General features: G+C 57.1%; 60 protein-coding genes (2 of these 60 cut by a window edge). 18 read left to right on the top strand and 42 right to left on the bottom strand.

From position 1 onward, the window contains the following. From mraY to HEQ34_RS06930, 10 genes are all read right to left on the bottom strand, one after another. Positions 1-175 carry the 5' portion of a phospho-N-acetylmuramoyl-pentapeptide-transferase gene (gene mraY / locus HEQ34_RS06975; RefSeq protein ID WP_296199103.1) on the bottom strand. 896 nt of this gene lie to the left of the window's left edge, so the window shows 175 of its 1,071 coding nt (coding positions 1-175); it begins with the start codon at positions 173-175; its stop codon lies off the left edge, out of view. Beyond that, positions 175-1,563, bottom strand: coding sequence for a UDP-N-acetylmuramoyl-tripeptide--D-alanyl-D-alanine ligase (murF, locus tag HEQ34_RS06970; protein ID WP_296199101.1), 1,389 nt, complete (start codon positions 1,561-1,563; stop codon positions 175-177). The genes mraY and murF overlap by 1 nt, the downstream gene beginning before the upstream one ends. After that, the gene (locus tag HEQ34_RS06965) at positions 1,560-2,954 is read right to left on the bottom strand and encodes a UDP-N-acetylmuramoyl-L-alanyl-D-glutamate--2,6-diaminopimelate ligase (protein WP_296199168.1); all 1,395 of its coding nucleotides are present in this window, start codon (positions 2,952-2,954) and stop codon (positions 1,560-1,562) included. Before HEQ34_RS06965 ends, murF begins: the two co-directional genes overlap by 4 nt. Positions 2,955-2,986: 32 nt before the next feature. Next, positions 2,987-4,723 carry a penicillin-binding protein 2 gene (locus tag HEQ34_RS06960; protein ID WP_296199100.1) on the bottom strand — a complete coding sequence of 579 codons (1,737 nt, stop codon included), beginning with the start codon at positions 4,721-4,723 and terminating at the stop codon, positions 2,987-2,989. Continuing rightward, positions 4,723-5,316 (bottom strand): hypothetical protein, encoded by a 594-nt coding sequence (locus tag HEQ34_RS06955; protein WP_296199098.1) that lies wholly within the window; start codon positions 5,314-5,316, stop codon positions 4,723-4,725. The genes HEQ34_RS06960 and HEQ34_RS06955 overlap by 1 nt, the downstream gene beginning before the upstream one ends. Further along, entirely contained in the window at positions 5,313-6,269 is a 957-nt protein-coding gene (rsmH, locus tag HEQ34_RS06950; protein ID WP_296199096.1) for a 16S rRNA (cytosine(1402)-N(4))-methyltransferase RsmH, read from the bottom strand. Before rsmH ends, HEQ34_RS06955 begins: the two co-directional genes overlap by 4 nt. Further along, entirely contained in the window at positions 6,266-6,754 is a 489-nt protein-coding gene (locus HEQ34_RS06945) for a hypothetical protein (RefSeq protein WP_296199094.1), read from the bottom strand. The genes rsmH and HEQ34_RS06945 overlap by 4 nt, the downstream gene beginning before the upstream one ends. Before the next feature lie 310 nt (positions 6,755-7,064). After that, entirely contained in the window at positions 7,065-7,898 is an 834-nt protein-coding gene (locus HEQ34_RS06940; protein WP_296199091.1) for a hypothetical protein, read from the bottom strand. A 7-nt stretch (positions 7,899-7,905) separates the two neighbouring features. Then, on the bottom strand, positions 7,906-8,193 hold the full coding sequence (locus tag HEQ34_RS06935; protein ID WP_296199089.1) for a hypothetical protein: 288 nt from the start codon (positions 8,191-8,193) through the stop codon (positions 7,906-7,908). Positions 8,194-8,223: 30 nt separating this feature from the next. Beyond that, positions 8,224-9,216: a cysteine synthase A gene (locus tag HEQ34_RS06930; RefSeq protein ID WP_296199087.1), complete on the bottom strand. Its 993-nt coding sequence runs from the start codon at positions 9,214-9,216 to the stop codon at positions 8,224-8,226. 170 nt (positions 9,217-9,386) lie between these two features. Here HEQ34_RS06930 and HEQ34_RS06925 point away from each other — a divergent pair, with 170 nt between their 5' ends. Together HEQ34_RS06925 and HEQ34_RS06920 are read left to right on the top strand one after the other, a co-directional pair. Beyond that, positions 9,387-11,519, top strand: coding sequence for a TonB-dependent receptor (locus HEQ34_RS06925; protein ID WP_296199085.1), 2,133 nt, complete (start codon positions 9,387-9,389; stop codon positions 11,517-11,519). A 131-nt stretch (positions 11,520-11,650) separates the two neighbouring features. Beyond that, on the top strand, positions 11,651-11,773 hold the full coding sequence (locus HEQ34_RS06920) for an entericidin A/B family lipoprotein (protein WP_125229934.1): 123 nt from the start codon (positions 11,651-11,653) through the stop codon (positions 11,771-11,773). Between the two features lie 262 nt (positions 11,774-12,035). On the opposite strand, the gene tatC is transcribed toward HEQ34_RS06920, so the two are convergent. From tatC to HEQ34_RS06865, 11 genes are all read right to left on the bottom strand, one after another. Then, positions 12,036-12,803 (bottom strand): twin-arginine translocase subunit TatC, encoded by a 768-nt coding sequence (gene tatC / locus HEQ34_RS06915; protein ID WP_296199082.1) that lies wholly within the window; start codon positions 12,801-12,803, stop codon positions 12,036-12,038. Then, entirely contained in the window at positions 12,800-13,132 is a 333-nt protein-coding gene (gene tatB, locus HEQ34_RS06910; protein WP_296199080.1) for a Sec-independent protein translocase protein TatB, read from the bottom strand. Before tatB ends, tatC begins: the two co-directional genes overlap by 4 nt. A gap of 47 nt (positions 13,133-13,179) precedes the next feature. Continuing rightward, entirely contained in the window at positions 13,180-13,401 is a 222-nt protein-coding gene (locus HEQ34_RS06905) for a twin-arginine translocase TatA/TatE family subunit (protein WP_296199078.1), read from the bottom strand. 64 nt (positions 13,402-13,465) lie between these two features. Then, complete coding sequence (gene scpB, locus HEQ34_RS06900) at positions 13,466-14,071, bottom strand: SMC-Scp complex subunit ScpB (RefSeq protein WP_296199076.1); 606 nt, start codon at positions 14,069-14,071, stop codon at positions 13,466-13,468. Further along, complete coding sequence (locus HEQ34_RS06895) at positions 14,068-14,862, bottom strand: ScpA family protein (RefSeq protein ID WP_296199073.1); 795 nt, start codon at positions 14,860-14,862, stop codon at positions 14,068-14,070. The genes scpB and HEQ34_RS06895 overlap by 4 nt, the downstream gene beginning before the upstream one ends. After that, complete coding sequence (nagZ, locus tag HEQ34_RS06890; RefSeq protein WP_296199071.1) at positions 14,859-15,908, bottom strand: beta-N-acetylhexosaminidase; 1,050 nt, start codon at positions 15,906-15,908, stop codon at positions 14,859-14,861. Before nagZ ends, HEQ34_RS06895 begins: the two co-directional genes overlap by 4 nt. 75 nt (positions 15,909-15,983) lie before the next feature. After that, a complete protein-coding gene (locus tag HEQ34_RS06885; protein WP_296199069.1) occupies positions 15,984-16,490 on the bottom strand; it encodes a DUF1993 domain-containing protein in 507 nt (168 codons plus the stop codon). Positions 16,491-16,766: 276 nt separating this feature from the next. Further along, on the bottom strand, positions 16,767-17,273 hold the full coding sequence (locus tag HEQ34_RS06880) for an SPOR domain-containing protein (RefSeq protein ID WP_296199066.1): 507 nt from the start codon (positions 17,271-17,273) through the stop codon (positions 16,767-16,769). Between the two features lie 328 nt (positions 17,274-17,601). Continuing rightward, positions 17,602-18,243, bottom strand: a complete 642-nt coding sequence (locus HEQ34_RS06875; RefSeq protein WP_296199064.1) for an SPOR domain-containing protein — start codon at positions 18,241-18,243, stop codon at positions 17,602-17,604. A gap of 36 nt (positions 18,244-18,279) precedes the next feature. Further along, positions 18,280-20,001 (bottom strand): arginine--tRNA ligase, encoded by a 1,722-nt coding sequence (argS, locus tag HEQ34_RS06870; RefSeq protein ID WP_296199062.1) that lies wholly within the window; start codon positions 19,999-20,001, stop codon positions 18,280-18,282. Between the two features lie 25 nt (positions 20,002-20,026). Beyond that, positions 20,027-20,677, bottom strand: coding sequence for a hypothetical protein (locus HEQ34_RS06865; RefSeq protein WP_296199059.1), 651 nt, complete (start codon positions 20,675-20,677; stop codon positions 20,027-20,029). A gap of 136 nt (positions 20,678-20,813) precedes the next feature. Between HEQ34_RS06865 and ispH the strand changes: the two genes are divergently transcribed. Genes ispH through rnhA form a run of 3 tightly spaced genes read left to right on the top strand, consistent with a single transcriptional unit; the run spans position 20,814 to position 23,192 of the window. Beyond that, positions 20,814-21,779 (top strand): 4-hydroxy-3-methylbut-2-enyl diphosphate reductase, encoded by a 966-nt coding sequence (ispH, locus tag HEQ34_RS06860; RefSeq protein ID WP_296199057.1) that lies wholly within the window; start codon positions 20,814-20,816, stop codon positions 21,777-21,779. A 1-nt stretch (position 21,780) separates the two neighbouring features. Continuing rightward, positions 21,781-22,755, top strand: coding sequence for a homoserine kinase (gene thrB / locus HEQ34_RS06855; protein WP_296199055.1), 975 nt, complete (start codon positions 21,781-21,783; stop codon positions 22,753-22,755). Further along, complete coding sequence (gene rnhA, locus HEQ34_RS06850) at positions 22,752-23,192, top strand: ribonuclease HI (RefSeq protein ID WP_296199053.1); 441 nt, start codon at positions 22,752-22,754, stop codon at positions 23,190-23,192. The genes thrB and rnhA overlap by 4 nt, the downstream gene beginning before the upstream one ends. Here the strand turns inward: rnhA and HEQ34_RS06845 are convergent. Together HEQ34_RS06845 and HEQ34_RS06840 are read right to left on the bottom strand one after the other, a co-directional pair. Beyond that, positions 23,189-24,298, bottom strand: coding sequence for an FAD-dependent oxidoreductase (locus tag HEQ34_RS06845; RefSeq protein WP_296199051.1), 1,110 nt, complete (start codon positions 24,296-24,298; stop codon positions 23,189-23,191). The genes rnhA and HEQ34_RS06845 overlap by 4 nt on opposite strands. Next, the gene (locus tag HEQ34_RS06840; protein ID WP_296199049.1) at positions 24,295-25,218 is read right to left on the bottom strand and encodes an alpha/beta hydrolase; all 924 of its coding nucleotides are present in this window, start codon (positions 25,216-25,218) and stop codon (positions 24,295-24,297) included. Before HEQ34_RS06840 ends, HEQ34_RS06845 begins: the two co-directional genes overlap by 4 nt. Between HEQ34_RS06840 and HEQ34_RS06835 the strand changes: the two genes are divergently transcribed. The 7 genes from HEQ34_RS06835 to HEQ34_RS06805 are packed head-to-tail and all read left to right on the top strand — an operon-like array spanning position 25,217 to position 32,232. Continuing rightward, complete coding sequence (locus HEQ34_RS06835) at positions 25,217-25,765, top strand: prepilin peptidase (RefSeq protein WP_296199047.1); 549 nt, start codon at positions 25,217-25,219, stop codon at positions 25,763-25,765. The genes HEQ34_RS06840 and HEQ34_RS06835 overlap by 2 nt on opposite strands. 44 nt (positions 25,766-25,809) lie before the next feature. Further along, positions 25,810-26,823 carry a Flp pilus assembly protein CpaB gene (gene cpaB, locus HEQ34_RS06830; protein WP_296199045.1) on the top strand — a complete coding sequence of 338 codons (1,014 nt, stop codon included), beginning with the start codon at positions 25,810-25,812 and terminating at the stop codon, positions 26,821-26,823. Positions 26,824-26,827: 4 nt separating this feature from the next. Beyond that, positions 26,828-28,333 carry a type II and III secretion system protein family protein gene (locus HEQ34_RS06825; RefSeq protein ID WP_296199043.1) on the top strand — a complete coding sequence of 502 codons (1,506 nt, stop codon included), beginning with the start codon at positions 26,828-26,830 and terminating at the stop codon, positions 28,331-28,333. Between the two features lie 23 nt (positions 28,334-28,356). After that, positions 28,357-28,947, top strand: a complete 591-nt coding sequence (locus HEQ34_RS06820; RefSeq protein WP_296199041.1) for a CpaD family pilus assembly lipoprotein — start codon at positions 28,357-28,359, stop codon at positions 28,945-28,947. Then, entirely contained in the window at positions 28,947-30,209 is a 1,263-nt protein-coding gene (locus tag HEQ34_RS06815; RefSeq protein ID WP_296199039.1) for a pilus assembly protein CpaE, read from the top strand. The genes HEQ34_RS06820 and HEQ34_RS06815 overlap by 1 nt, the downstream gene beginning before the upstream one ends. A 40-nt stretch (positions 30,210-30,249) precedes the next feature. Then, positions 30,250-31,212 (top strand): type II secretion system F family protein, encoded by a 963-nt coding sequence (locus tag HEQ34_RS06810; protein ID WP_296199037.1) that lies wholly within the window; start codon positions 30,250-30,252, stop codon positions 31,210-31,212. 21 nt (positions 31,213-31,233) lie between these two features. After that, positions 31,234-32,232, top strand: coding sequence for a type II secretion system F family protein (locus HEQ34_RS06805; protein ID WP_296199034.1), 999 nt, complete (start codon positions 31,234-31,236; stop codon positions 32,230-32,232). Positions 32,233-32,268: 36 nt separating this feature from the next. On the opposite strand, the gene HEQ34_RS06800 is transcribed toward HEQ34_RS06805, so the two are convergent. After that, on the bottom strand, positions 32,269-33,276 hold the full coding sequence (locus HEQ34_RS06800) for a fumarylacetoacetate hydrolase family protein (RefSeq protein WP_296199032.1): 1,008 nt from the start codon (positions 33,274-33,276) through the stop codon (positions 32,269-32,271). A gap of 79 nt (positions 33,277-33,355) precedes the next feature. On the opposite strand from HEQ34_RS06800, the gene HEQ34_RS06795 reads away from it, so the two are divergent. Then, positions 33,356-34,303 carry a C13 family peptidase gene (locus tag HEQ34_RS06795; protein ID WP_296199030.1) on the top strand — a complete coding sequence of 316 codons (948 nt, stop codon included), beginning with the start codon at positions 33,356-33,358 and terminating at the stop codon, positions 34,301-34,303. A 27-nt stretch (positions 34,304-34,330) separates the two neighbouring features. On the opposite strand, the gene HEQ34_RS06790 is transcribed toward HEQ34_RS06795, so the two are convergent. Continuing rightward, positions 34,331-34,777 (bottom strand): MarR family winged helix-turn-helix transcriptional regulator, encoded by a 447-nt coding sequence (locus HEQ34_RS06790; RefSeq protein ID WP_296199028.1) that lies wholly within the window; start codon positions 34,775-34,777, stop codon positions 34,331-34,333. Continuing rightward, on the bottom strand, positions 34,777-35,409 hold the full coding sequence (gene maiA, locus HEQ34_RS06785; protein WP_296199026.1) for a maleylacetoacetate isomerase: 633 nt from the start codon (positions 35,407-35,409) through the stop codon (positions 34,777-34,779). The genes HEQ34_RS06790 and maiA overlap by 1 nt, the downstream gene beginning before the upstream one ends. 94 nt (positions 35,410-35,503) lie before the next feature. Here maiA and HEQ34_RS06780 point away from each other — a divergent pair, with 94 nt between their 5' ends. After that, positions 35,504-35,923, top strand: a complete 420-nt coding sequence (locus HEQ34_RS06780) for a DUF2147 domain-containing protein (protein WP_296199024.1) — start codon at positions 35,504-35,506, stop codon at positions 35,921-35,923. A 37-nt stretch (positions 35,924-35,960) separates the two neighbouring features. On the opposite strand, the gene HEQ34_RS06775 is transcribed toward HEQ34_RS06780, so the two are convergent. Next, the gene (locus HEQ34_RS06775) at positions 35,961-36,818 is read right to left on the bottom strand and encodes an ABC transporter permease (RefSeq protein ID WP_296199022.1); all 858 of its coding nucleotides are present in this window, start codon (positions 36,816-36,818) and stop codon (positions 35,961-35,963) included. 91 nt (positions 36,819-36,909) lie between these two features. Between HEQ34_RS06775 and HEQ34_RS06770 the strand changes: the two genes are divergently transcribed. Continuing rightward, on the top strand, positions 36,910-37,581 hold the full coding sequence (locus HEQ34_RS06770) for a GcrA family cell cycle regulator (protein WP_296199020.1): 672 nt from the start codon (positions 36,910-36,912) through the stop codon (positions 37,579-37,581). 87 nt (positions 37,582-37,668) lie between these two features. After that, a complete protein-coding gene (gene parE, locus HEQ34_RS06765; RefSeq protein ID WP_296199018.1) occupies positions 37,669-39,657 on the top strand; it encodes a DNA topoisomerase IV subunit B in 1,989 nt (662 codons plus the stop codon). 254 nt (positions 39,658-39,911) lie between these two features. On the opposite strand, the gene HEQ34_RS06760 is transcribed toward parE, so the two are convergent. The 15 genes from HEQ34_RS06760 to HEQ34_RS06690 all read right to left on the bottom strand — a co-directional run bounded on the left by HEQ34_RS06760 (position 39,912) and on the right by HEQ34_RS06690 (position 53,535). Next, positions 39,912-40,706, bottom strand: coding sequence for a LysR family transcriptional regulator (locus HEQ34_RS06760; RefSeq protein ID WP_296199016.1), 795 nt, complete (start codon positions 40,704-40,706; stop codon positions 39,912-39,914). A 10-nt stretch (positions 40,707-40,716) separates the two neighbouring features. After that, positions 40,717-41,127, bottom strand: coding sequence for a Co2+/Mg2+ efflux protein ApaG (apaG, locus tag HEQ34_RS06755; RefSeq protein ID WP_296199014.1), 411 nt, complete (start codon positions 41,125-41,127; stop codon positions 40,717-40,719). Next, complete coding sequence (locus HEQ34_RS06750) at positions 41,124-42,332, bottom strand: aminotransferase class I/II-fold pyridoxal phosphate-dependent enzyme (RefSeq protein ID WP_296199012.1); 1,209 nt, start codon at positions 42,330-42,332, stop codon at positions 41,124-41,126. Before HEQ34_RS06750 ends, apaG begins: the two co-directional genes overlap by 4 nt. Positions 42,333-42,359: 27 nt before the next feature. After that, entirely contained in the window at positions 42,360-43,406 is a 1,047-nt protein-coding gene (gene leuB / locus HEQ34_RS06745) for a 3-isopropylmalate dehydrogenase (RefSeq protein ID WP_296199010.1), read from the bottom strand. Positions 43,407-43,544: 138 nt separating this feature from the next. Beyond that, complete coding sequence (locus HEQ34_RS06740; protein ID WP_296199008.1) at positions 43,545-44,135, bottom strand: recombination protein O N-terminal domain-containing protein; 591 nt, start codon at positions 44,133-44,135, stop codon at positions 43,545-43,547. A gap of 37 nt (positions 44,136-44,172) precedes the next feature. Then, positions 44,173-44,484, bottom strand: coding sequence for a hypothetical protein (locus HEQ34_RS06735; RefSeq protein ID WP_296199006.1), 312 nt, complete (start codon positions 44,482-44,484; stop codon positions 44,173-44,175). A gap of 70 nt (positions 44,485-44,554) precedes the next feature. Next, entirely contained in the window at positions 44,555-46,621 is a 2,067-nt protein-coding gene (gene uvrC / locus HEQ34_RS06730; RefSeq protein ID WP_296199004.1) for an excinuclease ABC subunit UvrC, read from the bottom strand. A 254-nt stretch (positions 46,622-46,875) separates the two neighbouring features. Next, positions 46,876-47,535 (bottom strand): F0F1 ATP synthase subunit B, encoded by a 660-nt coding sequence (locus HEQ34_RS06725; protein ID WP_296199002.1) that lies wholly within the window; start codon positions 47,533-47,535, stop codon positions 46,876-46,878. After that, positions 47,528-48,022 carry an ATPase gene (locus HEQ34_RS06720; protein WP_296199000.1) on the bottom strand — a complete coding sequence of 165 codons (495 nt, stop codon included), beginning with the start codon at positions 48,020-48,022 and terminating at the stop codon, positions 47,528-47,530. The genes HEQ34_RS06725 and HEQ34_RS06720 overlap by 8 nt, the downstream gene beginning before the upstream one ends. A 58-nt stretch (positions 48,023-48,080) precedes the next feature. Continuing rightward, positions 48,081-48,308, bottom strand: a complete 228-nt coding sequence (locus HEQ34_RS06715) for a F0F1 ATP synthase subunit C (RefSeq protein ID WP_123153826.1) — start codon at positions 48,306-48,308, stop codon at positions 48,081-48,083. A 44-nt stretch (positions 48,309-48,352) separates the two neighbouring features. After that, positions 48,353-49,108: a F0F1 ATP synthase subunit A gene (locus HEQ34_RS06710; protein ID WP_296199167.1), complete on the bottom strand. Its 756-nt coding sequence runs from the start codon at positions 49,106-49,108 to the stop codon at positions 48,353-48,355. 100 nt (positions 49,109-49,208) lie between these two features. Next, on the bottom strand, positions 49,209-49,526 hold the full coding sequence (locus HEQ34_RS06705) for an AtpZ/AtpI family protein (RefSeq protein WP_296198999.1): 318 nt from the start codon (positions 49,524-49,526) through the stop codon (positions 49,209-49,211). A 178-nt stretch (positions 49,527-49,704) separates the two neighbouring features. Continuing rightward, positions 49,705-50,097: a YdbL family protein gene (locus HEQ34_RS06700; protein ID WP_296198997.1), complete on the bottom strand. Its 393-nt coding sequence runs from the start codon at positions 50,095-50,097 to the stop codon at positions 49,705-49,707. Further along, the gene (locus HEQ34_RS06695) at positions 50,097-50,336 is read right to left on the bottom strand and encodes a YnbE family lipoprotein (RefSeq protein WP_296198994.1); all 240 of its coding nucleotides are present in this window, start codon (positions 50,334-50,336) and stop codon (positions 50,097-50,099) included. Before HEQ34_RS06695 ends, HEQ34_RS06700 begins: the two co-directional genes overlap by 1 nt. 25 nt (positions 50,337-50,361) lie before the next feature. After that, positions 50,362-53,535: a YdbH domain-containing protein gene (locus HEQ34_RS06690; protein ID WP_296198992.1), complete on the bottom strand. Its 3,174-nt coding sequence runs from the start codon at positions 53,533-53,535 to the stop codon at positions 50,362-50,364. Between the two features lie 110 nt (positions 53,536-53,645). Between HEQ34_RS06690 and radC the strand changes: the two genes are divergently transcribed. Together radC and HEQ34_RS06680 are read left to right on the top strand one after the other, a co-directional pair. After that, the gene (gene radC / locus HEQ34_RS06685) at positions 53,646-54,341 is read left to right on the top strand and encodes a DNA repair protein RadC (RefSeq protein ID WP_296198990.1); all 696 of its coding nucleotides are present in this window, start codon (positions 53,646-53,648) and stop codon (positions 54,339-54,341) included. Positions 54,342-54,461: 120 nt separating this feature from the next. After that, positions 54,462-55,487, top strand: the 5' portion of a protein-coding gene (locus tag HEQ34_RS06680) for a multidrug effflux MFS transporter (protein ID WP_296198988.1). 228 nt of this gene lie beyond the right edge of the window; 1,026 of the gene's 1,254 nt are visible here — the first part of the coding sequence; the start codon lies at positions 54,462-54,464; its stop codon lies beyond the right edge, outside the window.

Here is a 55,487-nt window from a genome sequence, read left to right as displayed (position 1 = left end):
TGCGAATGGGTTGGCCCTTGCCCTGACGCACGCGCAGCATGCTGATAAAGCGTGGTCCAATCAGCAGGCCGATGATCAACGCCGTGGCAATCGCCGCGCCCGACCGGAAACTTAAATAACGGATAAGGTTGAAAATACCCGGAAATCCAAGATATTCGGCCAAAACATATAACATCAGTTTTCCCCACCCGTCAGCGCGCTGACGATGGTGGAAAGTCCCATAGAATTGGAACCTTTGACCAAAACCGTGTCCGATGCGCAAAGATATTGTTGCAGGACGCCAAGTGCCTCCTGCGCGGTCGCGCAATGCGCGAATTCCTTCGGTCCCTCAACCCCTGCTTTCAACTCTTCGGCGAGAATTTCCATCTCTTTACCGACGAGGATCGCAAAATCCACCTTTGCGGCGGCCAAGGGCACAGCAAGCGCACGGTGATAATGATCACCCTTGTCGCCCAATTCCTTCATCGAACCCAAAACAGCTATACGCCGTCCGCCGCCCGACAGTCCCAACTGGCCAATCGTTGCCGCCATGGAGGCCGGGTTGGCGTTGTAGCTTTCATCGATCACATGCACATTGCCGCCAGATATGGCCACATCATGCCGCGCGCCGCGTCCAGATAGGCCGCCCATTTCGGCCATGGCCAGGCCCGCAGACGCCAGATCACCGCCAGCGGCCATTACCGCAGCCAATACCGCCATGCTATTGGCAATCCAGTGCTCACCGGGTTGCGACAAATTGAAGGACAACATCGCGTCGCACACTTTTGCGGTGATAAGCGTGCCATTGTGGGCCGTATTGAGATGGTCGATAACCCGGACATCGGCGTCGGGGCTGAAACCAAAGGACAAGATCGTGTTGGTGTAGCGCTCTGCCGCAGCACGCAGACGTGGATAATGCACATTGTCTGCAGGCAGGATCGCCGTGCCGCCTTTGACCAAGCCTTCGAATATCTCTGCCTTGGCGTCGGCAATGCCACTTTCATCCTTGAAAAATTCAATATGCGCAGGGGCGATGGTGGTGATGATGGCAATATCGGGCCGGACAATATGGCTCAGCGCGCGCATTTCACCTGCATGGTTCATACCCATTTCGAATATGCCAAAGTCGCAATCTGCGGGCATCCGCGCCAGACTTAAGGGGACGCCGACATGGTTGTTGTAGCTTTTAACCGAACGGTGCGCGCGGCCGCGTGAACATCGGTCCAACGCGGCAAACAACGCCTCCTTCGTCCCTGTTTTGCCCGCAGAACCAGTCACGCCAATAATCTTTGCCTTGGTCCGTGCGCGCGACGCATGTCCCAATGCCTCCAATGCCTGCATCGTATCGGCGACACGGATATGCGGGTGCGGCACTGGCTGCGACACAATTGCGCCTGCTGCGCCATTGGCAAATGCCTTGTCGACGAACAAATGCCCGTCGGTCTCCGCGCCTTTCAACGCCAGAAACAAGTCGCCTGTGCCGATTTCACGCGAGTCAAAGGCAACGCCAGTGGCATCAAAATGCCCCGACGCTGTGCCGCCCGTCGCCGCCAGCAGTTCTTCGAATGTCCACAACGGGATCATGCCGCGCATTCCCGCGCAACTTCGACATCGTCAAAGGGCAAAACACGGCCCATGATGATCTGTCCTTGCTCATGCCCCTTGCCCGCGATCAGGACGATGTCGTCCGGCTCGGCATGTTCGATGGCAAAGGCAATCGCGTAACGCCGATCGCCAATTTCATGCGCGCCCTTCGCACCCGCCATCACATCCGCACGGATAAGCGACGGATCTTCGCTTCTCGGGTTGTCGTCGGTGACGATCACAATGTCGGAATCCGCCACGGCCACCGCGCCCATTTCCGGACGCTTGCCGGTGTCGCGGTCGCCGCCTGCACCAAATACGGTAATGAGCTTGCCCTTGGTATGGGGACGCAAGGCCGCAATTGCCGCGCGCAAGCCGTCGGGTGTATGTGCATAATCAACGTAAACGGGCGCGCCGCTTTTGGTAATCACCGCGCGTTCCAAACGTCCGCGCACTGGCTGCACCCGCGCCAAATGCGACAGCAGGCTTTCGACCTCTCCACCGCTTGCCATGACCACGCCAGCCGCGACCAAAGCGTTGGCGGCCTGATACGCACCGGTCAGCGGTAGCTTCAACTTGTGCACATCGCCCTGAATACGCAGTTCAAGGGTCTGCCCAAGCTGGGTCGGTTGGCGCGATAATAATTGGATGCCCTTGCCCTTTTCACCAACCGTAATCAGGCGGAGCTCGCGTTTGCGCGCGCGGGCAATCACTTGGTCGGACCAGGCATCGTCGGCCCAAATGACTGCGCAGCCGCTTTCGTCAACCACCTCGTCAAACAGCCGCATCTTGGCTTCAAAATAAGCTTCCATGGTCCCGTGATAATCGAGATGGTCGCGGCTTAAATTGGTAAAGGCCGCAACCGAAACTGGTACGCCTTCGCTGCGATATTGGGACAGGCCGTGGCTTGATGCCTCGAATATCGCATGGCTGACGCCTTCGCGCGCTAGCCCAGACATATTGGACAGGAAGGTTACGATGTCGGGCGTCGTCAGTCCGGTCTTGGCCTGATCCGACGCCGTAGTTATACCCAAAGTGCCAATCGATGCTGCATTATGCCCCGCCATGCGCCAAAGCTGCCGCGTCAGTTCTGCGGTCGATGTCTTACCATTGGTTCCGGTGACGGCTGCAACATGGTCTGGAAAAGGTTGGAAGAATTTTGCCGCAAGACGCGCGAAAGCTTTGCGCGGGTTGGCTTCGGCAACATGCACTGCGCCGCGCACCACGGCTTCGGGACGTGCGACAACGGCAATGGCACCAGCGGCAATCGCATCGTCGATAAAGTCTTCGCCGTTTAACGCGGCGCCTTCAAATGCTCCAAAAACGGTGCCGGGCGCAATCTTCCGATGGTCGATGGCAAAGCCGGTCACTATTCTGTCGGCACATGCCATGTCGGCACCGCTTACCAATTGCCCGAGCTTCACTATTGCTCTCCCTTCGCCTTCCACAATAATGGCATCAGTTCGGATACATCAACATCGCGTTTCATATCCGGAATGATCCCCAATAACGGACCAATGCGAGTCACCGTTTTCTGCACGACCGGTGCAGCGGTATAGCCTGCGGTCCGCTGAAAGCTGGATGCCTCGGTGCCCTTTGGTTCGTCCAGCATAGCAAGGACCACATAACGTGGATTGTCCATCGGGAATGCAGCGGCAAAGGTTGCGACCACGAGATTGCGGCTATATCCGCCAATGCCGGGTTTTTCCGCCGAGCCGGTTTTTCCGCCGACGCGATAGCCCAAGGCGTCGGCATTCTTGCCCGTGCCGTCGACCACAATCATGCGCATCATCTGACGCATCCGCGCGCTGGTTGCGGCCTTAAAAACCCGTTTTCCGGGGATTTTTGCCCCGGCCTTTGTCTTGAACATCGTCGCCGGCCGATAGATACCCCCATTGACCATCGCGGCATAAGCGCTGGCCAAATGCAGCGGCGTCACCGAAATCCCGTGGCCAAAGCCAACGGTCATATTGGTAAGACGGCCCCATGTTTTGGGATAAAGCGGCATCGCTTTTTCGGCGAGCTCAATGTCTGGACGCGTGTTGAAATGCATCGTGCGCAGCATCGCGTCCATGCGGGCGGCACCCAGATTGTCCGCAATTTGCGCAGTGACAATGTTCGAACTGTGGATCAGCGATTCTGGCGCGTTGAGCCAACGTTCCGAAGGGTGCGAGTCCCGAATTTTGAACTTGCCGACCTGAAGCGGCCTGGTGGCATCATAACGCAAAGACAGGTCGCGCACCGTTCCCGCGTCCATCGCCGCTGCCACCGTCAGTGGCTTAAACGTAGATCCAAGTTCATAGACACGGTTGGTGACATTATTGGTTTGCCGCGAAATCGGGTAGCGGCCATCGACTATATTTTCCCCAAGGTCGGGGATGTTGGCGAAAGATGGCCGGTTTGGGTTGAATGATGGCAGGGTGGCCATGGCGATGACTTCGCCCGTTTGCACATCCAGGATCACGCCCGCCGCACCCTTGGCAGTCGTTGCAGCCATGCCGGATGCAAGCTCGCTTTCAAGCGCGGCTTGCACGCGGACATCCAACGCAAGGTTCAACGGCGCAGAACGCTTTGACGGGTCACGCAGATAGTCATTCATGACCCGTTCCATGCCCATCGCACCTTTGCCATCGCGATTTACAAAGCCCAAGACATGCGCCGCCATATCATGCTGCGGATATAAGCGCGTGGCCTCACGCGGGAACTCGATGGCGATTTCGCCAAGGCTGTGCACCTGCCGAACTTGCTCTGGCAACGCGCGTTTCCGCAGATAGCCGGGCTTGCCTGCGGTCAATTTGGCATAAAATTCAGAAGCTGGTGTATCCGGGAAGATTCCCGCTAATTGGTTCGCCAATTGCTTGCGATTGCCCAGAATATCTTCTGGCTTTACCCAGATCGCATAGCCATAGATGCTGCGCGCCAAAGGAATGCCGTTGCGGTCCACAATGTCGCCCCGTTCAGGGACATATTCAGTGCTCGTCGCACCATATGCCCGCGTGCTCTCAAACAATGCCAAGGTGGCAAGGCGACCAATCAACAGCACGACAAACATGCCAAATGCCAGCAACAGGATAAGCATGCGCCAAAACCCGTGCGCCGCAAATGGTGGCGGGTTGATGCCGCTTTTCCGAGTGGTTGTGCGGGCCAGTTGGGGGTTCATTACCGGCGGCGTTCGTTCGCGGACTTAGCGGAAATGTCCCTTAACAGATCGTCGGACAAAAGCGTTTCGTCCATACGCGCCAGTCGCTCGGTCCGGGTCTGTTCAACCTTTGGCGCCAAAGGTTTTGGCGCGGCGCGCTTTGCCGGCTCGGCGAAAATCGGGGCCGCAACGGCCGTTGCAATCGCGGTCGACTTTTTCACTACGGCCTCAATCGTTGGTGCAGGGTTCGCCTGATTCGCGCTTGGCGCGACGTCGATATCTGCAGAAGCCATCATCACTGGTTTCGTCTGTTGCAGATCTCCGGTCAGTTCTGCAAGCGCAGCTTCACCACTAACAAATTGTTGCGCCGATGGTGGCTGATAGCCGTACAAAAGCTCATTCCATTCCTCCAGCTGCTGAAGGCTGGCGCGCGTTCGGATTTCCGCTTGAAGAAAGCTGATTTCCCTCTTTGTTTCAAGAATTTCTCGATCAACCGACACAAGATCGCCGTGCGTCGCCGCAACATTGAGCGACAAGGGATACAACAGAATGGCAACCATGAAAACCAAAGCCAACCAGCCGAGATTCTGAAGTCTTTTGATAGCGAGACTCATGCTGCAAGTCCTCCTGTTGCCCATGCGGCGGCGTGTGTGCGGGTTGCGGAACGTAAGGTTGCCGAACGTGACCGTGGATTACGGGCCAGTTCAGCGTCCGATGGCCGGACTGCCTTGTCAGCTTTATCAAAAGTGGGGTCCGGGCCGTCGCGGCCAACCAATGGCACATGACGCGAACCTGCGGCTTCTGCGCCACTACGGCGGCGCAAAAATTGCTTTACGATGCGGTCTTCAAGACTGTGGAAGGTGACGACAGCCAAGCGGCCACCTGGTTTCAACATGCGTTCGGCAGCCTCAAGGCCGTCGGTCAGCTCGTCCAATTCGCGGTTCACATGAATGCGAATGGCTTGAAAGGCGCGGGTAGCGGGGTCTTTCGGCGCGCCGGGCTTGTGACCAACGGCCTTGCGGACAATCGCGGCCAATTGCGCGGTGGTTTCTATGGGCCGCGCAGCGACAATCGAACGCGCGATGCGGCGCGAACGATGCTCTTCGCCATATCGGTAAATAATGTCTGCAATGTCAGCCTCTTCGGCTTCGTTGACGAAGTCTGCCGCCGTCATGCCGTCCTGACCCATGCGCATATCAAGCGGGCCATCCTTTTGGAAAGAAAAGCCGCGCTCAGCGCGATCAAGCTGCATCGACGAAACGCCGATATCTAATACGACGCCATCGACCGACGTAATGCCGTCGGCCATCAAGACATCGTCCATGTTAGAAAAACAGGCCGCGTAAAGACGCAAAGCGCCTTCACTGCGGCCCGCAAGGTCCGCACCTTCTTTAAGGGCATCGGGATCACGGTCGAACGCGTAAACGCGCGCACCGCCAGCCAGTATCGCTTGGCTGTATCCACCTGCACCGAAGGTACCATCCACGATCTCAGCGCCAGGGGTGATGGCAAGAGAGTGAATTACTTCATCCAGTAAGACTGGAATATGGGGAGCTGGAGCGTTCATTTGTCCCGCTTTGTCTGGGACAGCCAATAATTTAGCTCATCCTTAACGGGATTAAATGCCGCAGGCGCTTCTTTCAGGAAGACGTCGGGGTTCCACAGCATGAAATGCGTTGTCGCACCAAAAAAGAAGGCGCGATCTTCAATGCGACCGAAATGCTTGAGCATCGGCGAAAGCACAAAGCGGCCACTGGCTTCAAATGCAGTCTCGAAAATGGAGGATGCTGAAACGCCTGCGATTTCGCGGTCAAATTCGGTACCGCGATTAACGGCGCTTTGCCATTGCGCCTCGATATCGGCGCGCAGCTTAAGCCGCTCGGAGCCGCCAAAGCCAATCAGGCAAGGCAGGGTGGAATGGCGCGATATACACACGCTGTTGCTGCCGCTGGATTGCTGGACGCTGTCGCGCAGTTCTGCAGGAATGGTCGTGCGGCCTTTGGCGTCGACATTTGACACCCCCGAACCTGCAAAGACGACCAACGCTGACACTAACCGCACCCCCTCCGAAAAAAGGGCGCAGATCTCTAATCATGGCGAAGCATATCGCCATGCGGACGCCGTAACGACCGATAGAATCAGGAATCCACCCCTTGATGACTGTGTATAGCAAGGGATTTCATGGATGAAAAGAGGGATTTTATGGAAAAATTATCTCATTTTTGGCAAAACGTCGAAATTCCGTTACTTCTTGTACATCGCTCCAAATGCAGGTGGCATAATGGAAGGGATTTTATGGAACCCAAAACGCCAAAATCGGTGGCTTTGCGGGTGATTGCGGCACCATTTTTCTCATCGTCCTTCATTTTCCCACAAAATCCCCGTCCAGCCCCTTATTGCCTTGCAGAGCTGTCAAAAGCGCTTGCAGCAGGGCTATATTGGCAAATTCATCCTTGCCGGTGAGTATCCGCATCCCCCGCCCTTCCCAAAAGGCGGCATCGAGAAAATCGGCATCGGCCACAAGAATAGCGCGCCCTGTGCCAATCCGGCAATCCGCCAAAAGGCCTTTCGCCAATATTGCGCAGCGGTTCTTGGCAGTGCTCTGTTTGGGCAGCCATTCCCCAGGTGTTACCGTCCGGATATTGAACACGCCAATCTTGCGCATGGAAGCAGGCCCCTCGTCCTCAAGCGGCAAGACCAACTCCACCCCCCAATAGTTTAACAAGGGCGACAGCATCGACGTAAACAACGGACGCCGTTTATCGCCCAAGGGGTAAAGGCTTCCCCATTGCAAAGCGGGGTCGGCAAGTATCAACACAAGGCCACCCTGCCGAACCCAGTTGTCGATCGAGGCCAATTCGCGTGGTGCAAAGGCCCGCGGTTGCGCGAGCAGAAGCATGTGCTTAGGCCTTGACGCCCAAGTCTCCAGATCGTCGATGGGCGTGATGTCATAATGCACGCTGAGACGCGTAAAGGCGGGATGCGGGGCGGCGTCCTTGGCCAGATCCGCCTCAATACCTCCCTCGCTCCATACCAGCGGCAGCGTAGTCATCAGCCCCAAGGGCGGCTTTGGCCGACTGTCTGTTGGACGCGTAGTGGCAAAGCCAGCGAGCAAAAGCAAAAGCGCAAATGCCGCCAACAAAGCGACAAGCAGCCACTTTCTACCGCCGAACTGGGCCAATCTATCAATCACCAAGCAAATATTACCGTGCGGGCGCGGATGAACGCGGCGTTTGCGCTGCATCCTTGGCGGCTCTTTCGGCGTCGGTCTCCTTGGCCACCGGTGTAACGCCCAGCTCCGCCAGCGGTTCATCCGGCGTCGCGTCCTTGTCCGCTGTCAGGGGTGCAGTTTCAGGGACGCCGCCTGTTTGTGGCCCGTCACTCACCCGGTCAAGGACCATATTGGCCAATGTCACGAACAAAAGCACGACGACGAGCCCGACCAGCCCTACCTGAATACGCTGAATTGCGGATTGCTTTTGTTCGACCATCTGCGTTCTCCTTAAACCCCAATATGGCTTTTAGCTGTCTTGCTGCCACGGCATCACGGGCAGGTTTTTGCTGCGCATCCACGCCGGATTATAAATGGTGGACAAATAGCGAAAGCCCGTATCACATAATATCGTCACGATACGCTTACCAGGCCCCAGATGCTTTGCCAGCGCAATGGCACCTGCGACGTTGATCCCCGAAGACAGCCCAAGGCAGAGCCCCTCCTCCGCCAAAAGCCGCCGGACCCAGACAAGGCCCTCCTCATCGGAAATACGGAATTGCGTATCAATGGGCGCGCCGTCGAGATTGGCGGTGATGCGTCCCTGCCCAATGCCTTCAGCGACAGAACTGCCTTCTGCGCTTAATTCGCCGCAGGAATAATAGTTATAGAGCGCCGCACCATGCGGATCGGCCAGAGCGATGGTGACGCCCTCATCCTTTGCCTTTAGCCCAAGCCCGACGCCAGCGATCGTCCCGCCCGTGCCAGCGGCGCATATGAATCCGTCAATTTTGCCGCCCATCTGCGTCCAGATTTCTTCGGCAGTCGTTTCAATATGCGCGCGGCGGTTGGCAATATTGTCGAACTGGTTTGCCCAGACGGCATTTTCGGTCTCCTCCGCGAGCCGGCGTGATGTGTGCACAAAATGCCCCGGGTTCGCATAAGGCGCAGCTGGCACAAGCACGAGCTCTGCACCCAAAGCGCGCAGCGTGTCCTTTTTCTCCTGACTCTGCGTTTCAGGCATGACGATGATCGTCTTATACCCAAGCGCATTGCACACCAAAGCAAGGCCAATGCCCGTGTTACCGGCCGTGCCCTCGACGATTGTCCCGCCGGGCTTCAACAGCCCCTGCCGTTCGGCGTCGCGGACGATGTAAAGCGCGGCGCGGTCCTTTACCGACGCACCAGGGTTCACATATTCGCATTTGCCAAAAATATCGCATCCGGCTTCCTCGCTTGGCCCTTTCAGGCGGACGAGGGGGGTGTTGCCAATCAAATCAAGTGTTGAGCCGAGCGTGTTCATACCGCTGATAGCTAGGCGCGTTCATGGCCAATCGCAAGACGGTCTAGGGTCAGGACAATATACGGGCCAAAGGCGGTTATTATCGCAAAAAGCATTTCGAGTATTGTTATAATATATCATTGCGCCTAACGCTTTGCTCAATATCCCGCTCTTATGGATGACGTTCCCTCATGAAAACTGCCCCACTTCTTACGATATCCGCAAGCGTTTCCGCATTGTCGCTGGCATTGGCCGCGCCCGTTTATGCGCAGCAAAGCAACTCGGCTTCGACCGAAGCGCGTATACAGTCCGACGACTTTCACGGGTCCGACGACATCGTCGTCACCGCGCCGTTTGTTGAACGCCTCGACATTCTGTCCGGCACGTCGGCGATTTCGGGCGAAGTGCTCGCCGAAAAAACCCGCGCGCAATTGGGCGATATATTAACCAGCCTGCCCGGCGTTTCGGCGACGAGCTTCTCCCCCGGCGCATCGCGGCCCGTGCTGCGTGGGTACCAAGGGAACCGCGTTGCCGTCCTTACCGACGGCATTGGCAATATCGACGCCTCCAACACGTCGGCGGACCATGCTGTCACCATCGACACGTTGACGGTCGAGCGGATTGAGGTGTTGCGCGGGCCAGCCGTCTTATTGTTCGGCGGCCAAGCCGTGGGCGGCGCGGTCAATGCGCTCGACAAAAGGATACCAAGGTCCATCCCGGACGAAGCCATCCACATCGATGCGCTGGCCGGATATGGCAGTGCCGCACGCGACTGGTCCGGCGGGGCGTCGATTGATATGCCGATCACGGACCGGGTCATCGTCCATCTCGACGGCAGTTACCGCAACAGCGATGATCTGCGTACCGGCGGCTATGTCCTGTCCCCCAATTTACGCGCTGAGGTCCTCGACTTTGCTGCCGAGGAAACCAGCGAAGGCAATCTGGAAGAAGCGGCCGAAGCAACCGAACTTGCTAACCAACGCGGCCGCATTGCCAATAGCGCAGTGAAAACATGGACCGCCGGCGGTGGCATCGCGTTTATCGACGACGGCGGCAATCTTGGCCTGTCTTACAGCATTTACGACACCAATTACGGCATCCCTGCCCGCCCCGGCGCATCGCACGCGCATGAGGGCGAAGAAACCACAGAGGAAGCACCTGTCACCATCGGCTTGCGTCAATATCGCCTCGACTTTCGCGGTGAAGTCAATTTGGGCGACGGCTTGTTTGAAAAGCTGCGTCTGCGCGCGGGCTATGCCGATTATACCCATACCGAATTTGAAGGCGACGAAATCGGCACCATATTCAATAGCCAAGGCATTGAGGCGCGGGCCGAATTTGTGCAGAATGACCGTAACGGCTGGCGCGGGGCAAGCGGCGTCCAATATCAGACCCGCGATTTCGAAGCGATTGGTGCAGAAGCCTTCGTCCCGCCCAACAAGACGCGCCAATATGGCCTGTTCACCTTGCAGGAATATACCAAAGGCAATCTGGACGCCGAAGTCGCCGTGCGGTTCGACACGGCAGAATTGCGCGCCGACACTTTGGGCTTAACGCGCTCGTTCAACAATGTCTCTGCCGCTTTTGGCCTTGGCTACCATATTGGCGATTTGAAGATCGGCGCGAATATTTCGCGGACGGGCCGTGCGCCAGCGGTGGAGGAATTATTCTCCAACGGACCGCATATCGCAACGCAGGCCTTCGAAATAGGCGACCCTAATCTGAAAAGTGAGCGCGCTTGGAATGGCGAGCTCTACGCCCGGTATGACACGCCGGGGACCGCGTTCAGCGCAACATTATACACCAACCGCTTCGACAATTTCATTTATGAGGCCGAAACTGGCAACATCGAAGACGATTTGCCTGTATTCCAATATTTCCAAAATGACGCCAAGGTTTGGGGCGTGGAATTTCAGGCGTCCAAGCGCCTCGCCAGCTTTGGCAGTTCAAATCTTTCGGTCGATGGCGTTGCGGATTATACACGCGCCAAAATCTCGTCCGGTGGCGGCAATGCCCCGCGCATCCCGCCCTTGCGTTTGCTCGGCGGCGTTGAATTGACCAATGCAAGCTTTGACTTACGCGGCGAAGTCGAATTTAGCGACGATCAGACAAAGACCGCGACATTTGAGACGCCAACTGACGGTTTCACTTTGGTCAATGCTTCGGCGACCTGGCGGCCGTTCGGGCGGGATCGCAACATTGCGTTGATTGCGTCGGCGAACAATATCTTCGATGTAACCGCCCGACGTGCCGCGTCTTTTACCAAGGATTTCGTCCCATTGACCGGTCGTGATTTCCGGGTGACAGCACGCTTGAGCTTCTGATCATCCGATATTGTTCATGCAACACCGCCAAGAGTGCGCGCCAGTGATCGCACCCTATAAACGGAACCTTCGCGCGATCGGCAGGTTAGCCAGCTAGGTCTAATTTTTGGGCCAAGATCTTGGAGAATATCATGCGCAAAATTGCAACGATCATCCTGCTCTCAGCCTCATTGCTGGCAGCGGCCTGCAACACCGTTAAGGGCGTCGGCGAAGACATTGAATCCGTCGGCGAAGCGGGTGACCGCGCTACGTGACAGACGGTCTGTTGAAGTTACGTGAGGGCTGGAGGGGAACTTCTGGCCCTTTGGTTTGCTCATTCCGAGTCATGCTGAACAACCTACCGTCACCCTGAACTTGTTTCACCTTCGGTGACTGTCGTTCCAGGGTCCATTTATCCGTTCTAGCTATGGGCGTGCTGCACGATGGACCCTGAAACAAGTTCAGGGTGACGTGGGGGATGAGGGTGACTTTGTGGAGAGGGCAAGAAGACGAAGGACGACGGCTGCGTTGTCAAACCTACAAAACGGCCTCTTCGATGCTTTCCGCCTTTTTACGGCGGCGGCGGGTGAACCAGATCGCGATGAGGGCAAGTTCGTATAATATGCACAAGGGGATCGCGAGCAGCAATTGCGACACGACATCGGGCGGCGTGAGGACGGCGGCGATGGCGAAGGCACCGACAATCGCATAGCGTCGTGCGCTCTTAAGCTGTTCCAGCGTGACGATCCCGGCGCGTTCCAGCAGCATCAGCAACACCGGTAGCAGAAACGAAATGCCAAAGCCGAAGATGAACTTCATCACAAAATTCAGATAATTGTCGACACCCGGAAGCGCCTGTTGCTCGACACCGCCGACATTGCCCCCAAAGCCAAGCAAATATTCCAGTGCGACGGGGATCGCCATATAATAAGCCATCGACGCGCCGGTGATGAACAAGACAGGCGTGGCCAGCAAGAATGGCAGAAAAGCACGCTTTTCTTTGCTATACAGGCCGGGCGCAACAAAGCGCCATAATTGCGTTGCGAACACCGGGAAGGAGAAAAAGGTAGCGGCAAAAAACGCGACCTTAATTTCAACAAAAAATGCCTCAAATATGGCGGTGTAAATCAGTTTCGTCTGGCCCGACGCGAGCAAAGGCTGCACAAGAAAGCCGAAGATCGGTCGTGCGAAATACAGGCTGATGCCAAAGGCAATGGCGAGCGCCAAAAAGCTCCAGAGCAGACGGCTGCGCAGCTCAATCAAATGATCGAGCAAGGGCATTTTGCTATCGTCGATTTCGTTCATGTCTTGGCCGCCGTTTCGGTGGGCGGCGTGTCGACGGGCGTTTCTGCGATATGCGTATCAGGGTCATCACCGACCACGTCTGCGCGTGGATCGGCCGGATGCGCGCGCATGATGCGTTCATTTTCGGCCTTCCACTTTTTCTCAAGCTCTTCGAGTTCCGACTGGCGCACCATTTCGTCAAAGCCTGACCGGAAATGCGCCACGACACCGCGCGCCTTGCCCACCCATTTGCCGACAACGCGTAATGCCTTTGGCAAATCCTTTGGCCCAATGACCAAAAGCGCCACAAGGACGACAAGCAACAGTTCGGATGACGCGATATCAAACACGTCAGGCCCCCGACATCGAGGGCGAGTGATGCCGCGCTGTCAATGGCTTAGCCTTGAGTCTTGTCAGTCTGCTTTTCAGCGTCAACGACCGTATTTGCGCCAATTTGCGGCGGAGCCTTAGGGGCTTCGTCCTCTTCGCTCATACCTTTTTTAAAGCTTTTAATGCCTTTGGCGACGTCGCCCATCATGTCGGAAAAACGGCCCTTGCCGAACAAGAGCAACACCAAAATGCCAACAATCAGCCAGTGCCAGATGCTAAAACCACCCATTTCAAACTCCTAACGGGGCGCGCCCCGGATGTTGCGAACCCTATGTCGCATGTCCTTCACCTATTTAGGCGTTGTTTTCGTCAATTGCCAGTTCGGCGTCACTTTCTTCGCCGGCAAATAGCATATCACCCATTGCGCTATCAATCGGGTCAAGCAAGCCGGCGGCTTTCAGATCCGCGATGCCCGGCAGATCCTTGCGGCTGATAAGCCCGAAATGCGTCAGGAAACCGGGCGTCGTGGCGTAAATCAGGGGGCGCCCCGGCACTTCGCGGCGGCCAGCAGGGCGCACCCATCCAGCCTCCATCAAGACATCAAGCGTGCCCTTTGAAATCTGCACGCCGCGAATGGCCTCAATCTCGGCGCGGCTGACGGGTTCATGATAAGCGATGATCGCCAACGTTTCGACCGCAGCGCGGCTGAGCTTGCGGCTTTCCTCGCGTTCGCGGCGCAGCAAATGCGCCAGATCAGCGGCTGTTTGGAAATGCCAGGTCTTGCCGCGCCGGACGAGTTCAATGCCACGGCCTTCATAATGTTCGGATAATTGCGTAAGCGCTGCCGCGACATCGACGCTGTCACCGACATAGCTGCGAATTTGCTCTACGGTCATGGGATGGTCGCTGGCGAACAAGGTCGCCTCTACCGCGCGCAGGTCCGGGTCGGTTTCGATCATCTTACCCTTTTCCGCACCATTAATGGCGCAAAGGTCGCCTCTTGTCGCAAATCAGCGATCCCACGTTTGGCAAGCTCCAAGGCGGCGACAAAGCTGGAGGCCAAGGCCGATTTACGCAAGGCCGGGTCCGCCATCGGCGGCAAAAACGCATGTATCGCGGTCCAGTCAATCGCGCGGCCAATCATGGCCGATACGCGCTCCAACGCTTGTTCCAACGTCATGACCTGGCGTTTTTTGACGATGTGCATGGCAGGCGCGGTGCGCGCGTTGATTTGGCCATACGCGGTGATGAGCTCAAAATAATCGCATTCCCACGCCCGCGCTTTGACCACGCGCAACCCTTCGGGTGTGCCGCGCAAGAACACATCACGGCCAACCCGGTCGCGCGCCATCAACCGCGCGCCGCTTTCACGCATGGCGTTCAGCCGCTCCAGCCGCAATTGCAGGCGCAAGGCGAGCTCCTCCGGCGACGGGTCAATCGTCGGATCCTTCGGCAACAATAAGGCCGATTTGAGATAGGCCAACCACGCCGCCATCACCAGATAATCGGCCGCGAGCTCAAGCTTCAGCGCACGTGCCCGATCAATGAACACCAGATATTGTTCGACCAAGGCGAGAATCGACAATTGGCGCAAATCGACCTTTTGATTGCGGGCGAGCGCGAGCAATAGGTCCAACGGCCCTTCCCAGCCGTCAATATCAATGGTCAGAACATCAGGACCAAATTTGACACTGGCAGCGCTCTCATCGCGAAGGGCGTACTCTGCATCAAAGAGCATTGGCCCTGTCATGCCGCGCCAGTGGCCCCGCCTGTCAGCTTCGCTTTAGTGTCGGCCAAGGCAAGCAACTGGTCACGCTTGTCCAGCAGATGCGCCAGCCGGTCGGCGTCAAACGGCACAGGCGACAGCGCCATCGCGCGGTCAAGGCGCGCACGGGCAGCAGGCGTAATGTCGGGCAGATTATTGGCTATCGCCACCATTTCGTCAAAGCGGCCCCAGCAATTAAGCGCAAGATCGCAGCCGGCCTTAACGCATGCCAAAGCGCGGCTCGCGACGTCGCCTTGCAACGCGTTCATATCGAGATCGTCGCTCATCAACAGGCCGTCGAAACCGACCATATTGCGAATAACCTCATCAATGACAAAGCGCGACATGGTGGCGGTGTGCGCATTGTCCCAAACATCATAGACAACATGGCCCGTCATGCCCATCGCAGCGGTGTTGAGCGCGCGGAAGGGGGCAAGGTCTTGCGCCAACTCGGCCTCGGTTGCGGTTACATGTGGCAAGTCGTGATGCGTGTCGACAGTAGCGCGGCCCTGCCCCGGCATATGCTTTACGACGCCGATGACGCCGCCCAAGGCAAGACCATCAAGGATCGCGCGGCCCAACGCCGCCACGCGCATCGGATCGCTGCCCAAGGCGCGGTCGCCAATGGCGCAATGCGTGTCGGGCACGCGGACATCGAGGACGGGCAAGCAATCTACATTGATGCCGACTTCGGTCAGCGAGAGCGCAATGGCTTCGGCATTGCAACGTGCCGCCTCAATCGCGGTGATAGGTGCAATGTCATACAGCGCGTCGAACGCACCGCCAGCGGGGAAATCAGGCCAGACCGGCGGACGCATCCGCGCGACACGGCCGCCCTCTTGGTCAATCAGGATGGGCACATTGTCGCGGCCATGCAACGCCCGCAAGCTGTCGGTCAGCGCGCGGACCTGCGCCCGATCTTCGATATTGCGTTTGAACAGAATATAGCCTGCTGGCTCGACATCGCGAAACAGGCGTTTTTCATCATCTGTCAGGACCAGGCCCGATAGGCCAAATATTACCGGCTTCATGGCGTGAACGCTAAGCCCGCCGCCGCCGCAAGGCAAGTATGGAGCGGCGGGAAGTGGCGCTTTAGCTGTGTATAATTACCGGATAGCGCCCAAGAAATCGAGCTTACCCAGGGGCACACCCTTCATCCGCAACAGCGCATAAGCCATGCTGAGATGAAAGAAGAAATTGGGGATGGCAAAGCCGTGGACATAACTGTTGCCGGTGAAGGGAATGTCGCCGCTGGGCGTGGTCAGTACGACTTTTGCATCTTCGCGCGCCTCAAAACCATCGGGCGATGCGGCTTGCAGAAAGGATATGGCTTTGGCCACGCGGGCTTGGACATCGTCATAGCTGGCTTCATCATCGGCCCAAGGCTGGTTTTCAACTTGGCCGACGCGGACCGCGACAAACTTTGCAGTATCGGTGGTCATCTGCACTTGCTTGGTCAGCGGGGCCATGTCGTCGATCAGCCGCGCATCGAGCAATTCAGCCAAATCCATGCCCTGTTCAGCGGCGAAAGCCTTACCCTTTTCGAGCATGTTCGAAAGGTTTTTCAAGCCGCGAATGAAAGCAGGAATGGAGGCATCGTATAAAGCAGGCATATTCTTTTCCTCGGGAAGTTTGGCGCTGCGTACGTTGCTATGTGCAACGCTTCAACATGAAAAGGGGGGATGGTGTCTTTATGTTGAAGTGAATGGTGACGCCGGCCCCCTTCCCCACTTCGTCACCCTGAACTTGTTTCAGGGTCTATTTCGCCTCTCATATTCTGGGTTTGCCGCACGATAGATGCTGAAACGAGTTCAGCATGACGATGGTCAAAAATTTGTCTGTCTCATCCCCCAACACCTATTTAGCCGATCAGCACGACGACGGAGGTTTTACCGCACGATCAGGCAATTCTCACCAGCGGCCTTCAGTTTTGCGCAGAGTTGCTGCGCTTCGGTTGAATTGGCGGTGATGGCTTGCAGACGGAAAACCGTGCCCCCGCCTTCGACATTGGCTTGGGCAATCTTGCGATTCATGCCCGCCAAAAAACCAAAGCGCTTGTTTAGACCGGTCCATGCCGTTTCGGCCTTGGCGGAATCGCCGAACGCGCCAAGCTGCACAAAGACGGCATTTGTAGGCTCTTTATTGGTTGCAGTTGGGGTCGCTGGCTTCGCTGTGACAGGGCCAGCGGGCGGAACCGCGAGCACGGCGGTAGCTTCCGCAGGCTTTTCCTTGTCATTAGCCTTGGGCGCGACGATCCGTTCGCCCGTGCCATTTGGTCCGCTCGGTTGGCCCGGTTGAAGCCAATAAACGCCCCCGGCAGCCGCCGAGAACAAAACCAAGCCAGCCAAAGTAGCTGCAGCAATACCGATGGTCAGGGATTTGGCGGCGAACTTCATAAAGGGCAATTCTCGGGTTTCTTAGACTTAGGTCGCGGGTGCGACACGTGATTTGGTCCTTATCCCCCCATTGCGGCCCGCGCAACAGGGGATAGCTCTTGGCGGATGCAACGACTTTATCCAGGGTCATGACCCTACAGGACATTGCGCATGACTGAACAATCACCCCCCCAAAAAATCGATCCGGCTGCGCGTGATGGATCCCCGCCTACGCGGGGATGACGGAAAGGGGCTGGGATGACGGGATGGGGCTGGGATGATGGGATGGGGCTGGGGTGATGGGATGGGGCTGGGGTGACGAGGGGGATTGAGCAATGGCGCCAGAAATCTACCGCACGATTAGGCAATTCTCACCTGCGGCCTTCAGTTTTGCGCAGAGTTGCTGCGCTTCGGTTGAATTGGCGGTGACGGCTTGCAGACGGAAAACCGTGCCCCCGCCTTCGACATTGGCTTGGGCAATCTTGCGATCTATGTCCGCCAAAAAACCAAAGCGCTTGTTTAGACCGGTCCATGCCGTTTCGGCCTTGGCGGAATCGCCAAATGCGCCAAGTTGCACCAAGACGGCATTTGTAGGCTCTTCATTGGTTGCAGTTGGGGTCGTTGGCTTCGCTGTGACAGGGCCAGTGGGCCGAACCGCGAGCACGGCGCCAGTTTTCTGCCCTTCGCTTGCGGCAAAGGCAGAGTCGCCTTCACCTTCGAAGCTTTTGCCGCCAGCATCCGCAGGCTTTTCCTTATAATTACCCTTGGGCGCGACGATCAGTTCGCCCGTGCCATTTGGTCCGCCCGTTTGGCCCGGTTGAAGCCAATAAACGCCCCCGGCAATCGCCGCGAGCAAGACCAAGCCAGCAACCGCCAACAAGGCGGTCCTCATGGGCGATCCGTTCGCCTCTGCGGCATAACCGTCAGCGGTTTCGAGCCAAGGCAGACGATTATTGTCGTCGAGGTTCAGTCCATCATTGTCGCGGTCCATCACGTCACGTCCCCAATCATTACATGTTGCCAATCCCTACATATTGTACGCGGCTTCAACCCCCATCAGCCGCAATCCATTACGCAGAACTTGCCCGATATTATGCGCCATGAAAAGCCTTGCGCCTGTAACTTCCGGATTTTGCACCAATATAAAGCGCTTGTCAGGCTGGTCATTACCTAAGTTCCAATAGGCATGGAATGCAGCCGCCAAATCATTCAGATAAAAAGCAATCCTGTGCGGTTCGCCTGATTTTGCGGCGGCTTCCACAATACGCGGGAAATTTGCGGCTTCGCGGATGAGGCCGATCTCCGCATCGCCCAGCAACGCGATATGCGCGCCATCGGGGCCAAGTCCTTCGAGTTCTGCCTTGCGCATGGTCGATGATATGCGCGCATGGGCATATTGCACGTAGAATACCGGATTGTCCTTCGACGCTTCCACCACCTTGGCGAAATCGAAATCCATTTGCGCATCGGACTTGCGTGTCAGCATCGTGAAGCGGACGACGTCCTTGCCAACTTCTTCAATCACCTCGGCCAAGGTTACAAAGCTGCCCGACCTTTTGGACATTTTAACAGGTTCGCCGCCGCGCAGCAGGCGCACCATCTGCACCAGCTTGACATCGAAATCGACCTTGCCATCGGTAAGCGCATTGACCGCCGCCTTGATCCGTTTGACCGTGCCTGCATGGTCCGCGCCCCAAATGTCGATCATCGCATCGACGCCTTGGCTTTTCTGGAAATGATACGCTAAATCAGCGCCGAAATAGGTCCAGCTGCCGTTGGATTTCTTGATGGGCCGGTCTTGGTCATCGCCAAATTGTGTTGAGCGGAACAAGGGAAGCGTCACAGGCTCCCAATCTTCAATTTCCTTGCCTTTTGGCTTCTCCAGCTCGCCGTCATAGACGAGCCCGCGCGCGCGCAACTCCTTCTCCGCGACATCGGCCTTGCCCGCTTCATGCAGCTCGGCCTCTGACGAAAACAGGTCATGGTGGATGCCAAGCAAGGCCAAGTCGGCCTTTATCATCTCCATCATTTCGGCAACGGCGGCCTTGCGGAATAAAACAAGCCATTCGCTTTCAGGCGCGGCAACATATTGGTCACCAAAACGCTTCGCAAGCTGCTGGCCAACGGGAACCAGATAATCGCCGGGATACAGCCCTTCTCCGATTTCGATGGTCTCACCCAATGCCTCACGATAGCGCAGATGCGCTGACCGCGCGAGAACGTCGACTTGGCCGCCCGCGTCGTTAATATAATATTCGCGGATCACGCGATAACCTGCAAATTCAAGCAATTTGGCCAAAGCATCACCGACCACAGCGCCACGACAATGGCCCATGTGCATGGGGCCAGTGGGGTTGGCGGAAACATATTCGATATTCACTGACTTGCCATCGCCCACATGCGAGCGGCCATAATCGTCGCCCGATACCGCCATTGCGCGCAATTCATCAAGCCATGCCGACGCATCGAGTCGCAGGTTGAGAAAGCCCGGCCCAGCAATTTCAACCGCCGTAACACCAGCGACCTTGGCCAGTTCAACCGACAAAGCCTCTGCTAAGGCGCGCGGGTTGGTTCCGGCAGGTTTCGCCAGCACCATTGCCGCATTGGTGGAGATATCGCCATGCGTCGCATCGCGCGGCGGCTCGACCGTTACATTGCTGCGGTCCAAATCCGTCGGCAAGGTTCCGAGCGCCACAAGCGCGTCCAACGCATGGTCGACATGCGCTGCATATTGTTCAAAAAGGGTCATGACTGTGCCTTGAAATTAACGCGGATCAACGCGTGACATTGTAACGCAGCTGATCTTCGGTCAGCTGAAAACCGATGAGCATTTCAAAGCTTGATCGGACAACCGCTGCGCGCACTTCAGGATCGGCCATGGGGTCAAGCGCCGCGTCGGGATCACCCGGCTTGCGCTTCTTGGTGATTTTCTGCACGATTTCGGCGGGCAAGCTGGCCGCGTTCTTGTCGATATAGCCAGCCGCTTGCGCCTGCGCCGATGCGCGTTGCTGGCCATCGGCGAATTGCAGTGTCACTTGGCCGACACGCTTTGCAATAACGGCGCTGCCGCCTTGAACCACCGTGTTGAAATAAGGCACAGTTACGGTCCGGCTGCCGCGCACGTCGCTGCGCCGCGCTTGCACATCAAATGTCGCCTGCGAAAATATTTTCTCGCCGCTTTCGTCGCAAACGGGACGAATATTGGTGATTGTCGCAACCACGTCGATGGCATCGGCGTCCGTGCTGTTTATTGGGTTGAAAATGGTGATGTCACCCGTGCCATCGGGCACCGCAACCGTAGGGCAGCCGGATCGCGTGACGTTCACGCCAACACCAGCAGCGACATCCAGTTCGCCGTCGCGTGAACAACCAGCCAAAGTAGCTGCGACAATACCAATGGTCAGGGCTTTGGCGGCGAAGTTCATAAAGGGCAATCCTCGGGTTTCTTAGACTTGGGTCGCGGGTGCGACACGTGATTTGGTCCTTATCCCCCCATTGCGGCCCGCGCAACAGGGGAAAGGTCTTGGCGGATGCAGCGACTTTATCTAAAGAAGATTGCGCATGACTGAACAATCACTCCCCAAAAAATCGATCCGGCTGCTTTTGGCCGCGCCACGTGGTTTTTGCGCTGGCGTTGACCGCGCTATCCAGATTGTCGAGCTCGCGCTCGAACAACATGGCGCGCCGGTCTATGTCCGCCACGAAATCGTCCACAACCGCTATGTCGTTGACAGCTTAAAGGTCAAAGGTGCAATTTTTGTCGAAGAACTCGACGAAGTTCCCGACGGCGGCCATGTTGTATTTTCCGCCCATGGCGTGCCCAAATCTGTTCCTGCAAATGCACAAGCACGTGGCCTTGCCTATTTTGACGCGACATGCCCATTGGTATCAAAGGTCCACAAGCAAGCCGAACGGCAGGTTGAAGCAGGCCGTCATATCATTTTCGTGGGCCATTCGGGGCATCCGGAAGTCATCGGCACCTTTGGCCAAGTGCCCCCCGGTGCGATGACCCTAGTGGAAACAGCCGACGACGCACGGTTGATTGCGCCTGAGGAGCCCCATAATCTCGCGTTTTTGACGCAGACGACATTGTCAGTCGATGATACATCGGAAATCGTAGGAATCCTTCAACAGCGCTTCCCCAATATTGTCGGGCCAAAGGGGGAGGATATTTGTTATGCCACGTCCAACCGCCAAGAATCGGTCAAAGCAATTGCGCATGAATGTGACCTTGTCCTCGTCATCGGCGCGCCGAACAGCTCAAATTCGCAGCGTTTGGTTGAGGTTGCCGCGCGTTCCGGCGCGAAGGCCTATTTGGTGCAGCGTGCCGAAGAAATTAGCCTGAACTGGTTTGATGACGTTAAAACGCTCGGCTTGACCGCAGGTGCGTCTGCTCCTGAAGTATTGGTGCGCGAGATTATCGACGCACTCGCGCTGCATTTCGACTTGGATGAGCAGCAAGTCACCACCGCCGAAGAGACCATCACGTTCAAACTGCCCCGCGAACTGGCTGGCGCGGCGAGCTGATTTGGCGGTTTATACGCAGTTAGGGCCGCAGCAGGTTGATGCATTGTTGGCGCATTATGACGTCGGCGCGCTTGTCGCGTTGAAGGGCATTGCGGAGGGCGTCGAAAACAGCAATTTCTTCGTGCAAACAACGCAAAGCCGGTTCATCCTGACCCTGTATGAAAACCGCGTAAACCCCGAAGATCTGCCGTTTTTCTATGCCTTACTCAAACATTTGCATGATGCAGGTTGTAAGGTGCCACAGTTTATCACGGATCGTGATGGCCAATGGCTGCAAACGGTCGCGGGGCGGTCGGCTTGCCTTATAGAGTTTCTCGATGGCGTATCCATTACCGAGCCGACGGCGGCACAAGCCCGTTCGACCGGTGCGGCATTGGGGCATATGCATAAGGCGCTGGCCAATTTTACTTTGTCGCGGCCAAATAGTCTTGGCATTTCGGCATGGCGGCCATTGGCGATGCGTTGCACGGCCGAGGGCCTTGAGGCGATTGCGCCCGGCCTGTCAGCGCGGGTGTTTGCCGAGTGCGATTATCTGGAGGCGCATTGGCCAACCGATTTGCCCGTTGCGGCGATCCATGCCGATCTGTTTCCGGACAATGTCCTGATGCTTGGCGACCATGTCAGTGGCTTGATCGACTTCTACTTCGCCTGCACCGAAATCCGCGCTTATGACTTGGCGGTGACGCACAGCGCATGGTGCTTTTCCGATGATGGCACCGTTTTTGATGCAGAGGTGAGCGCCGCCTTGCTTTCGGGCTATACCGGTTGCGTGTCCTTGGACGCAGCAACGCGGGAAGCCTTGCCCATATTGCTGCGCGGGGCATGTCTGCGGTTTTTGTTAACGCGTTGCTATGACTGGATTAACACGTCGGCAAATGCGCTTGTGACGCGCAAAGACCCGCTGGCTTTCCTGCGCCGACTTGATTTCTACAGCGACAGCACACAGGTTGAAAATATGTTGGGGCATTATTCTTGAAACAGCTTGAGATTTTCACCGATGGCGCCTGCAAGGGCAATCCCGGGCCCGGCGGGTGGGGCGCTGTGATCCGTTATGACAAGCATGAGAGAGAAATTTCGGGCGGGAATCCCGATACTACCAATAACCGGATGGAGCTTTCCGCCGCGATTGAAGCGCTCAAAATCCTGATCGAGCCGTGCCATGTCAAATTATACACGGACAGCAAATATGTCCTCGACGGGATCACCAAATGGATCCACGGCTGGCAACGCAATGGGTGGAAAAACGCGTCAAAACAGCCCGTCCGCAACGCCGATTTATGGCATGACCTGATTGATGCGGTTGCCCGTCATCAGGTCGAATGGATTTGGGTGAAAGGGCATAATGGCCACCCCGAAAATGAACGCGCCGACCGGCTGGCGAGTGACGCGGCGGAGGTTGCGGCGCAGCGCTAAAGAAAACGCGCTGGCGTGTAGATAGCGGCATTCACATTCTGCGGCGCGGCGATAGCTGCATCCAACAATGACCCGGCTAGCTGTGCTGCGGCAGGTGCAGTTTGGATGCCAAAGCCGCCCTGCCCCGCAAACCAGAAAAACGCATCGTTCGCCCCATCGCGGCCAATGACTGGCAACCGGTCCGGCGCAAAGCTGCGCAGCCCGGCCCATTTATGTTCGACCCGCTGAATGTCCCAATCGACCACGGCCTGAAGCCGATCAATCGCGGTGGCGACGTCCAGTTCCTCCGGCGCGGCGTCGCAGGCCGGGGTTGCGGTTTCGTCATGCGGGCTGAGCCACAGGCGGCCGCCCGCATCGGGTTTGAAATAGAAACTGCCGTCCAACCCAATGACCAAGGGCAAGTCCGCCGGAACAACTGGTGACACGACCAATTGTGCGATCGTGCGGCGATAGGGTTGGATGCCCAAGGGCCGCACCTGCGCCATTTGCGCGACTTCATCGGCCCAAGCGCCCGCCGCGTTGATGAGGATATTTGCCGAACAGTTGAAACTGCCAGCCGAAATCTGCCATACCCCATTTTCGTATTTTGCAGCGCTCAGGCGGCTATTGCAGTGTAGCACCGCGCCTTGTCTTTTTGCTTGGCGCAAATAGGCGGCGTGCAAATGAGCAACATCAATATCGCAACAGTCTGGTTCCCAAAGGCCATGCGTCCATTCGCTGCGCAGTCCGGGGACATAAGTTGCCACTGCGGCACGGTCGCTGACGTCGATATGCACGCCGCTGGCCGCAAATTCGGCGAGCATATGGTCCGCTATCGCCGTCTGATCCGATGTACCGATGTGCAGCGCGCCGCGCTTGTGCATCAAAGGGCCGTCATGAAAATCCGCAGGCGGCGCGGCCAAAAACGGCCCTGACGCAGTGGTAAGCGGCTGAACGCCCGGGCCGCCATAGCATTCGACCCAGAATGCGGCTGATCGGCCCGTCGCATGATAGCCGGGATGCGCCTCTGCCTCAATCAACACCACCGATGCCCGCGCGGACAATATCGCCGCAAGGCTTGCACCAGCAATGCCAGCGCCGATAATGGCAAAGTCAAAGTCGCTCATTTTCGCGGTGCGTTGGCTTCCAAAAAGCTATCGATCCGCGCAAGGCACTGGTCACGAACGGGATCCGCCTCCCGCAACAATTCATGCGCGGCCTCTTTGCCGAAGATTAATGTTTCGGCATGTGGCAGGCGTTTGCTGTCGGCAATCACGCGCGGGGTGCTGACCAATTGGTCGCCGGTGGTCGCGAGCAGCAGGATGGGCGTCTTGACCGCCTCCAACAGACCCGGCGCCTCCAACATGCGGATCGACGCAATTGCGCGTTCGATCCAATGCCAGCTTGGCGGCCCCAATTTGACATTGGGGCGCAATTTCCACCATGCGATTTCGTCTTCGTAACGATCATCATCATGCGTCAACATTTTGCCACGCATCGCCATGGGCGACATGGGCTTCTCGCTGACTTTCCATGCGGCATCCTCGCCTTTGCCGATTTTGACCATCAGCTTGGCAAAAGCGTGGTTCAGGGCCAGCGGCAGACCGCCGGTTTGAATGCCCAACATTGGCGCGCTCAACACCACAGCGTCAGGGTCAATCGCCTTTTCCACCAAAGCGCGCATGGCCAAATGCCCGCCCATGCTATGCGCCATGACGACAACCGGGCCGGGATTTTCCTGTTTCCAAGCGCTCCAAAAAAACCGCAGATCAGAAATCCAAGTGCCGAAATCATCGATATGACCCACTTGCGGGTCCGCCAATAACCGTCCGGATTCCCCCTGCCCTCGCCAGTCGATTGCCGTCACGCGCCAGCCGGCATCGGCATAATATGCCAGCGTCTCCAGATATTTTTCATAATGGTCGCCGCGGCCCGGCAAGAACAACAACGACCCGCGTGGCGGGTTTGCGCCTTGCCAATCAATGCGGCGAATGGCCCATTGGTCGGCGGCATGCCAAATGCTCTCCACTGCGTCAGCAGGGATCATGCGTCGGTTCATAGCTGTGTTTGTCACGTGCATGCTTACCTTTTGGCAATCTTTCATGGTTAATCCCGGGCGGATGACCAATGAACCGATCATCTACTTTACCCTTATTGGCTTGGCAATTGCGCTGTTGGTGTCGATCTACACCGACATCCGATACCGGCTGATTTACAACGGCGTGACGCTCGCCATTGCGTTGGGCGCACCTGTGTATTGGTTCGCGAGCGGAGGTTTCGGCCTGCCTGAAATCGGTATCCATATTTTCACCGCCACGCTCACCTTCGCGGTCTTCGCCGCTGCGTTCCATTTCGGCGCAATGGGCGGTGGCGATGTAAAGCTTTTTGCCGCCTTGGCGCTCTGGTTTCACTGGATAGATGTCATCCGGTTAATTTTATATGCGTCAATAATCGGGGCATTTGTGACCCTGATTTTTCTACTCATTCACAAAATAAAACAAGGGGATGGCCATGCGCGCATCCCCTATGGTGTAGCTATCGCAACCGCCGGGTTGTGGATAGCCGGTGAACAAATTTTTAACCATTTTACATGAAGTAACAAGTTTCATTCACGGGACCACTCAGGGGACAGTTTGTCATGGATAGGAAAAAAGTCGTATTGCTGGTGGCTGCGTTGCTCATTGCAGCAATCACCGCCTTTATGGCGCGCAGCATGTTCACCGGTGCTTCGGCACCGCAAGCTGCGGCAGCTCCGGTGCCAGCATCAACAGGGCCAAAGGTTCTGGTCGCAACGCGAGCGTTGCCTCCCGGCACGCTGATCACCGTAGACAGCGTTCGCTACCAGCCATGGCCAAAGGAGCTGGTTCAATCCGCTTATTTCAAAGAAGGTGACAAGGGGGCATCGATTGATGGTTTGGTTGGCACCGTTGTCCGCAACGCCGTGACTGCAGGGCAGCCACTCACGCAAGGTTCGCTGGTAAAGCCGGGTGATCGCGGCTTCCTTGCTGCGGCGCTTGGTCCTGGCATGCGCGCCGTTACGGTGCCTGTATCGGCACTGACGGGCGTTGCTGGATTTGTCTTTCCCGGCGACCGCGTCGACCTGGTCCTGACACAGAATGTGAACGCCAGCAGCGGCCCTCCATTGAAGGTTTCGGAAACCATCGTGCGCAACTTACGCGTGCTTGCAACCGACCAACGCGCAACGCCAACGCTGGATGAAAAGGGTAACACGGTTGTGACTGAATATAAATTGGTCACCATCGAAGCCACACCGCGTATCGCAGAAAAGATTACCGTTGCCCAATCCATCGGCACCATCAGCCTGTCCCTGCGCGCATTGACGGACAATGCGGCCGAGCTTGAGATGGCCATGGCGTCGGGTGAGGTTAGCATTCCCGAAGACGCAACCGCAGAGGAAGAGCAAGCCATTATGCGGCAGGTCGCCCAGCGCCCGTCCGCAGGCCGCAGCACCTATGCCACCGGCGGTGATGTCTCACGCTTCCAACGCAGCAGCGTGCCCGCGCAAATGCCCATTGCCGTCGCCGCAGAGGCAGCGCGCACGCAAAAGCAAGTCGAGAAAATCATGAAGGGTCCTGTGGTCCGTGTGTCGCGTGGCGGCAACATGACCGAAGTCGACATTAGCCGGAGATAACAACATGGCACGTTTTACCAGAATACAGTCGGGCTTTGCCGCCATCGCCATGACCGCCGCTTCATGCATTTCGGCCTTGGTGCTATTACCTGCAACAGCCGCAGCGCAATCCGCAAAGGACGGCAGGCTGATGATTTTGTCCATCGGACGCGGTCAACAGGTCAATCTGGGTTCGAACATCACGGACGTCGTGGTTGCTGACCCCGCCATCGCCGATGTCGAAGTCAAGTCGGGGCGTCAAATCTACATCTTGGGCAAAGGGCCTGGCGAAACCACCGTCTACGCCACGGATGCGGCAGGCCGCAATATCTTTCAAGCAACCGTCCGCGTCGGCAGCAACATGGACTCGATTGCGCAAATGTTGGCAATCGCCATGCCAGAAACGCAAATCGTCGTCACCACGATGAACGGCGTCGTGCTGTTGACCGGCACAGTAGGTCAGCCGGAAGAAGCCGTTGAGGCCGAAAATCTGGTCAAGACCTTCGCAGGTCCGACAACGCAGGTGGTCAGCCGCCTGAAAAACGCAACGCCGTTGCAGATCAACCTGCAGGTGCGGATTGCGGAAGTCAGCCGTTCGCTTTCGAAAGAAATCAACGGAAATCTGCAGGCGCTAAGAAGCGGCACGGATAATAATGGGCAGCCTTATGCGTTTGGCGTGGCGCACGGGCGCGACTTTGTCTCTGATAACAAACAATTAATCTATCCGCAGGATACGAGTACGATTGCGGGTCTCGGTCGCCTGTTCGGCGTCGATATTGGCGCTGCGTTTGACATGTCGGAAAAGGCAGGCTTGATATCGACTCTCGCGAACCCCAATCTTACAACGGTGTCCGGCGAAACCGCAGAGTTCCTCGCCGGCGGCCAGTTTCCGGTGGTTACATCGTCCAACAACGGCACCAGCGTCGAATATAAGAATTACGGCGTCAACCTGACCTACACCCCTATTGTGTTGTCCGATGGCCGTATTTCCTTGCGCGTGCGATCGGAGGTGTCGGACATATCGTCACAAGGCGCAATCCGCATCAACGGTATTGAGGTGCCTGCAACCACAAACCGGATGGCAGAAACAACGGTTGAACTCGGTTCGGGCCAAAGCATGATGATCGCCGGATTGTTAAGCAACCAAATGGGCAGTTCGGTATCGAAACTGCCCGGCGCGGGCGATATTCCCGTGCTGGGTGCATTGTTCAAGTCCAATGGCTGGCGCCGCAACGAGACCGAGTTGATGATTGTCATCACGCCCTATCTCGTCAAGCCAGTGTCGGAAAGCCAACTTGCCCTGCCGACCGATGGCCTACATTCACCCAGCGACCTGGAACGTGCATTCCTCGGCAAAATGTCGAATGGCAAACGCAGCAAGACACGTCCGATGCCAAGCATCGCGCCCACGGTTTCCAACGGACCCGAACTTGGTTCCGTCAGCACATCGGCACCGAACTTGGCCGTAGCGCCCCAATTACCGGCATCCGCATCCGCAACCAGCGGCCCCGGTTTCAGCTTCGACAATTGATCGCCAGATCGAGGAGACGATATATGAACAAAGCAATATTTCTGATCGCTGCAAGCGTAACCTTGGCGGGTTGCGGAACTTTGCCGACCAACACGTCCTTATATTCGGTCCACCAGCCCGTTGTCGAACGCACAAATTACGCGATTGACCTTGCCTTGGACAACAGCGGCATTGCTTCTGCCGACCAAGTCCGCCTGAACGATTGGTTTGACGTGCTTGGCCTTGGCTATGGAGACCGCGTTTCAATCGATTATGGCGATGGCTACGTAAGCAGCGATGCCGCACGTGATGTTTCCGCAGCGGCAGCGAGGCGCGGGATGATGATCGCAGACACCGCTCCGACGACACCCGGTGTCATTGCGCCGGGCAATATTCGCGTGGTTGTCGCACGGTCGCAGGCATCGGTTCCATCCTGCCCGGATTGGAGCACGACGCACGAAAATAATTACAATGGTGGCAACCACAGCAACTATGGTTGTGCTTCCAACTCCAACCTTGCGGCAATCATTGCCGACCCGGAAGATCTCGTTCGGGGCCGCGAAAGTGGACGCCTGGACCGGAACAGCGGCAAAGCAGCTGTAAACAGCTATAAAACAAAAACCGGAGGCAATTGATGAACGCTCCTTGGAAATCCGGTGTGGCCGGAACACGTGACCCCATTCATGCTTATGTCTGCGACGACGTCACACTCGACGTCGTGCGCGGCGTATGCGACGAAAATGGTTGGACCCAGGATAAGGCATATAAAGGCGGTTTGCGTAACGCAATCCAATCGCTTTCGGTTTCGGCCAGCCCGCAAACCTTGCTGGTTGACCTGTCGGAATCGGGTGATCCGATTGGCGACATCAACAGCCTTGCCGAAGTGTGTGAGCCCGGAACCATTGTCATTGCAATGGGCGAGGTCAACGATGTGGGTTTGTACCGCGACCTTTTAATGTCCGGCCTGCAAGATTATTTGCTGAAGCCATTGAGCCCCGATGCGCTGCGGGATTCATTTGCCAATGCGCAAGCCATGCTCAACGCGCCGAAGCACGAAGAAAACAACGCGGACCGTGCGCATATTTCGACAGCTGTGATCGGCACCCGTGGTGGTTCCGGCGCATCGACGATTGCGGCATCGCTGGCATGGACATTTTCGCAAGATCAGGGCCACCAAACGGGTTTGCTTGATCTGGACATCCATTTCGGCACTGCGGCATTGGCGATGGATCTGGAGCCGGGCCGCGGCCTGACCGATGCCATTGACAACCCAAGCCGGATCGACGCCCTGTTCATCGAACGCGCAATGATTAAGGCCAATGACCGGCTTTCGATATTGTCCGCCGAAGCGCCAATGAACAACCCCGTCCTAACCGATGGATCGGCATTATTCCAGTTACAGGAAGAATTCCGAGGGGCGTTCGAAAACACAGTTATAGACCTGCCACGCAGCATGTTGATTGCCTATCCGCATTTGATGCATGACGTGAACATCGCCGTCGTCACGACCCAATTGACGCTCGCGTCCGCGCGGGACAGCATCCGCGTGCTGGCGTGGCTGAAACAGAATGCACCCCACTGCAAAGTGCTGGTCGTAGCCAATAACGTGCAAAACGCGGTCGTTGAAATCACGCGCAAGGATTTCGAAAGTACGATTGAACGCAAGATTGATCTCATGCTGCCTGCCGATCCGAAGGCCATGGCGCAAGCCGCAAAGCTTGGCAAACCGGTGGTCGAGGCCGTGCGCAGCAGTAAGTTGTCATTAGGCATATCGGCGCTGGCTGAAATGATTGCCGGAAGCAGCGCGGAAACCGCTGAGGCCGATGCCGCTGCGACCAAAGTCAAAGCAAAAAAGTCGGCTTTTGCCGGTTTCAAAAACATGTTGAAAAAGAAATAAGCCGGCAGCCGCCCAAGGGCATAATGATAGAGCAAACAACATGCAGACATTGATCATCGGCACAGGAATAATCCTGATTTTCGTTTTGCTGGCTATTGGGTTTATGGGACCAAATGCGAGCAAGTCGACAATGCGGCGGTTGAGCGCGGTTAAGATGCGGCATTCCGACAGTGCCGATACCCGCGTTGAACTACAAATGCGTAAAGCTGTAGCCGCGCGCCGTCCGATGATATTTCTGGATGGCCAGCAAATCAGCCGCTTGGACAAATTGCGCCTGCGGCTTGCGCAAACCGGCAAAAAATGGACGTTGCAGCAATATCTATATGCGTCGGGCAGCCTTGCTTTTCTGGTGATGGCTGTGTTCTGGCTGCGCGGTGCACCTTTGCTTTTGGCGCTGTTTGCGGGCCTGCTGATCGGTGCGGGTCTACCGCACATGGCGGTCAACTCCTTCATTGCGCGGCGGATCAAAAATTTCACCACAAACTTTCCAGACGCCATCGAATTGCTGGTGCGTGGGTTGAAATCAGGTCTTCCGGTTGGCGAGACGATTGGCGTTGTGGCACGCGAAGTACCCGGACCAGTCGGCGAAGAATTCAAAATGGTCACGGAAAAAATCAAAATCGGCAAAAGCATGGAAGATTCGCTTCAGGAAACCGCCGACCGTTTGGGGACAGCGGAATTCCAGTTTTTCGTCATCACCCTTGCCATTCAGCGTGAAACCGGTGGTAATCTTGCGGAAACCTTGGCCAACCTTGCCGAAGTTTTGCGCAAACGTGCGCAGATGAAGCTGAAAATACGGGCGATGTCGTCAGAATCCAAAGCGTCAGCCTATATTGTCGGATCGCTGCCATTCTTTGTTTTCGGCATGGTCTGGGTGGTGAACCGGGAATATCTGGCTGGCTTTTTCTCTGAACCGCGCCTGATGATCGCCGGCCTTGGCGGCGCATTATGGATGTCCATTGGTGCCTTCATCATGGCCAAGATGGTCAATTTCGAAATCTAAGTTGGGAACAGGACAAGAAACATGACCAATCCGGCTGGACCTCAACTGATGGGCATCGACATATTGTGGGTCGCCACCTTGCTTTCCGCAGTGGCTTGCATGGCGGTGATGATCGCGATTTACTCTGCGGTCACCGTGCGCGACCCTATGGTAAAACGCGTCAAGGCGCTGAATGAACGGCGGGAGCAGTTAAAGGCCGGGATTACCGCAACCACGTCCAAAAAGCGGGCGAAGCTTATCCGCAAGACCGAAACGACGGACAAGATGCGGCAGCTTCTGTCCAACCTGCAAGTGCTTCAGGACGATCAGGTTAAGGCGGTGCAGCAACGGCTGGCGCAGGCGGGTATTCGCCGTAAGGAATTAGCCGTGACGGTGATCTTTTGCCGCATGATGCTTCCAATCATTATTGGCGGCGGCGCAGGCATTTACATGTACGTCTTGGACGGCGTTCCTGATTGGGGCGCATTCAAAAAATTCAGTGCGTTTTCTGCCGCCGCTATCCTGAGTTATAAGGCAGCAGATATCTACCTCACCAACTTGGTAACGAAACGGACCCTCGCCATTCGTAAGGGCCTGCCCGATGCGCTCGACTTGTTGGTGATCTGCGCCGAGGCTGGCTTGACCGTGGACGCCGCGTTTAACCGCGTGGCAAAGGAATTAGGCCGCGGCTATCCCGAATTGGGTGACGAATTTGCCCTCACCGCTATTGAGCTTGGGTTTTTAACGGAGCGCCGGGCGGCGTTTGAAAACTTGGCGTATCGCGTCAATCTTGATTCGATCCGGGGCGTGGTCACAACCATGATCCAGACCGAGAAATACGGGACCCCACTGGCTTCGGCGTTGCGGGTGTTATCCGCAGAATTCCGGAATGAACGCATGATGCGCGCCGAGGAAAAAGCCGCGCGTTTACCAGCTATTATGACCGTCCCTCTTATCCTCTTCATTCTGCCGACATTGTTTATCGTTATCCTTGGGCCTGCTGCCTGCTCGATCAGCGACGCCTTCTCGAAACAACAATGAGGCAGATGACGAAGGGGTGGCCTTTGGGCCGCCCCTTCAACTTTTACGGACGGTCTGCTCGATAGCGCCAAAGATACTGTGTCCGGCATTGTCGAGCACTTCAATCCGCACAACATCGCCATCCTTCAGGAATGGGGTCACCATGTCGCCCGTCTGGATTTTCTCGACCATGCGGACTTCGGCCAAACAGCTATAGCCAAGGCCGCCAGCGGCGACGGGCTTGCCGGGGCCGCCATCGGCGTCACGGTTGGACACTGTGCCCGAACCGATAATCGACCCTGCCCCGATATTGCGCGTCTTGGCGAGATGCGCGATCAAGGTTCCGAAATCAAAAGTACAATCGTCCGAAGCCACCGCGCGGCCAAATGGCGCGCCGTTAAGGTCAACATGCAATGTGCGGTGCAGCTTTCCACCCTGCCAATGGTCCCCAAGGCTGTCCGGCGTGACGAACACGGGCGATAAAGTGCTGGCGGGTTTCGATTGGACAAAGCCAAAGCCCTTTTCCAACTCGGCGGGGATGAGGTTGCGTAACGATACATCGTTCACAAGGCCAACTAGCCGGATATAAGACAAGGCGTCCTGCGCCGATGTTCCTTGCGGGACATCGCCAGTTACGACAACAATCTCCGCCTCAAGATCACATCCCCACGCCTCGTCGGCTAAGGGAATGTCGTCGCGGGCACCCATGAATGCATCGGAACCGCCCTGATACATTAACGGGTCATGCCAGAAGCTGTCGGGCAGGACAGCGCCCCGCGCCTTGCGGACCAATTCGACATGATTGACATAAGCCGAACCGTCCGCCCATTGATAAGCGCGCGGCAAAGGTGCGGCGGCGTCATGTTCGTGAAAACGTTCGCGCGGAATGACGGCATGTTCAAGATCGGTCGCAAGCGCTTGCAATCGAGGCGCGAACTCTTCCCAATCGTCAAGTGCGGCCTGCAATGTCGGGACGATGTGCGCGGCGTCGGCATACCAAGCAAGATTGTCCGAAACGACAACCAGATGTCCGTCACGGCCCGACTTCAATGATGCAAGTTTCATTATCTTTCTCCGGCTTTTGTCCTTCATGCAACGATATTGCAGTTGCGGCAACCGCAACTCTGCGTTTAGACATAGCAACGTGGCATATAAACACGCCAAATTGCGGTTGGTTCAGGCAGGGGCGATGGCGCTTTCGCTGCTCGTCACCGGCTCTGCCTTTAGCCAGCAACAGAATTTCAACACCGTCGAAGCCGCAAAAAACGGGTGGTTTGCGGAACAGAACCGGTCAGCAACCTGGTATTTGGCGCAGCATCAGAGGATGGCGCGCGCTATCTCCGCATTGCAACCGCAAAGGCCGGGTGTCGTTGACGCCTATGTGCTGTCCATTGGCCTCGATTCCGACGCGGTCTTTGCGCGCGAGTCGGCTGAAGCCGCCGAAGTATTGGCGCGGCGTTATGGGGCGGCTGGTCGCACATTGTATTTGACCGCTGGCGCAGATGATAAAGCCACAGGCGCACCGCAAGGGTCGCCTTCAAACCTCGCCACTGCCTTGGCTGCCATTGCCGACAAGATGGACAGGAAGGAGGATGTCCTCATCCTGTTCGCCACCAGCCATGGCCACCCTGTGTCGGGCCTTGCCTATCGTGACAGGGAAAATGCCGCGGGCATGATAGCGCCGCAACGGCTGGCCGACTTGCTCGATGGTATCGGCGTCAAACGCCGCATGGTCATGCTATCCGCTTGCTATTCCGGAATTTTTATTCCGCTGCTGACCAATGATCAGACCGTTATCGTGACTGCGGCATCGTCGCAACGCCCTTCATTTGGCTGCGCACCGGGTAATGACTGGACGTTTTTTGGCGATGCATTGATGAACAACGCCTTGCGCAAGCCGCAGAAATTTGACGCCGCTATTGCCGAAGCCAACTGGCTCATTACACAATGGGAAGACGCGTTGGAATTGAGGCCATCGCGGCCGCAGGTTTTCATAGGCGAGAATGCGCGGATCTGGTTGGACGTGCTGGAGAATAAGATGCCCGCGACCGCCAGTGCGAAGGTCGGACGTCCCGCGATATCGACCGATTGAAATAGCTGCGAACTTAGGGTCCTGACCCTAGCCGAGCTCATCGACTCGCGCGCGCAATTGCGCCAACATCGTCTCCAGCAACGCCGCCTCGCCGCTGCCTAATATCTTCTCAAGCTCGGCCTCTAACGTCAACGCCTCTGGCACAATTTGTTCATACAAATCGCGTCCGGCTGGGGTGAGCGCAAGATGATGTGAACGACCATCCGACATGTTCGGCACACGGCTGATCAGGCTGCGCTCCTCCAACGCCTTGCATGCGCGGTTAACGGTGACCTTGTCCATCGCGGTTGCCGTAACCAATTGCCGCTGCGTCGCCACATCGCTTTCACCCAACAGCGCCATGACGCGCCATTCCGGCACCTTGAGCGCAAATTTACCACGATAGGCGCGCGCGATCAGGTTACTGACCGCGTTCGATGTGATAGATAATTGATAGGGAAGAAACGCACGGAGCGTCAGTTTTTTTGTTGGCATCAGTCGGGCTTCACTTGGTCAGGATGCGCCGCGGCAAAAGCCGGCAGTGCGCTCAGCGCGGCATCTATCCGCAATAGCTTGGGAAAGGCATGCAGCGGCGTATCCACGCGGCGGGCATTCGCTATTTGCGGGACAAGGCAGACATCAGCCAAATTCGGCAGGTCGCCGCCGAACAAGCCATCTTCGGGCGCCATTGCCTCCAACGCCGTAAAGCCTTCGATTATCCAGTGCCGGTAATATTGGTCCACCGCCTCTTGCGACTGGCCCATCTGGTCCTTCAAATATCGCAGGACGCGCAGATTATCGATGGGATGTATGTCAGCAGCGATAATCAGCGCCTGCGCCAATGTTTTTGCCCGAGCTGCCGGGTTTGAAGAGACCATCGCGGGATCGGGATATTGTGCATCCAGATAGTCAATAATCGCCAGGCTTTGCGTCAGGTCATGCCCGTGTATCGACAGCATCGGGACAAGGCCCTGTGGATTGCGCGCCACATAGTCGGGCGCCCTTTGGGCATTGTCCAGCAGGCTGATTGGCACAGGCGTATACGGCACATTTTTGAGGTTCAGCACGATGCGCACACGATAGCTTGCGGACGAACGCCAGTAATCGAACAGGATTATTTCACTCATGCCTTAGGGTATTAGCATGGCACAGGTAAAAGGCAAAAGCATTGCGGCTTGCTTTTTCCCCGTTTATGTTGTTTTTCAACGCAAAGGACCAAATATGCACAAAGCTAAAAAATGGATGATCGCAGCCGCAATATGCACGGCCATTCCGGCGCAAGCCGCCGCGCCAATTTCCGGGCGCTGGGTCACGCAAAGCAAGGACGGCGTGGTCGAAGTGTACGAATGTGGCGCGGCATTATGCGGCAAGCTGGTAAAATTTCTAGTCACCCCGCCCGCTGGCCCAGGTGTTAAGGACCTTAACAACCCCGACAAAAATCTGCGCAGCCGCACGATATTGGGCCTGAATATCCTGACCGGTTTCAAATCAGACGGCAAAGAATGGAAAGGCCAGATTTACGATCCCAAGTCAGGCAAAACCTATCGCTCGATTGTTTATAAGGGCAAGTCAGGCAATCTGGTCGTCAAAGGATGTATCGGGCCCTTTTGTCAGGCGCAAACATGGACGCCGGCCAGCTAAGGGTCAGGGCGACTTAAATCCACCTTCGCAGCGCAGATTATGCGCGTAATTTCCATCCAGAGCGCAGCAAGAGATAGCAGATAAGCCCCAGCACAGAATTGAGGCCCAATAACAGCAACGCGCCAAACATCACCGGGCTATCCGCGCTGCCTATAAAGCCATAGCGGAAGCCCGAAATCGCGTAGAAAAACGGGTTGGCGTGACTAATCGCCTGAAAAGTAGGTGACAATTTATCAACCGAATAAAAAGTGCCAGACAGCAGAGCGGCTGGCGCAACAATGAAGTTGCTGACCGCAGCGGCGTGATCAAACTTTTCCGCCCAGATTGATGTCATGACCCCGATGAGCGCGAGCATCATGGACCCCATCAGCCCGAACCACAAAACCGCCCAGAAATGCACCGGCGTGACATGGACGCCGGGCCAGAATAGCATGGCGAGCCAGATCGTTGCGCCAACCAGAAACGCCCGCGTCACCGCAGCCGCCGTGAGCGCGACCAAAACCTCCGCGTTGGAAAGGGGCGGCATCAGATAATCGACAATCGTGCCCTGAATCTTGCCCACCAACAGCGAGAAGCTCGAGTTTGCAAAAGCGTTCTGCATCATGCCCATGATAATGAGACCAGGCGCGATGAAGTCGGCGAATGACACGCCCAACACGGTTGGTTTGACCGAGCCCAAGGCGACGGTGAAGATAATCAAATAGAGCAGGGTCGTGATGGCAGGTGCCCACACCGTTTGCATCTGCACCTTAAAAAAGCGTCGAACCTCTTTCATGTACAAGGTTTGTAGGCCAACCCAGTTTACATTGCGGATATGGCGTTCGCCGTCGGGCAGTTGCACAAAGGGGTTGGTCTCCCTATCTTGGCCAGTGTTGCTTTTATGGTGGATAGTCATCGCGCAATCGACTATCGGCTTGCAGCGATAACCGCAAGGCGCAATCGCGTCATTCGCGTGGCAAATAGAACTCGTTATTGGAAATGCATTTATGTCGTGGACCGACCAGCGGATTGATCAGTTAAAGGCGCTTTGGGACAAAGGCCTGACCGCAAGCCAGATTGCAGACGAACTTGGCGGAGTCAGCCGCAATGCCGTTATTGGCAAGGCGCACCGTTTGGGCCTGAAATCACGCCCTTCCCCGGTGAAGTCGAACGACGCGGACAAAAAAGCTGCGCCGAAAAAGGCTGCACCGGCGCCAGCAAAGGCTCCTGCCGCCGCTGCGCCAGCGCGCCCACGTTCCTCCGCACCCGCCGCGGAACCAATTGCCCCCGTGCGCGCAGATGATGATACCGTCGAAGCGCCCGCACCGCGCGCGTCGGCGATGCCGCGTATCGTATCAATTGGACCCGGCGGCTTTATGCGTCAGGGTCCCGGCGATCAACAAGCGCCCATCCCACCTGCCCCGCCACGCCGCCTTGTGCCCGCAAAGCCAAGCCGCGAAATGGCGGACAAAACGTCCTTGCTCGATTTGAACGAGCGTATTTGCCGCTGGCCACTTGGCCACCCGGGTGAGGCGGATTTCCATTTCTGCGGTGTGCCGGTAAACCCGGGCTTTCCTTATTGCGTCGAACATTGCGGCCGTGCCTATCAGGCGCAGCTTCCACGCGGTGTGCGCCGCCCCCCTCCGCCCATGCCGTTCGGTGGACCACGGGTTCGTTAAGGGCCGGAAACGAAATATCCACAGGCGATTTTCAAAGCTTTGTGCTCGTGCTTGCGCGGGTGACTCTCCCGTGCCTATAGCATGCATATGACCGATGACCTGTTTGGCGGCAGCGCGGCCGCCACCGCCGCATCCAATGATTATACCGCTTCTGCGATTGAGGTGTTGGAGGGGCTTGAGCCCGTTCGCCGTCGCCCAGGCATGTATATTGGCGGCATCGACGAACGCGCGTTGCACCATCTGGCGTCCGAAGTGCTCGACAATTCAATGGATGAGGCTGTTGCCGGCCACGCCAGCCGGATCGAAGTGCATCTGGGTGTCGGCAACCGCCTGACCATCGCTGACAATGGCCGTGGCATTCCGGTCGATCCGCATCCGAAGTTCCCCGACAAGTCCGCACTTGAGGTCATCCTCACAACCTTGCACTCTGGCGGGAAATTCACCGACAAGGCCTATGCGACCTCCGGCGGCCTGCATGGCGTTGGTGTGTCGGTCGTCAATGCGCTGTCAACGGACACTTTAGTGGAAGTCGCGCGGAACAAGCAGCTCTATCGCCAGCGCTTTTCACAAGGCCTTCCGCTCGGCAAGTTGGAGGAGCTGGGCCCAACGCCGAACCGGCGCGGAACAACGATTGCCTTTACACCCGACCCCGAAATTTTTGGCGCAGACGCAAAGTTCAAACCCGCGAGGCTGTTCCGTCTGGCGCGGTCAAAGGCTTATTTGTTTGCTGGCGTCGAAATCCGCTGGCGCTGCGATGTCGAACTGGCCAGCGACGATGTACCCGCCGAAGCCGTGTTCCAATTCCCCGGCGGCCTGTCCGACCATTTGCGAGAGCAGCTTGGCAACCGTGCCTGCGCCACGACCGAATTTTTCGCCGGGACGCAGGATTTTCCCGACGCGCAAGGCCGTGTCGAATGGGCCATTTCGTGGCCGTTATATTCGGACGGTTCCTATAGCTGGTATTGTAACACGATTCCCACGCCCGATGGCGGCACACATGAGGCAGGCGTTCGTGCCGCGCTGACCAAGGGCCTGCGCGCCTTTGGCGAATTGATTGGCCAGAAAAAAGCTGCGCAGATTTCGGCGGAAGACATTTTCAACGAAGCCGAATTGATGTTGTCGGTGTTCATCCGCAACCCGCAATTCCAAAGCCAGACCAAGGACCGGCTAACCTCGCCTGAGGCCACGCGCCTTGTCGAAAACGCTGTGCGCGACCATTTCGACCATTATCTTGCCGACAATATGGAACGCGGCAAGGCGTTGATGGGCTTCATCCTTGAAAAAGTCGATGACCGCTTGCGCCGCAAGGCCGAGCGTGAAGTGAAGCGCAAGACCGCGACCTCAGGCCGCAAGGTGCGCTTACCCGGCAAGCTGACCGATTGTGCGTCGGACGACCCGACCGGTACCGAATTGTTCATCGTCGAAGGCGACAGCGCAGGCGGAAGCGCGAAACAGGCGCGCAACCGCAAGACGCAGGCGATTTTGCCGATCCGGGGTAAAATCCTCAACGTCGCATCGGCCACCGCCGACAAGATCCGCGCGAACAATGAAATCGCCGACCTGCAATTGGCGCTGGGCTGTGGCACGCGCAAGGACTGCAACCCCGACAATCTGCGCTATGAACGCATCATCATCATGACCGACGCAGATGTCGATGGCGCGCATATCGCGACCTTGCTGATGACATTTTTCTTCCAAGAAATGGCCGAGATTGTGAAGGCCGGGCATTTGTTCCTCGCCCGCCCGCCGCTCTATCGCCTGACGCATGGTAGCCAAAGTGTTTACGCCGCCGATGACGCCCACCGTGCCGAATTGGAAGCGACGGTGTTCAAGGGCAAGAAGGTCGATGTTGGCCGGTTTAAGGGCTTGGGCGAAATGAACCCGAACCAGTTGAAGGAAACCACAATGGACCCGGCGACCCGCTCGCTGATCCGCATCACCTTGCCGCATGAATATGAACGCCGCGCGGTGGTCAATGACCTGGTCGACCGCCTGATGGGCAAAAATCCGGAGCACCGGTTCAACTTCATTCAGGAAAATGCCGCGCAGTTGGATGAAGATACGATCGACGCGTGATGGGGTGGGGCAGTCTCTTCCCACGAGCGTCAACCTGAACGCAATCCGTTCGTTACCCTGAACATCCCCCATCGTCACCCTGAACATCCCCCATCGTCACCCTGACCATCCCCCATCGTCACCCTGAACTTGTTTCAGGGTCTATCGTGCAGCCAAGGCGGACCTTGAAAGACGGAATGGACCCTGGAGCCGCAGGCGTGCAGCGCACAAACAAGTTCAGGGTGACGACGATTTATAACGTAAGGATGACGCCCTTAGGGTGCCGTCAGGGCCTCCACCAAGGCTCTGACCTTCTTCTGCCGCCATTGCGGCAAGGGCGCGACCAGCCAATAGGCTTCTTCGCTTTCTTTCGCATTATCGACGGCACGGACTTTGCCGCTCGCAATATCGGCCTCGGCCAGCAGGAGTGGGACAATCGCCCTGCCCAGCCCAATCGCAGCGGCATCAATGGCGAGACCGGCGTCGGCCAAACGCAAAGCGGCAATGCCCTCTGCCACCGGGCAATTGGGCCAGCTAATCGGTGTCTCTGCCCCGCCCTGTGGCGCGGCGACGGTGACATAAGCGCCCGCAGCAAGGCAGATGCCTTCATGTTCCCCCGGCCCAGTGGTCAGGCGGATCGCGAGGTCAAGATTAGCCTCGGTAAAGTCAATATTCTCGTCCGCAGCAACCAAATTAAAGCGCGTATCGGGGTTGGCCTTGCTAAACGTCGCCAGCCGTGCGGCGAGCCATTTGGCGGTGAAATCACGCGGCGCAGCAATGGTCAGCGTATTGGACGACTGCCCCGCCTGCATCGCACGGACCGATTCTTCGAATTGCAGGAACCCGGCGCGCAGGGCATCAAGGCCGTTTGCCGCTTCGTCGGTCAGTTCAAGCCCCTTGGGCGTGCGGCGGAACAGCACGACGCCCAACATATCCTCCAGCGCGCGGATTTGCTGACCGACGGCGGCAGGTGTGACCGCGAGTTCGTCGGCAGCCTTCGTAAAGCTCAAATGCCGCGCCGCGGCGTCAAGCACGCGCAAGCCGTTTAGGGGGAGATGGGTGCGTTTCATGCGCGTAAGGTCATCGCGCCGTAGCTGGGGCCACCAAAGTGAAGCGGGGGATTTCTACCAGGAACGTCGTCCCGTCCTCCCGCACGAAGCGGTATTTGCCTTCCATTGTGCCACTGGGTGTCGGCAAGGGGCAGCCGGAAACATAATCATGGCTCTCACCGGGACGTAAAAGCGGCTGTTCGCCCACCACGCCGTCGCCATCGACATGGCTGATCGTGCCGCGACCATCGGTAATCCGCCAATGCCGGGTCATTAATTGCACAGGCTCATCACCCACATTTTCGATGCGGATATGGTAGGACCAGAACCAACGTCCTTGCGCGGGCGCGGATTGTTCCACCAAAAAATTGGGCGAGACGCGAACGGTAATGCCATCGGTCGTCGCGCTGGCGGCGAAAAAGGAATCGAGGATACTGCTCATAAACCAGCGGCCTTTAGTGCCTGATCCAAATCTTCGATCAAATCAGCCGGGTCTTCCAAACCGACATTGATGCGGATCAAACCTTCGCCAACGCCCATAGCTTCGCGGGCTTCGGGGCCCATGCCGTGATGCGTGGAGGATGCAGGGTGGCACATGAGGCTGCGTGCGTCGCCGATATTGTTCGAGATGTCGATCAACTGAAGTCCATTTAACAAGGCATGCGCTTGTTTCCGGCCACCATCGACCGAAAAGGCGAAGATTGGCCCGCACGCCTTCATCTGCTGCATCGCAAGTGCGTGTTGCGGGTGGCTTTCAAGGCCGGGGTGCATCATGTGCGGCACGCGGCCCTCAAGGAATTTACCGACGACAAGCGCATTTTCCGACTGCCGCATGGCGCGCAGTTCCAACGTCTCAAGCCCCTTATGCACCACCCATGCGTTAAAGGGCGACAGGTTTGGCCCCGTGTTGCGCTGAAACGGCAAAAGCACGTCATCGATCCATTGTTGCGAGCCACACACTGCGCCAGCCAGAACGCGGCCCTGCCCGTCCATCAATTTCGTCGCGCTATAGGCGACAACGTCGGCGCCAAAGTCCATCGGACGCTGAAGCACGCTCGTCGCAAAGGCGTTATCGACGACTGTGGTGATGCCATGTTCTTTCGCCAGTCCGCAGACATAGGCCATGTCGACAATGTCCATCGTCGGGTTTGCCGGCGTTTCAAAGAAGAACACTTTCGTATTCGGCTGAATCGCTGCCTTCCACGCATCATTATCGCGGCTGTCGATTGTGGTCGTGCTGATACCCCATTTGGGCAGCAAATTGTCCGTTAGCCAGCGGCACGATCCGAAGGCCGCGCGCGCGGCAACGACATGGTCGCCCATTTGCAACTGGCACAATAACGCCGTGGTCATCGCTGCCATGCCCGTGGCTTGGGCCCGGCATGCCTCTGCCCCCTCCATCAACGCAATGCGTTCTTCGAGCATTTGCACCGTCGGGTTCTGCAACCGCGAATAGGTCATGCCATCCTGTTCACCGGCAAAGCGCGCAGCAACGGTTTCCGCATCGTCATAGGTAAAGCCCGACGACAGGAACAATGCCTCCGACGTCTCGCCATGCTCACTGCGCCAAGTGCCGCCACGCACCGCTTGCGTGGCGGGACGCCAATGCTTGGTAATTTCGCGATTCTGGCCTGTAGTTTTCTTCATAAGTTCGCTTTTCGGGGAGAGCAGGGTTCAGGTCAAGGCGGCAAGCACCGCATCACCCATTTCGCGGGTCGAATGTGTGCCGCCGAGATCGGGCGAACGTGCGCCGCCGGCAAGCGCTTTCGCCACGGCGGCTTCAATACGGTCGGCCTGCTCCGGCAAGCCCAGCGAGTAACGCAGCATCATCGCCGCCGACAATATCGTCGCAAGCGGGTTGGCCTTGCCCTGCCCCGCGATATCGGGCGCGCTGCCGTGGATGGGCTCGTATAAGCCCTTCTGTGCGGCGTCCAGCGAGGCACTAGGTAACATGCCAATCGAGCCAGCGCACATGCTGGCCTGATCAGACAATATGTCGCCGAACAAATTGCCCGTCACGATCACGTCAAACTGGCCGGGGTTGCGCACCAATTGCATCGCGCAATTGTCGACATACATGTGGGTTAAAGCGACTTCGGGATATTCGGCATGGGTTTCGATGACGACATCGCGCCACAATTGGGACGTTTCAAGCACATTGGCCTTGTCCACCGAGCAGAGTTTCCTGCCCCGCGCCATTGCGGTTTCAAAACCGACGCGGGCGATGCGGCGGACCTCATCCTCATTGTAAGACATGATATCATAGCCTTCGCGCTTGCCGTCGGCGGTTTTGCGCATACCCTTTTCGCCGAAATAGACATCGCCATTGAGTTCGCGGACGATGACCATATCAATTTGTGACGCGACTTCAGGGCGCAGCGCGCTGGCGTCGGCCAATTCAGGAAACAATGTGGCGGGGCGCAGGTTTGCGAACAAAGATAGTTCCTTGCGCAGGCCCAATATCGCCTGTTCTGGTCGCAAATGCCGTTCGAACGCGTCGCAATCCGGATCACCCACCGCACCAAATAAAATCGCATCCGCGCGCTTGGCAAGCGCGAGCGTGTCGGCCGGTAAAGGATGTCCGGTCGCCTTATAGGCTGCACCGCCGACGAGCGCTTCTTCGAAGACCAGCCCGTCGATGGCAAGCGCATCCAAAACGCGGCGTGCTTGCGTGATAACTTCGGGGCCAATTCCGTCCCCAGGTAACAAGGCAACTAACATGGCGGCATTCCTCAAAAGAAACCGTAGTGCTGAGCCTGTCGAAGCACGCCTCTCGGGATGGCGATGCCTTTAAGCGCCCTTCGACAGGCTCAGGGCTACGGGGTTGTAATCATGCCTCCCCTGCCAAGTGCAGAGCGCTTATGCAACCGCCCTTTTCAATCGCTCCACGAGCCGTTCGCGGGCGGCCATGACATCGGCGCGGCGGTCGCCCAGCACATGCGCGACCAGCCGCTTGCGAGTCTGCGCCATCATTGCGACGGGGGCGCTGTCTTTATCATATTCTTCGGCATAGCCTAGTTCGGCCAGCAGCAAACTCTCATATTGTGCCACCGCCCCTGCCCACACGCTAGCCGCTGGCGCCAGCTCGATGGCGGATAGCAAACCGTCCGCTGCGCTGTGGACACGCGGATAAGGCACAGCCTCCGCCAGCGTCGCTGCGGTTAGCGCCGTGACCCAGTCAATCGCGGCAATCGCCAATGGTTCGCTTAACAAATGTGCGCGGCTGTGCAAAGGTTCGGGCGTCAGGCGTGCCAATTGTCCGGTGATGCGCGTCCGCCATTCGCCCTTGATGACATTGCCGGGGATGAGGACTGGCCGCAATTGCCGACCCCGCGCGCCCGCGACATAACCCGCTATCATGCCGTAATCTGCGGTAAAGCCGCGCACAATGGCGCCTGTTTCGCCATGATTGCGGACCGCGCAGATGATGGCAGATGCCGAAATATCCATGCGCCCTCATGCCAAGACTGCGGCGCGAGGGGAAGCTCTATCCTGCGTCCGCGCTGACCATGAATAAGGTCACACCGGCATATTTCTCGGCGGCAGGTTCAAACGCAGCATCAATTTCAAATGGCTGGTCTGTCAGTTGCAATTCGTTGAGCCCCGATAAATGGAAAGCGCCGAGCTTCTTATCACGTCGCGCCACACCATGTTTTTCCAATATGACAGCATCGGTGAACACGGCATTGTGTTTGGAATACAGGACATGCGGGGCCAGCTTCATCGGCACATTATTATACACCAGGGTGACACATTTTTTGAGCGCGATCGCTTCAAGCAACAGTTGATTGTTCGTCATGACATGACTCTATCGAACCTACCCCGCCATGCAATCAAAATAGCGGCGCAGAGTTTCGCTACTGCCGACATCAACCGTTGCTGTGATAATAATCATAGACCGTTTGTGCGACGGCAGCAGACACGCCGGGGGCCTTTTGCAAATCCTCAAGGCTGGCATTACGCACGGCGCGGGCGGTGCCGAAATGCATCAATAGCGCTTTTTTGCGCGACGGGCCAATGCCCGGAACTTCGTCAAGCGCACTGACGGTAATGGCCTTGCTGCGTTTCGCGCGGTGCGCACCAATGGCAAAGCGGTGCGCCTCATCGCGCAGCCGTTGCAAATAAAACATGACGGGCGCGTTGACGGGCAAGGTAAATTCGCGGCCATCGGGGAAGTGAAACATCTCGCGGCCCGCATGGCGATCAGGGCCTTTGGACACGCCGATAAAGGCAACATCCTCAACGCCCAGTTCACGCACGATTTGCATGACGGAACTCATTTGCCCCTTGCCACCATCGATCAGGACAAGATCGGGCCAGTTTTCATCGCGTTCGGGTTCAAAATCCTCCCCGGTTCGGGGAGGTGGCAGTTGCGCAGCAACTGACGGAGGGGGGCTTCCTTCTGGCACAACGGATGACTGCACACCCCCTCCAATAGCCTGCGGCTGGTCCCCCTCCCCGGTTCGGGGAGGATTTACGAGCCGCCCAAAACGCCGCGCCATGACTTCGCGCATCATGGCAAAGTCATCACCCGGCGCAGTGTCAGGGTTTTTGATATTGAACTTGCGATATTGGCCCTTGATGAAACCTTCTGGCCCGGCCACGATCATCGCGCCCAACGCGTTTGTTCCCTGAATATGGCTGTTGTCATAGACTTCGATTCGGCGCGGCGCTTCGGGCAATTCGAACAGGTCAGCCACCTCTTGCAGCAATTTACCCTGCGTGGTGCTCTCCGCCAGCTTCCGGTCGAGCGCTTCTTCGGCGTTACGCGTCGCTTGTTTAACCAAGCGCACACGGTCGCCGCGTTGCGGCACGCTGATTTCGATCTTGCGTTCGGCACGTTCGGACAAGGCTTGCGCCAACAAGTCTGCCTCGCCCAGTTGCCGATCAAGGAAAATGGATTTTGCAGGGGGTACATCCTCATAAAATTGCGCGAGGAAGCTGGTGAACACTTCGTCCTCGCTTATTTCGGCAACATGCGCGGGGAAAAAGGAACGGTGCCCCCAATTCTGCCCGCCGCGAATGAAAAATGCCTGAATGCCCATCACGCCGTTGCGATGTGCTAGCGCGAAGATGTCCGCGTCGCCCACGCCTTGCGCGTTGATCGCCTGAGACCCCTGAATGAAGGTAAGCGCCCGAAGCCGGTCGCGGACCATGGCAGCGCGTTCGAAATCGAGAGCCTCGGCGGCGGATTCCATTTCCTTGGCCAGCTTCGCTTGAACAGCGGAGGATTTGCCGTCGAGGAAGGATTTGGCGTCTGCGACAAGACTGTCATATGACGCGTCGTCAATCCGCCCGACACAAGGCGCGGAACAGCGTTTGATCTGATACAACAAGCAAGGCCGGTCGCGATTGTTGAAGAAACTGTCAGTGCAGCTTCGCAGCAAAAACAATTTTTGCAGCGCGTTCAGTGTTTGGTTGACGGAGCCAGCGCTAGCGAACGGGCCGTAATATTGGCCCTTATGCCGCCGCGCACCGCGATGTTTCTGAATGCGGGGAAATTTATGGTCGGCGCGCAGCAGGATGAAGGGAAAGCTTTTATCGTCACGCAGCAGCACGTTGTAAGCGGGGCGATAGCGCTTGATGAGTTGCGCCTCCAGCAACAGCGCCTCAGCCTCGCTGTTGGTGGTGACGATGGTCATGGATCGCGTCAGCGCCACCATCCGGCGCAAGCGATTGGGGAGCCGGTCAATCTGCACATAATTGCCGACGCGATTCTTTAAGGCGCGCGCTTTACCGACATAAAGCACGTCGCCGCGCGCATCATGCATACGGTAGACGCCGGGTTTGAGCGGGAGGGTTTTAAGGACATTTCGGATCGCGGCGATGCCGGTGTCGAAATCTGGCGTGTCCGCACCGCGCACCGCATAGGTCGCCTTTTCCTCGCTAAAGCGGGAGGCTGCGTTGGGTTGGTCGGGGCGGTCGGCTTTGGACATGTTGCCTGCCATGTAGGCGGAGCCATTGGCAGACTCAATGTCATTCCGGCAGATACAGCGTCTTTAGCTTACCCACCGTCATTCCCGCGCAGGCGGACCGATAGGCATATTCTTCGTCATCCCCGCGAAGGCGGGGATCCAACTCCGGAGCTCTAAGGGAGCAATTACCGGGTCAGGATGATGATATGGCGGGAGTTGGGTTCCCGCCTACGCGGGAATGACGAGGTTTGGCGACGTAGGCTTAGGTCCCGACCCTAGTTCAGGGCCGCAATCGACTGATCGATCAACGCGGCATCGGCCTTTGCGTCATGATGCGCAGCGATAAGTTGCGCAGCGGCGGCCGCAGCAGCCGTGGCCGCAGTCTTACGCACATCGGCAATCGCCGCGCGTTCGGCGGCAGCGATTTTGTCTTCGGCAGCTTGCGCACGGCGGCCAATCAACGCGGTTGCGTCGGACTTGGCGCGCGATACGATCAACTTGGCTTCTTCTTCCGCCGCAGCCTTCATCGCTTCGGCGTCAATCGCCGCTTGCTTGGCCTTGGCTTCATATTCGACCTTGATGGCTTCCGCTTCGGCCCGCAGAGCTGTCGCCTGATCCAACTGCTGCTTGATACCCGCAATCTGTTTGTCCAACGCACCTGCGATCATGGCAGGAACCTTTTTCCAGATAGCCAGCGCCAGCACCACCAACATCGCCAAAGCGACGAGCATCGTTGCGTCAAAGCCAAGCGCCGATGGTGTGGCATGTTCGCTGGCCGGTGCTGTCTCAGTGCCCGAATGGGTCACAGGGACGGCGTCTTCCTCCAACATATCAAGTGCCTTTTCGGCTTCCTGCAATTTGCCTGCCGGTGCTGCCATATTGCTTGCGGGTGCCGCGACGGTGGCCGCTTCGGTTGCAACTGTGGGATTAGCCATGCGACATTACCGCCTTCACTGCTGTTGCGGCTTGCGCAGGTGTGACCTTGGCGCCGGAAACCTTAGCAACGATATCAGCCGCAGCGTCTGCTGCAACGGCCTCAATGCCCGCTAATGCTTTGGCTGTCGCCTTGGACAATGCTGCTTCAGCCGCAGCGACCTTTATGCTGACTTCGGCATCGGCCTTCGCCAGACGCGCATCGGCGTCTTTGGCGGCCTTCGCCTTAGCAGCGGAGGATTTGGCTTGCGCCTCGTTTCGTGCCGCCGTCAGGTCGGCAGCACCGCTGTCGCCCAGATTGTCGGCCTCTGCCCGCGCACGCTCGGCTGCCGCAAGGTCGTCCGCAATCTTACGATCGCGCGCGTCCATGCTCGCTTCAATTTTTGGCAACATGCCATGACCGATCGTAAAATAGATCAAGCCAAAGACAATGAGCAGCCAAAAAAACTGCGATGCATAGGTTTCAAGGATCTGACTAATCTGGGGCATGTTACGCGCTTGTCCTTATGAAAGAGTGCCCCGGCGGTTGCCGGGGCGAAACCGTCAATTAGGCAACGAAGATCAGGATCATCGCAACAACGAACGCAAGCAGACCGAGAAGTTCGGCGGCTGCGAAGCCGATGAACAAACGACCCTGCTGACCGTCTGCTGCTGCAGGATTACGCAAAGCGCCCTGAAGAAACGAACCGAAAACGTTGCCAACACCACCAGCGGCGAGGCCGGCACCAATTGCTGCAAGACCTGCACCGATCAATTTTGCTGCTTCTGCGTCCATGATAATAACTCCTGTCAAAAATACATATGGGTAGTCGAAAAAACTCAGTGCAAATTGACCGCGTCGTTGATGTACAACGAAGTCAAAAGTGCAAATACATAAGCCTGAATGGCGCATACCAGCAGCTCAAGGAGCGTGATACCAATCATCAGGATAAAAGAAGGAATGCTCACCACCAATGGCACCCACGCAGCTTCTGCGTTCAGGCCGTTAATGACGAAGCCCGCCAAGACCTTCATCAACACATGCCCCGCTGTCATGGCGACAAAAAGACGAAGCGCGAGGCTGAAGGGACGGATAAGGAAAGAAAACAGTTCGATCAGCGGGATGAGCCACAGCAACCACCAAGGTGTGCCATGTGGCACAAACAGGCTGAAAAAGTGTAGGCCATGCTTCCAAAAACCAACAATCAGAACGGTACCAAAGCTGATGACAGCAAGCACGGCGGTGATGGTCAGGTGGCTGGTCACAGTGAACGGGTGTACACCGGGGACGATACCAAATGGCATCATGCCCATGAAATTTGCTATCAGAATGAACATGAACAGCGAGAACACCAAAGGCACATATTTCTTGCCTTCGGGACCAACGCTTGAGGTCAGCATATTGTTGACGAAGCCGGTTACGCCTTCAACCGCCATCTGCCAGCGACCGGGAACCAGGTCACGCTTCATTCCGCCCCACATGAACAGCCACAAGGCGCCCAATACGAGGATCATGAACAACGAAGAGTTTGTGAAGGAGACGTCGTATCCAGCGATATCGAGCTGCGCGAGCGGCTCAATCTGGAACTGGTACATCGGATCGATTTTGCCGCTTTCGCCTGCCACGTTCACTACCCTGTTTTTTCCACACCCAAGCGCATTCGCGTGGGCATATTATACGACGCAAGCGCCCAGATTATTCCGGACGCTCCCCTGAGATCTTTATAATGTTCCTGAAGGCGACTGCGATGCCCAAAAACATGCAGACCAACAGAAGCGCAGGCGAAGTACCCAAGAAGCGGTCAAATAACCACCCAACCAGTGCACCACCAGCAGGACCAGCGATCAGCTCAGTTAAAACCCTGTTCCCTTGCCGCATTCCTTTGGCTGGAACCTGATCTTTACCTGCGCGTTCTGCTTCGGCTTTCCGCGCCGCTTTCAGCTGCATGTCTAACGAATCGAGCCGAGCGTCACTTTTGCCTTTGCCATCCTGCCCGGAATTGTCCGACGTCATGTGATTGCATCCTCTTTAACAAAGGGAACCACCACGAAATCGGGGCAACCCCGCCTAGGCATCGGCGCTTTAGGAGAGCGTCTGCGCCAAGTCAACAGCGCGCCTGCAAGAATGTTGCGACGCAATAGAAAAGGCCGCAGCATCTCTGCCGCGGCCTATCCAAACTATGTTGGCAGTCTCACCGCGGACAGCGCGGGTCCAGTTCGGGCGCGCTTCCGTCACGGGTTTTCCACTGCCCCGACGGCGTCTGGTATTTTTCGCCAGCGACCATACGTTCTGCAATCAGGCGGCAGCCCGTACGCAAGGCCATTTCCTCAACTGTTGCGCCGTTTGCTAGGGCCTCTTTTGAATACACGGCCTTGCGCTTAATATTGATATCCTCGACCAACGCACGAACCGACGACGAGGGCGGAACAACAAAGCCCAGATAACCGTCTGATTTTTCGCCGACCTGCCCGCTTTCCCGCGCGCTTTGATAGGCTGGGTCCCGGCCCGACTGGAAGGCCATCGCGCTTGTTGCGGTGACACCCAGCAATACCGCCGCGATGATCATTTCAACAGAATCTCTCATCAAAATACTCCCGGGTTATTTTCAATCACTTTTTCGGACGCCGCAGACAGCTTGTACAATATTTCCTGCCGGATTGCGATGTTGAGGTTGATGACGATTGGCTTGTCAGGCGCGGTAACTTGCACGCATCCTGTCAAAACTGACGCCATCAACGGCACGAACAAGAGGATCGTTTTTCCCATGTTGGAACGAATCGCATTATCCGTGCGGTTCGTCAATTGATCGCGGTTTTGCGCCATGTTCGCTTTCCCTATGCTGAATGGTTCATTCATGTGTTGGTTTTTCTTTAGTTTCTGCGGACTCCGTTTTCGCGTTCTGCTTTCTCTGCGCGTCGAGCAAAGATTTCAGATCGCGGTCCGCCGCATAGTTGGCGTCATAAAGCCCACGGATAGAGCCAATGAGCTTCATGAATTCCGCAGTCACACTGACGTTGAATTTGATTGGTATACGCGCCAGTTGCCGCGTGATGAAGTTGCGTTTTGCCAATGCGCCCTGTTGCACACCCGTAAAGCTTATATCGGTCACGATTTCCCCGCCAAGGTCGCCCTCCACGTCAATGGTCAAACTGGAATAGCGTATAGAGCGCAAGGCGTTAAAGGCATAGTTGGCGAACATACCCATATCTTCATAGGCAAGTTCACCGAGATAGCTGACCTCCCCGCCGCCAGCACGCGACACCAGAGCGCCGCCGACAATCCGGCCGCCATCTTGGTTGAAAACCATGGGCAAGGTCCCGTCAAACACGCCGGTGACGCGCAGATTCTGGAAATCATATCCAGCCAGCAGCTTTTCCGCATCAACGCCAATGGCGCGGAAGGTCAGGCGGCGTTCGGACTCAACCCCGAAATCGAGGACAGTTGGCTCAAGCACCAATTCTCCGCCCGCAAATGGCCAGCGACCCGATTCAATCGCGACCTGCCGATTGGGCAGCAATCGGTAGCTGACCGTTCCGCCTAGCGCGGTTATGCCTGGGTTAACCGACCCAAGCATCGCGATTTGGCCCGATGCGGTTTCGAGGCCCAAAAGGTCGGAAAACACGATTTCGGTCGTCAGCCCCTCAACCGGGCCGAAGGCGGCGGCCAAGTTCATATCGCGCGTGGACACGCGGCCAGTGCTGCGCACCCCATCTGTGTCCCATTCGATACGGCCATCGCCCGAGACGCTGCCATCGACATTGGCGGCGACGCCCAAGACAAGCGCCGTGAGCAGGTCGGGTTGAAAGCCTTCATGGAAGCGCAGGTCATCCACCGCGAGCAAGGCGCGTCCGTTGCTATTGCTGAAGTCATGGCGGATATCGACATCCGACACGCGGGTGCCAGTTGTGGGTTCAACCAAATGGCCGGCCGCGGTAATGATGCTGTTTTCCAGCGACAGCAGCATATCGGGCACCAGCATGGGCATGAACCGGTCAACCTGATCCGCATCCAACACATTCAGCCGCGCGTTGAGGGTGAGAGTCCCGGCAAGGTAGCGCCATTCGCCCGACGCCGCGTCAATCAGCAACGGCACGTTGCCAATCTGCCCCGCGCCGCCCGTAAGCACACCGTAAGCGCCGCCTTGGTCAAATCTGCCATCAAGGCTGGCGATGTTGAAAACAGAGCGCGCGTCCGGTTGGCCGAGCTCGACGACCACATCTTTGGCTGCAAAACCATCGGCAAGGCTGAAGCGGACATTGCTGCCGCGCGCAGCGAGGGGTGCGCCACCAAGCGTGCCCAAAGCGTTGAAGCCTGCAAGTTTGGTGGCAAAGCGAAGTTTACCTTGGCGCAAGGCGAGCATCGGGCGGCCAGCATCAGGGCAAAGCCGGAGCGATTGGCCGCGTAACATAAGGCTCGACATGCTCAACGCGTCAAATCGGACATTCTGGCAGCTGTCATACAAGGTGAAAGCCCCAGCATTATAACGACCCGATATCGGGATGTTCAGGCCAGTGACGAATCCACCCGGCAACGGCCCAGACATCCGCGCCTGTCCGGCAAAGCGCCATGCGCCATTGGGGACACCATTAAAGGCAAGTTTGGGCACTGTAAGCTTCGCCCCGCCAGAGGCATAAGGCGCAATAACCAGATTGCCGGACCAGTTCTGACCCGATTGCGCGAGCGAAAGGGTGGTAGCGGGCACATTGGGTCCGGACAGCGCCAATTGCGCAGGCGCATCCAGTCGCCATCCGGTCGCGGTTCCCGTCACGCCAAAAGAGCCATTTTGTCGCACACGCACACCTGATGCACTGGTGAACGCAAGGTCCGCGATGCTTGTCCCACGCCGACCCTGAAAATCCTGATAGCTATCAAAATCGAGGCTGGCGGAAAATTGATCGCCAGCGCGTTCGAGCACGGGTGCCATACGCGCGATTATGGGGCCAACTGGTGTGTCCTTCGTTTGTGCGGCCAGGTCACGAAGGCCCGTGATTGTGCCGCGATCAAATGCGCCGCCGGTGATGGAGGCATCGCCACGGGCAGACAAAGCCATATCGCCGTCTATGAGACCCGCCGTTCCTTTAGCCGCCAAAGCCAACCGGCGCGCCGACAGAGGGGCGGAACGCAATGAACCCTTAACCATGGCAAAGTCGAAATTGGTGCGTGCCAATTTGCCATCAACCGACAGCTTGCCGGATATGCCCCGCAACTGAACTTGCGATATTCTGAGCGCATCTGCCGCATAAGCGAAAGTGCCGTCCCAAGCATCAAGGCGTTCAGACAGCTTGAGATTGGCCTCAAAACGCGGCGCGACGAGCGCGATGCCCGCTTCGCTGCATGTTGCTTTGGTGGACGTCATTGGCCCGATTAAACGTGGCTCACGCCATTCGAGCAGCAGCTTGCCATCAAATTTCATGTCCGCCGCGCTGCATCCCGCCGCCTTCACAACCGGTGCGCGTAGCGACAGATCACCAGCAAAACGGTTCCGCAGCAGGCCGCTGCCATTGAGGCTAGCACCGATAACACCCCATGGTGTATCAATCCGCGCGCGGGCGTTTTTGATGGTTACCGCGATATCGGGCCACTCAAACGGCTCGGCGGACTTAGGGTCGCGGAATTTGTCGAGTTCACCGAAGGACAATGTGCCATCGGCATAACGTCCGCGCAGAATGACGCCGTCCGCATGCACGTCGCGCACAGTTGCCCCGGCGAAGTTCAGGGCCACATTGATTTCGACCAGCTTTGCGGTCAGGTCGGGGCGTGCCGGATCGCCGATAACAAGGTTGCGGATACGCTGGGTGCGCAAACCGATCGTGTCAATTTTGTAGCTTGCTTTGATACCCCGCTCTGCAAACGCATTTTGCACAAAACGGTCGGCGATAGTGTTGCGCTGGGCCCATGCGAACAGCAACAACAGCGCAAGCAAGATGCCGACGCCGCCGAAAATGCGCCGCTTCCACTGTGCGCCTCTATCGGGTTGCACATCGACATCGCCCGTCGGTGTTTCGTCGGCAGCATCCTGCATGCCACTCAAATGCGGGAAAGGCCGACTGGTTGCAACGCCATTTGCATGATGCGACTTGCGTCCGACGCAAAAATAACAGAAAAGAACTATATCACAACAGGATAGACGTGATGACAGATATTGCGGACAAGACGGAACATCATGGCACGGGCCACCGCGCGCGTTTGCGTAAGCGTTTGTTGGAGAAAAATGGCGAGAGCCTGCACGATCATGAATTGATCGAATATCTCCTCGCGCTCGCCATTCCACGCCGAGATACCAAGCAGATCGCGAAGGATTTGATTCACCGTTACGGCAGCCTATCGGCCTTGCTGACCGCAGACGCCGACAGTATTTTGCAAGAAAAATGGATGGGCGAAACCAGCGTTGCGGCGTTGAAGATAGTCCAAGTGGCGGCGCTTCGCCTGCTCAGCGAACCCGTGCGCGAACTGCCGATCCTGTCGTCGTGGCAATCTTTGCTCGATTATCTGCGCGCCGATATGGCGCATCTGACGATTGAGCGCGTGCGCACGCTGTATCTGAACAGCAAAAACATGCTGATCCGCGATGAAGTGGCGAGCGAGGGTTCCGTCGACCAAGCCGCCATTTACACCCGCGAAGTTATACGCCGCGCGATGGACCTTGGCGCGGCAGCGATTATTCTTGTGCACAACCATCCCAGCGGGGACAGCGCCCCCAGCCGGCAAGATATCGCGATGACGCGCGATATTGCGGATGCGGGCAAGAAGTTTGGTATAGCCGTGCACGACCACATCATCATTGGCAAAAACGGTTTCAGCAGCATGCGCAGCTCGGGGCTTATTTAGGGTCAGGACCACTTAAATCCACCATCGCGGCGTCAAAATGGCCTCAAACCGCGAAGGTGGATTTAAGTGGTCCTGACCCTAGGGGTGGCAAAATGGCGGCCGCTCCCGCATAGCGACAAAATGCCATCCCCTACTCCCGTTAAGAAATCCATTGGTCCGCGTGAGCTGACCGTTATGATGTCGTCGCTTATGGCGCTCAATGCGTTGGCCATTGACACGATGTTGCCCGCCTTCCCCGCTATGGTGCGCGGCCTTAGCCTCGCCGAGCCGAACCAGATTCAATATATCATCTCGACCTTTCTGGCTGGCACGGGAATCGGTGCGCTCATTTACGGTCCATTGTCCGACCGTTATGGGCGAAAGCCGATATTGTTGATTGCAGTTATGGGTTCGGCGATAGCTTCGCTGGCCTGTTCCTTTGCGCCTGATTTTGAAATCATGCTTGTCATGCGCTTTATCCATGGGCTTTTGGCGGCAGCCATGGGCGTTCTCGTGATTTCGGTCATCAGGGACCAGTTTGAAGGCGACGCCATGGCGCGGCGCATGTCGACCATCTTCCTCATCTTTATGATCGTGCCAATTATTGCGCCGACAATTGGCCAGTTGGTGTTGCTTTTCGCGGGCTGGCGGGTGATTTTTGACCTGATGGCGGTCATGGCCGTCGCCGCCGCTATCTGGGTTTATCTGCGCTTGCCCGAAACATTGGCACCCGAAAATGTCATTCCTATTCAGCCCAAGGCGCTCGCTAAGGCGTGGAAGATTGTTGTCCTCAACCGCAACGCTGCGGGCTATATGATTGGCGCTGGCGTCACGCAGGGCGCTTTGTTCGGCTATCTCAACAGTTCGCAGCAGATGTTTGACAAGGTGTTCAACGCTGCGGATTTCTTCACCATTGGCTTTGCGATCATCGCCATTGGTATCGCGGTGTCCAACTTCACCAATTCGCGCATCGTTGAACGCTTTGGCGCGCGCCGTGTGTCGCAGACCGCTTTGTTAACCTTTATCGCATTGGGCGCGTTGCAACTGCTTGCGGCGCGTTATGCACCAACGTCCTTGCCGATCTTCCTGATATTGCTGACCGGTAACATGGCGATGATCGGTTTCATCGGCTCCAACTTCTCGTCGATTGCGATGACCCCCTTTGGC

The sequence above is a fragment of the Sphingorhabdus sp. genome, assembly GCF_023910635.1.
Lineage (GTDB): Bacteria > Pseudomonadota > Alphaproteobacteria > Sphingomonadales > Sphingomonadaceae > Sphingorhabdus_B.
Note: the sequence above shows the minus strand (reverse complement) of the source record. Positions and strands in the feature narration are given on the sequence as shown.

Excerpts from the sequence above, each read along its gene's own strand:
- HEQ34_RS06700 (WP_296198997.1), bottom strand. The coding sequence starts at position 50,097 with ATGAGAGATTCTGTTGAAATGATCATCGCGGCGGTATTGCTGGGTGTC.
- nagZ (WP_296199071.1), bottom strand. The coding sequence starts at position 15,908 with ATGAAGCCGGTAATATTTGGCCTATCGGGCCTGGTCCTGACAGATGAT.
- HEQ34_RS06710 (WP_296199167.1), bottom strand. The coding sequence starts at position 49,108 with ATGTACCAGTTCCAGATTGAGCCGCTCGCGCAGCTCGATATCGCTGGA.
- HEQ34_RS06790 (WP_296199028.1), bottom strand. The coding sequence starts at position 34,777 with ATGCCAACAAAAAAACTGACGCTCCGTGCGTTTCTTCCCTATCAATTA.
- rsmH (WP_296199096.1), bottom strand. The coding sequence starts at position 6,269 with ATGAACGCTCCAGCTCCCCATATTCCAGTCTTACTGGATGAAGTAATT.
- murF (WP_296199101.1), bottom strand. The coding sequence starts at position 1,563 with ATGATCCCGTTGTGGACATTCGAAGAACTGCTGGCGGCGACGGGCGGC.
- HEQ34_RS06930 (WP_296199087.1), bottom strand. The coding sequence starts at position 9,216 with ATGAACACGCTCGGCTCAACACTTGATTTGATTGGCAACACCCCCCTC.
- HEQ34_RS06770 (WP_296199020.1), top strand. The coding sequence starts at position 36,910 with ATGTCGTGGACCGACCAGCGGATTGATCAGTTAAAGGCGCTTTGGGAC.
- HEQ34_RS06690 (WP_296198992.1), bottom strand. The coding sequence starts at position 53,535 with ATGCAGGATGCTGCCGACGAAACACCGACGGGCGATGTCGATGTGCAA.
- HEQ34_RS06845 (WP_296199051.1), bottom strand. The coding sequence starts at position 24,298 with ATGAGCGACTTTGACTTTGCCATTATCGGCGCTGGCATTGCTGGTGCA.
- HEQ34_RS06960 (WP_296199100.1), bottom strand. The coding sequence starts at position 4,723 with ATGAACCCCCAACTGGCCCGCACAACCACTCGGAAAAGCGGCATCAAC.
- HEQ34_RS06895 (WP_296199073.1), bottom strand. The coding sequence starts at position 14,862 with ATGACAGGGCCAATGCTCTTTGATGCAGAGTACGCCCTTCGCGATGAG.
- argS (WP_296199062.1), bottom strand. The coding sequence starts at position 20,001 with ATGACCCTTTTTGAACAATATGCAGCGCATGTCGACCATGCGTTGGAC.
- HEQ34_RS06695 (WP_296198994.1), bottom strand. The coding sequence starts at position 50,336 with ATGGCGCAAAACCGCGATCAATTGACGAACCGCACGGATAATGCGATT.
- HEQ34_RS06810 (WP_296199037.1), top strand. The coding sequence starts at position 30,250 with ATGCAGACATTGATCATCGGCACAGGAATAATCCTGATTTTCGTTTTG.
- radC (WP_296198990.1), top strand. The coding sequence starts at position 53,646 with ATGACAGATATTGCGGACAAGACGGAACATCATGGCACGGGCCACCGC.
- scpB (WP_296199076.1), bottom strand. The coding sequence starts at position 14,071 with ATGATCGAAACCGACCCGGACCTGCGCGCGGTAGAGGCGACCTTGTTC.
- HEQ34_RS06880 (WP_296199066.1), bottom strand. The coding sequence starts at position 17,273 with ATGAAGTTCGCCGCCAAATCCCTGACCATCGGTATTGCTGCAGCTACT.
- HEQ34_RS06840 (WP_296199049.1), bottom strand. The coding sequence starts at position 25,218 with ATGATCCCTGCTGACGCAGTGGAGAGCATTTGGCATGCCGCCGACCAA.
- HEQ34_RS06740 (WP_296199008.1), bottom strand. The coding sequence starts at position 44,135 with ATGGATATTTCGGCATCTGCCATCATCTGCGCGGTCCGCAATCATGGC.
- cpaB (WP_296199045.1), top strand. The coding sequence starts at position 25,810 with ATGGATAGGAAAAAAGTCGTATTGCTGGTGGCTGCGTTGCTCATTGCA.
- HEQ34_RS06955 (WP_296199098.1), bottom strand. The coding sequence starts at position 5,316 with ATGAGTCTCGCTATCAAAAGACTTCAGAATCTCGGCTGGTTGGCTTTG.
- HEQ34_RS06775 (WP_296199022.1), bottom strand. The coding sequence starts at position 36,818 with ATGACTATCCACCATAAAAGCAACACTGGCCAAGATAGGGAGACCAAC.
- HEQ34_RS06925 (WP_296199085.1), top strand. The coding sequence starts at position 9,387 with ATGAAAACTGCCCCACTTCTTACGATATCCGCAAGCGTTTCCGCATTG.
- apaG (WP_296199014.1), bottom strand. The coding sequence starts at position 41,127 with ATGAGCAGTATCCTCGATTCCTTTTTCGCCGCCAGCGCGACGACCGAT.
- HEQ34_RS06735 (WP_296199006.1), bottom strand. The coding sequence starts at position 44,484 with ATGACGAACAATCAACTGTTGCTTGAAGCGATCGCGCTCAAAAAATGT.
- HEQ34_RS06715 (WP_123153826.1), bottom strand. The coding sequence starts at position 48,308 with ATGGACGCAGAAGCAGCAAAATTGATCGGTGCAGGTCTTGCAGCAATT.
- HEQ34_RS06725 (WP_296199002.1), bottom strand. The coding sequence starts at position 47,535 with ATGGCTAATCCCACAGTTGCAACCGAAGCGGCCACCGTCGCGGCACCC.
- HEQ34_RS06965 (WP_296199168.1), bottom strand. The coding sequence starts at position 2,954 with ATGGCATGTGCCGACAGAATAGTGACCGGCTTTGCCATCGACCATCGG.
- HEQ34_RS06820 (WP_296199041.1), top strand. The coding sequence starts at position 28,357 with ATGAACAAAGCAATATTTCTGATCGCTGCAAGCGTAACCTTGGCGGGT.
- HEQ34_RS06805 (WP_296199034.1), top strand. The coding sequence starts at position 31,234 with ATGACCAATCCGGCTGGACCTCAACTGATGGGCATCGACATATTGTGG.
- parE (WP_296199018.1), top strand. The coding sequence starts at position 37,669 with ATGACCGATGACCTGTTTGGCGGCAGCGCGGCCGCCACCGCCGCATCC.
- HEQ34_RS06835 (WP_296199047.1), top strand. The coding sequence starts at position 25,217 with ATGCGTCGGTTCATAGCTGTGTTTGTCACGTGCATGCTTACCTTTTGG.
- ispH (WP_296199057.1), top strand. The coding sequence starts at position 20,814 with ATGACTGAACAATCACTCCCCAAAAAATCGATCCGGCTGCTTTTGGCC.
- tatC (WP_296199082.1), bottom strand. The coding sequence starts at position 12,803 with ATGAACGAAATCGACGATAGCAAAATGCCCTTGCTCGATCATTTGATT.
- HEQ34_RS06760 (WP_296199016.1), bottom strand. The coding sequence starts at position 40,706 with ATGAAACGCACCCATCTCCCCCTAAACGGCTTGCGCGTGCTTGACGCC.
- HEQ34_RS06815 (WP_296199039.1), top strand. The coding sequence starts at position 28,947 with ATGAACGCTCCTTGGAAATCCGGTGTGGCCGGAACACGTGACCCCATT.
- uvrC (WP_296199004.1), bottom strand. The coding sequence starts at position 46,621 with ATGTCCAAAGCCGACCGCCCCGACCAACCCAACGCAGCCTCCCGCTTT.
- HEQ34_RS06905 (WP_296199078.1), bottom strand. The coding sequence starts at position 13,401 with ATGGGTGGTTTTAGCATCTGGCACTGGCTGATTGTTGGCATTTTGGTG.
- HEQ34_RS06800 (WP_296199032.1), bottom strand. The coding sequence starts at position 33,276 with ATGAAACTTGCATCATTGAAGTCGGGCCGTGACGGACATCTGGTTGTC.
- maiA (WP_296199026.1), bottom strand. The coding sequence starts at position 35,409 with ATGAGTGAAATAATCCTGTTCGATTACTGGCGTTCGTCCGCAAGCTAT.
- HEQ34_RS06920 (WP_125229934.1), top strand. The coding sequence starts at position 11,651 with ATGCGCAAAATTGCAACGATCATCCTGCTCTCAGCCTCATTGCTGGCA.
- HEQ34_RS06885 (WP_296199069.1), bottom strand. The coding sequence starts at position 16,490 with ATGCCTGCTTTATACGATGCCTCCATTCCTGCTTTCATTCGCGGCTTG.
- HEQ34_RS06780 (WP_296199024.1), top strand. The coding sequence starts at position 35,504 with ATGCACAAAGCTAAAAAATGGATGATCGCAGCCGCAATATGCACGGCC.
- HEQ34_RS06875 (WP_296199064.1), bottom strand. The coding sequence starts at position 18,243 with ATGGACCGCGACAATGATGGACTGAACCTCGACGACAATAATCGTCTG.
- HEQ34_RS06825 (WP_296199043.1), top strand. The coding sequence starts at position 26,828 with ATGGCACGTTTTACCAGAATACAGTCGGGCTTTGCCGCCATCGCCATG.
- HEQ34_RS06865 (WP_296199059.1), bottom strand. The coding sequence starts at position 20,677 with ATGAACTTCGCCGCCAAAGCCCTGACCATTGGTATTGTCGCAGCTACT.
- leuB (WP_296199010.1), bottom strand. The coding sequence starts at position 43,406 with ATGTTAGTTGCCTTGTTACCTGGGGACGGAATTGGCCCCGAAGTTATC.
- HEQ34_RS06935 (WP_296199089.1), bottom strand. The coding sequence starts at position 8,193 with ATGGTCGAACAAAAGCAATCCGCAATTCAGCGTATTCAGGTAGGGCTG.
- HEQ34_RS06705 (WP_296198999.1), bottom strand. The coding sequence starts at position 49,526 with ATGACGTCGGACAATTCCGGGCAGGATGGCAAAGGCAAAAGTGACGCT.
- HEQ34_RS06750 (WP_296199012.1), bottom strand. The coding sequence starts at position 42,332 with ATGAAGAAAACTACAGGCCAGAATCGCGAAATTACCAAGCATTGGCGT.
- HEQ34_RS06720 (WP_296199000.1), bottom strand. The coding sequence starts at position 48,022 with ATGCCCCAGATTAGTCAGATCCTTGAAACCTATGCATCGCAGTTTTTT.